Source organism: Micromonospora sp. LOL_023, assembly GCF_048060115.1.
Lineage (GTDB): Bacteria > Actinomycetota > Actinomycetes > Mycobacteriales > Micromonosporaceae > Micromonospora_E.
Genome location: NZ_JBHMIM010000055.1, coordinates 1 through 44,903 on the forward strand (window position 1 = coordinate 1; position 44,903 = coordinate 44,903).

Consider the following 44,903-nt stretch of genomic DNA (forward strand, 5'->3'; position numbering starts at 1 on the left):
CACAACCGAACCACCTGAGCCGAGTACCGGCACTACACCCAGTCGCGGACCGTTACTCGCAAAGGCTCAGTAGCCGATGTCGAAGTTGGTGAGCAGACCGTGCTCGTAGAGGGCGAACTTCGGGCCGCGTACGTAATCGGACCCGACGACGAGGGTGACCGGACCGTCGAGGTCGTAGATGGCGCAATCGTCGCGTGCGTCGGCCCCGGTGGTGAGGGTGGCGTGCGGGCCAAGTTCGTCGCCGAGGACCGAGCCGGACTGGCCGGTGAGGAAGGCATTGACGAGCGCGGCGACCCGGGTCGGTTCATCGGAGAAGCTCGCGGGCGAGGTCATCGGGGCGCTCCCAGATGGTGAAGGACTGCCCGCAGCACGGCAACTGCCGGCAGGAACGTGGTGTCCAGTACGAGGCCGTGTGGCTGGCGGGCGATGTCGTCGGGCGGTGAGGAAGATATGGCAGTCGATGAGGCTCTCCCGGTGATAAACGACCGTCGGGGTGACCGGTCGCGTCCCCGGCATGGCAGGCTCTTGCCGCAGCACGTCGCGAACCGCGAGGGCGAGTTCGCCGGCTGCGTCGCCGTGGTCCGGCACGACACTGATCCGGCCCTGGGCGCACGCGCGCCGCTCAGCGCAGCAGCCGATCAGGCCGGTGGAGCGCTTCGGCCGTCGCGGCCGCCCACGTCTGTGGGTGGCAGTTCGGCAGAATCTGCCGGATGCCGCCGGCTGGGTCCTCGACGTCGCCGAACCTGCGGGGAATCACATGGATGTGCAGGTGGTCGATGCTGCGCCCGGCCGCGCGACCCTCGTTGATCCCGATCGTGAACCCATCCGGCCGCAGCCGCGCGGCGAGGTCGGTGCGCACCGTCAAGATCAGCGCGTACGCGTCCAGCAACTCCTGCGGAGTGAGATCGAAGAATGACTCGACATGGCGCTTCGGAACGATCTCGGTGTGCCCCTCTGCCGCCGGGAAGTTGTCCAGCCGGGCGAAGCAGGTCGAGTTCTGATACGAGATGCGGTTGAGCTGCTCATCATCACGCCGGCAGAACAGGCAGTCCACCGACAAGTCCTCATGAAGATCCACCTTGTGCCCTCCTGTCCGCAGCCTGCGACGCTTGACCTGCCGCGGCAGCCCGTCTGGCTCATCCATCCCATCATGATCTCCGTCGAATTCACCATTGTCGCGGCCCGCGTTTCCCTTCCCGATAAGGCAGAATCTACGTGTACGCCGGTTTGTCTCCACTGTGACGTGGTGATCCGGCGACCAGCCCGACCAGGTGTTTCATTTTGAAACATTGGCACGGGCGGTGATTGTGTCGGGCGAGAGAGAGGTGAAGCGATGCCGGTGACCGGACCGACTGTGGTGCGCCGTCAGCTGGGGCGGCGACTACGCCGACTACGCGAGGAGGCAGCCCGCACCGAGCATGAGGTGGAGCGGGCGAAGGTCTGCTCGCGTACGACGTTGTGGCGCATCGAGAACGGCAAGTTCCCGGTCAAGATGAACACGGTACGGGGCCTGTGCTGGTTCTACGGAGCGGATCCGGAGACGACGGACGCGCTGACCCGGCTCGCCGGTGCCTGCGACGAGCACGGCTGGTGGGAATCGCACGGCGACGCCGTGCCGGACTGGTTTCGCTTGTACGTCGGCCTCGAAGCCGCCGCCACCGAGATCCAGCTTTACGATCCGGAGTTGATCCATGGTCTGTTGCAGACGCCGGACTACATGCGGGCGGTGTTCCGGGCCGCCGACCCGCAGGCCTCCGAGCAGCAGATCGAGCGCCTCGTGTCACTGCGGCTGGACCGGCAGATCTCCTACTACGACCGTGCGGAGCCGGCCCGGATCGTCGCGGTCCTCGGAGAGGGTGCAATGACTCGCGAGGTCGGCGGCTCGGCCGTGATGGCCGAGCAACGCGCCCATCTGGCCAGCATGGGCGGCCGGGTCCGAGTGGGAGTGCGAATCCTGCCCGGGGTCGCTGGTGCCCACGCCGCGTTCGCGGGCGCTTTCACTGTGCTGGACTTCGCCGACCCGGACGACCCGGACGTGGTCTACGTCGAGTCCCATATGGGCGCTCGCTACCTGGAGCGTCCTGTAGAGCTGGCGGAGTACCGTCGAGTTTTCCGACTGATCCGCGACCAGTCGATCCCGATCGAGGAGTACCTACGATGAAATCTGACACCCCCTGGATCACCTCCAGCCGCAGCGCCGGCAACGGTGGTCAGTGCGTCGAAGCCCGCCGGCATGCCGGACGCGCCCAGGTACGCGACAGCAAAGACCGCACCGGCCCCACCCTGACCTTCAGCACTGCCCAGTGGGGCACCTTCACCACCGCCCTGCAAACCGGCGCACTCCCCCACTGACAACCCAACCCACGGCGGTGGGGGCTGCCTCGGTACCCGAGGCAGCCCCCACCGCCCTGCCGCACCAGTGAAGGGCAACTCCCGAGACATCAGACAGCTCGACCCACCGGGCGACCCGGCGGCCAGCAACACAGCAAGATCCAACGAACGCACTCAGATTTCCTTTCGCATTTGCGTCAACGCGGGGGCAGCACTCACCGAGGACGGATGTGCTGAAACGCCGATAGGGGCACCTCACACGCCGCAGCCTCCGCCTGCGCCTGGCCGAACAGCAACAGCGGCATACCCACCATGCCGCCGCACACCAACGCGACCACTGCCACGACCGCGACACTCAACGCGATCGGCGGCCGGCTCATCGGACCGCCCGGCTGAAGTCGTTCCCGGTCACCACCCACCGGCCACCGACGTCGGACAGCGTGACCGTCAACGTGCCCGCATCGGTCGGCACGTCGTACACCGCCGCACCCGCCTCCGGTGCCTCGACCACCACCGGTTGACCCGTCACCCGCGTCGCCGGCACCTGCGCCGGGTCGACAGTCCGCAGCGCGGCGGCGAACCCGTCGTCACACAGAGCCGCGACCCCCTGCCACCACGCCTGCGCCGTCAGGTCGGGTCGCGCCCACGCCGTAGCGAACGCCGCCGCGACAGGCGCCGCCTGCACCGGCGGCGCAGGAGCTACGGGCGCACCGACATCGTGGCCATCCCCGCCCGGCTGCTCACCCACCGGCGGCGAGAATCCCTCTGCGGCCGGGATCGTCGGGTAGACCGGGCCGCTGCGCTCCGGCCCCGGCACGCCCGACCCCCCAGCCGGTGCACAGCCGACCGTCAATGCCGCCGCCAGAACGACACCACTCAAGTAACGGATGCGTGTGCGATCGCGTGCTCTGCGTGCCATTCGACGTCTCCCCTGTGGTGTCTTTCCCAGTCCTATCGCGGCAGAGCAAACACGATAGATCCATTTTGAAACACGGTGCTACTGTTCGGTACTCGTGAGTGATCTTGCAACACGGGGGAGGCATCAAATGACGGAGGGTCCCCGCGCGGGGCGATGGAGCCGCTGGTGAAGGTCGCCCGCACGCGGCCCGGTCTCGCACCGCCGCTGCCGTTCGCCGCGATTCCACAGAATCTCACCACCTGGCCGCCGGTGTGGTGGGTCGGATGTCACGGCGGCGCCGGGGTGACCACACTGGCCCGACTCGTCGGCTTCGGGCTGGACTTCGGCAGGAGCTGGCCCATAGCCACGCCGACAATGCCGCGGACTCACGTGGTGCTGGTCTGCCGGGCCTCCGCCGCCGGCACCTGGGCGGCCACCGGCGCGATCGAGCAGTGGCGGCGGCCGGGCCTCGCCAACGTGATGACGCTCCACGGCCTGGTCGCCGTCGACGCCTCACCGCGACGCCCACCGCGCATCGCCACCGACCGGCTACGCCTGCTGCGGGGATGGGCCCCGCACGTCTGGCGCGTCGGCTGGATCGACGCGCTGCTCGCCGCCGACGATCCACACGACATCGGCGCCTCCCCCGACATCGAGGCGCTGCGCACCGCGATCTGGCAGAGGATTCAAGCCCCCCAGGACGGACAACGATGACCCTGATCACCTACGTCGACCAACTGCTCCACGTCATCTCAGCGCTGCCCCTGCAGGACCCGACCGGCGTTCCGGTCGGACCGGTACCGAACCCGGGAGGTGGCGTCGCGCCACCCGGCGTGGCCGACAAGGTCCTCACGCTCCTGCAGTGGGTCGCCTACCTGGCCACCGCCGCCTGCGTCGCCGGCGTCATCTTCACCGCCGCGAAGATGGCCCTGTCGCACCGCCGTGGCGACGACACCAACATCTCCCAGCTCGGCTGGGTTTTCGCCGCCTGTGTCCTCATCGGCAGCGCGTCAGCGGTGGTCTCCGCACTGATCTGAAGGAACGTCGATGCCTCGCTCGTCTGACTCCCAGGACTTCGCCGACCGCCCGCCGTGGACCCGCCCTGGCTTCATCGCCTCCGCCGCCCTGGTCCTGATCGTCGTCGTCGCCGGCGTGCTGGTCGCGGTGTCATCCCGCGACACCGACAACGACGATGACGCCCCACCGCCCACCAGTGCGCCGCCAGCAGCCGAGCCCACTGCGGGGAACCCGTTGCCCACCGCTGCGCCGACCACGCCGCCGGCCGACGTGCGGTGGGAACTGGTCGGCCAGACCGCCGTACCCGTCAGCGACACCGCCGGGCCCACCCGCGTCGGCGACGGCACCGCCGCCGGATACGCGCACACCCCCGAGGGCGCGCTGATCGCCGCAGCGCAACTCGCCGTCCGGGCCGGCTTCTCCTCCGGCCGTGACTCGTGGGAGCCGACCATCGAGGGCCAGTTCGAGCCCGACGCGGACCGCGACCGGCTCCTCGCGGCACTGCGCGACGCCGCAGACACCCCGGCGGGGCCCGGCGAGCTCAGCCAGATCGCCGGCTTCTCCTTCCAGTCCTACACGCCGGACACCGCCGTGATCGGTCTGGCCTTCCGCGCCCCGTCGGCCGGCACGCCCCGCTGGCACGTGCTGTCGCTGACCCTGCGGTGGCGCGACGGAGACTGGCGCATGGTCGCCCCACCGGGCGGCGCGTGGACGTCGATCAACCGGCAGACCACCGACCTGACCGGTGTCGTCGAGTGGGGAGCCCAGTAGGTGTGCACCCCGATCCTGGACCCGATGTGCATCCCCGGCGAGATCCTGCAGGGCACCGCCGGCCGGTTCCTCGAGGAGCTGGCAGAGCAGGCGTCGTTGGCCGCTGCGGAGATGCTGAAAGCCCTGGTCGCCGGCTGGCTGTCCATCCCCACCCCGGAGGTGTCGCAGACATCCGGGGTGGTCGCGAACCTGCGCGCCTACACCAACTGGGCGGTCGCGGCGATCGCCGTCGGCGCGGTGCTGTTCGCCGCCATCAAGATGGCGCTGGAACGCAACGGCCGGGAAGCCGGGGTCTTCGGCAAGAACCTGATCGGCCTGGTGCTGCTGACCGCCGCCGGCGTGCCTGCGATACAGCTCCTGGTCGGCATCGGTGACGCCTACTCGGACTGGATCCTCTCCGCCTCCGCCAACGGTGACCTCGGCGGACGGCTCCTGCTGCTCGCTCCCGCCGCCGTTCCCGCACCCCCGGCGGGCGCGCTGCCAGCCTTGGCGGCCATCGGCATCTCGATCATGCTGTTCCTGTCCTCGATGGTGCAGCTCCTGCTGCTACTCGCCCGCAACGCCGGACTGATCCTGTTGGCCGGTCTGCTACCAGCAGCCGCCGCCGTGGGCGGCCAGGTGCGGAGCCGGTACCTGACGTGGGTCGGTGCCCTGGTGCTCTACAAGCCGGCCGCCGCCACGATCTACGCCGCCGTGTTCTGGCTCGGCGGTGAGGGCGCCAGCCTGACCGACCTGCTGACCGGTCTGACTATGTTTGTCATGGCCATCGTCGCGCTACCCGCCCTGATGCGGCTCATCGCCCCGGCCGTGACGGTGCTGTCCAGCGGCGGCGGCTCCAGCGGTATGGCGGTCACCGCGGCTTCCAGCGCCGGACAGGTCGCCTCCGGCGCGGTACGCCTCAGCGGCTCCGGCGGCGGGTCCAGCAGCGCAGGAAGCGGCGGCGGCCAGAGTCGCCCAGGCGGTGCCACACCATCCGCGCCCACGCCAGCTCCCCGACCCTCCGGCGGACCCGGCACGTCCGGCGGTGGAGCCACCGGGGCCGGCGCGGCAGGTGCCGGAACCGCAGGAGCGGGTGCCGGGACGGCCGGGGCGGGAGCTGGTGCTGCCGGCAGTGCGGCCGGCGCAGGTGCGGGTGCCAGCGCGGCCGGCGCGGGCGCGGCGGGGGCCGGAACCGCCGCCGGACCGGTCGGTGTCGCCGCCGCCGGCGTCGCGGCGGCCAAGGCCGGGCCGGCGGCCGTACGCAAGGTCGGCGGAACGGCATCCGGCGCGGTCGACGGCGAGGGTTACTCGACGGGCGGCGACACTATAGCGTCCGATGGCGACATCTTCTGCTGGGCGCGGGTGAGGACGTCTTCGGCGGTCAGCGGGCTGGCCGGGTGGTGGGTGAGGCAGAGCGGCGTACGGGCCTTGCGGAACGGCTGGCCCTCGACCGCGACGTAGAACTGTCCGCTGCTCAGCCGGGAGATGTCCGGCACGTCGCCGCCCTTGAACCGGGCCATCTCGCGGGCCGCCTCAATGTGCACCGGCGCGTTGAGCAGCCCGAAGAACTGGGTCGCCGCGTTGCCGGGGATCTGACTGTGCAGGCCTTTCGGTGCCTGGGTGGCGAAGACCAGGCCGAGCCCGTACTTGCGGGCCTGGGAGGCGAGCATCAGCGTGCTGCGGGTGCAGGGCGTGATCGGCCCGGAGGGTGCGAGGGTCTGCGCCTCGTCCATCACCAGCAGCCCGCCGAGTGGTCGGTCACCGGCCGGGTTGCGTTTGATCCAGGAGAAGAGTGCCAGCTGAAGCTGATTGACGAAGCCCTGCCGTTTCTCCTCTCCTTGCAGACCGACGAAACTGATCACCGAGACGCGGGCGCGTTTGCCCGGAGCGGGGGTGAGCAGGATTCCCGGGTCGGCCGACTCCCCCGTACCGCCGAACAGCGGGTCGTTGATCCGCGCCGCCTCCAGGTTCTCGGCCAGGTCGGCGGCGATCGACGCCGCTCCGGCCAGTTCGCTGACCCCGTCGGGCAGCTCGCGGAGCAGGGCGATCAGGCCGGCGAGGGTCGCCGTGGCACCGTGGCGGCCGTAGTGGCGCAACGCCTGCCGCAGGACGGCCTGCCCGCGCATCGCCTTCGCGGTGGTGGCGGCCACCTTCGCGCGTGGGGCCAGCGCGTCGACGGCGCTGTCCACCGCCTGGGTGAACTCGTCAGGGTCATCGCGTACGCCGCTGAAGTCCGGCAGCGGCTGGAACGTCAACGGTCGGCCGCCCTCCCGACCCGGCGTCCACACCACGACGTCAGTCGCGTCGAGGTAGTCGGCGGCGGCCCGCGCGTCGCCGTAGCCCCACGCTGCCGGCGGTTCCGGCCACGGGTCACCGAGCCGGGCGAGGTCGTTGTTGGGGTCCAGGACAATCGCGGATACGCCAAGCAGCGCGCACTCCTCGACCAGCCGCCGGATCAGGACGGTCTTGCCGGAGCCCGAGCCGGCGAAGATGGCGACGTGCTTGCGCAGAGCAGCCAGCTCCACCCGTACCGGATCGCCGTGGTCGAAGTCGGCACCCACCCGCAGCTGCACACCGGCTGGCTCGGCGGCTGGTTCGGAAGCGACGACAGGGCCGGGTCCGTCGGCGGCCGGTTCGCGGCCGGCGTCGGCGAGCGCGGTCGACAACAACGCGGTACGCGAGGCGGGGCGCCGGTCCGCCAGCCATGCCTGCAGGCCGTCCGGTTCCTCGGCGAGCAGCGCTTGCAGCGCGACGAGGCTACGCAGGTCGTCCTCGGTGACCGGCAGGGTCTGCCCGCCGGCGGCGACGAAGTCTTCGGCCGCCTTGCGTACTGCGGGAGTTCGCGGCCACTCGTCGTTGCGCAGGATGAACAGTCGCCGGTTGGCGACCTCGTGGGCCAACCCGGCGGCGTCGCACGCGTTGCGCAGCCGGGACAGCTCGGCGTTGTAGTGCTGCGCGGCGATGGCCCGGAAAGCCCAGTGAGCATCGTCGCCGGTCGTGTCGTCGAGGGTGCGCCGCAGCCGGGCGTGCAGGACCGGTCGGCGGACCGGGATCGTGTCCTGGTCGAAGTCGGTGTCCGCGCTTTCCCAGGTCCACGCGCGCAGGCCGGCGGCGAGCAGCTGCGGCACCTGAGTGTCCTCGTTGGCCGGCTCGAGCAGTCCGGCTACCTGCGCCTCCGCGCGCAGTTCGGCGTACCGCTGATCGAGCTTGTGTGACGACGGGCCGGCAGCGGCCGGTTCCGGTGCCGTCGGCGTCGGTTTCGCCTCGGCGGTCGACTTCTCGGCGGCGGCTGTGGTGAGCGTGGTCATCTCGGTGACCTGGCCGTCGCGGACGCAGGCGCGGATGTGCCGTTCGACGTTGATGAGCAGCTGGCGTGGGGTGAAGTCGGCGGCGTCGGCGAACGCTTCGGGCCGCACCGGCCAGCTCGGGTGCGGCGGCACGAACCCGACCTCGCCGTAGTGTGCCGCGAGCCGGCGCTCGACCAGGGTCCGGCCGAGGTCGGCGTCCGGGATCGATTCGAGCGGGGCGGTTTCCCGGAACCGGTCCTGGGCGGTGTCGACGGCGTTGCTTTTGATCAACGCCCAGGAGACAGGCAGCAACGACAGCACCGTCAGCGTCCGCCAGGTCAGCTCCCGCAGCTCCATCAGCCCGCTGGCGACCTGGTCGATCGAGACCGCCGCGCGCCAGCCGTCCTCCTCGGAACCGGAACCGGTGCTGGTGCCTGCGGTGCCGGGCTGGCCGGCGGCGTGGCTGCGGTTGGCCACCTGCGCGATCAGGCCGTCGACCTGGTCCACCGCGATGACCGAAGGTCCGGTCAGCGCCAGCAGGCGCGACACGTCCGAGACCATCTCCTGCGGCAGCCGTCGGGCCGGCCGGATGCCCCAGGCGAGCCGTTCACCGGGCTCCGCTTCGTCGTTGGCAAGCAGATACGAGTTGGCAACGTCCTGCGCTCGCGGGTCGAGGCCGGCGAGCAGGGCCAGCGCGCGGGCGGTGTCCCGGCAGCCGATCCCGATCCGACGGTTGGACCTGCCCAGGGCGGCCACGAACTCGTCCAGCCGGTCCACGGTCATCGGGGCCCGGCCGGTCACCGCCATCCGGGTCACCACGGACAGTTCGAGGCCGTCGGCGAGACGCTGCAGGAACACCTGCAGCTGGGTGGTGCCATCGTCGTCTACCGGCTGGTGCAGGCCATCGACCATGGACACGGCGGCGCTGCGCCAGAAGGCGTTGGCGTCGAGCAGGTTGATCAGGAAAAAGTAGCCGCCGTCGAGCTGGGTCAGCTCACGGACCCGGCTGAGCAGATGGGTCTTGCCCGCACCGCGTTGGCCCCGCACGGCGACGCCGATCGGGCTGGTGTCCGGGCTCTTCTTCGCCAGCGCCAGTCCGTCGAGGATGGTCCGGAGCACGTCCGTGTGCAGCCCGTCGACGTGGGACGCCGCCCGCTTCCAGACGTCGTTCATCGTCGGCGTGTAGTTGAACTGCAGATGGGTGAGGGCTTTCAGCGCCGCTTCGGTCATGACGCCGCCATGGTGATCATGTGTTTGGGCTGGTCGCCGATTACCACGGCGGCGGCCCGGGTCCGTGCGTCGAGGGCCTTCTGGTTGGCTTCCGGCACGAGGGTGACGCCGGGTCGACGGTGCAGCCGGCGCAGCGCCGCGTCGACGTCGGCCGAATCGAGGTCGTCGACCAGGTCGCGCAGGTCGGCAAGGTTCACCAGGTCGCCGGTTCGGCGGGCGACCTTGTGGTACGCCGCCAGCACCCGCTCCTCGACAGCCGGCTCATCCGCTGCCGGCGCGCCGGGCACGGCCGGTAGGTCGTTGGCGGCGGGGGCGTCCGAGGCGGTCACGAAGTCGCCGAGGCTGAGCTGCTGCGCGGTCAGGAAACGATCCAATCGCAGGAGTACGGCATAGAGCGCGCCGCCGATGGCGCCCGATCCGGGTGGCGGTGATCCGGTGGCAAGTTCGGTGCGGCAGCGCCGCCAACCCGCTTCACTCAACGTCAGCACGAGCCGGCGTGGCGTGCCGCCGACCTCGATCAGTTTCAACCGCGCCAGCTTTTCCCGGGACGGCTTCTTCAGCTCACAGCGATGATCATTGGTGAGGCTGGTATTTGGCACCGGGCCGGCCTCGGCCAGGAGGATCAGCAACGCCGATGTCTCGACCATGGTCAACTTCTCGTCCGACATGTTCAACGGCCTTTCCCGGTGCGCCTACGGTTGGTGAGAAACTGCTGCAGGAGTACGAGCACGTTGTCGATATCGCCGAGCACCTGCGAATTGGTGAAGCGGAGCACGGCGTACCCGTTGAGCTGGATCATCACGTCGCGATGCCGGTCCTCGGTGTACTTCCCCGCCGTCCGATGGTCATCTCCGTCGATCTCGACGACACAGCGTTCCCGTTTCCAGAGCAGATCGACCCGGACGGGGTTGACCAACGGCCCCGGTCTGACGGTGTGGTTCCAGGCGCGGCCGGCGGCCCAGGTCCGGCGGGCCAGGGCGGTTTCGAGCACCACTTCGGCGCGGCTGGTCGGATGCGGCTTGCCGACGACGCTCGGCGTCCGGCGTCCGCCGACGCGCGGCTGACGCCGCGGGCGGACCACCGGCGGAGGCTCCGTCGCACGCGGCCGACTTTCAATGCCGTACGGCGAATCGCTGTCGATCCAGACGGTCAGTCGGCCGTGGTCGACCAGCCACTGCGCCGCCTGGCCCAGCGCCAGCGTCGCCGCCACGTCGAGGTGATCGGGCGGCCGCAGCACCAACGCGCACGCCGGCCGGTCGAAGCTGGCCGCGAGGACCCGGGCCAGCCCGCGTGCCCGCACCTCGGGCTGGTGCCGGCGGGTGTGTGCCGTCGATCCGGTCAGGGCAGCGGCCGCCAGGTCGGCGAGGAACGGGCCGGACTGGGCGGTGGCGGCCGCGTGGGCGACCGCGAGCGTTCGTACGGCGACCGGCGCGGCGCCGGCCGACGTCGTGATCCCTTCGGCCCCCGGCAGCCAGGCGGGAAACAGCTGGCCGGCGGTCGCCTCCATGTCGTCGAGGACGGCGGCGACGGTCGCCTGCTGGCTCGACAACCCGGCGGTACGGTGCACGACAACCGCCGGAGAATCCGGCGACGTCGCTACCACGCGGTCCCAGTCGCCCATGCGAAGGTGCCTGATCCACACCACCTGATCAGTCGGAAGCTCCGAGAGCGAAATGACCAACGACCCCGCCTAACGTGAGAAGTCGGCCCCCATAGTGGTGGGGCATTGATCGAATCGGCAATCATCCGAACGTCGGTGTATCGCCACCGGCCGGCACCGGCCGGCAGCTGATCAATGGGCATCAGATCAACCCATCGCCCGGACCGGATGAGTGGTGCGGATGATCGGCCGGCTCGGCGACCGCCACCCAACGTTGATCAACTTTCTCCCCGAACCCGCGTCGATTTCCTCCTGGTGGCGGACCACATTTTTCGCCCGGGTACGGCAGACTCGATCGTGGACGCCGACCCGTCACGGCTCTGACGTGTGAATTCGGCGGCCAACCCGGCCCCGTGTTTCATTTTGAAACATCGGCATGGGTGGTGGTGTCGAATGAGAGGAAGGTGAAGCGATGCCGGTCACCGGACCGACTGTGGTGCGCCGTCAGCTGGGGCGGCGACTACGCCGACTACGCGAGGAGGCAGCCCGCACCGAGCATGAGGTGGAGCGGGCCAAGGTCTGTTCCCGTACGACGTTGTGGCGCATCGAGAACGGCAAGTTCCCGGTCAAGATGAACACGGTGCGAGGTCTGTGCTGGTTCTACGGAGCGGACCCGGAAACGACGGACGCGCTGACCCGGCTCGCCGGTGCCTGCGCGAGCACGGCTGGTGGGAGTCGCACGGCGACGCCGTACCGGACTGGTTTCAGCTGTACGTCGGCCTCGAAGCCGCCGCGACCGAGATCCAGCTTTATGATCCGGAATTGGTCCACGGTCTGTTGCAGACGCCGGACTACATGCGGGCGGTGTTCCGGGCCGCTGACCCGCAGGCGTCCGAGCAACAGATTGAGCGACTGGTGTCGCTGCGGCTGGACCGACAGATCTCCTACTACGACCGCGCGGATCCGGCTCGGATCGTCGCAGTCCTCGGTGCCGGCGCGCTGGCCCGCGAGGTCGGCGGCCCGGCAGTCATGGCCGAGCAGCGCGCCCACTTGGCCAACGTCGGTCGACGGGTACGGGTGGAGATCCGCGTCCTGCCCTGGTCCGCCGGAGCCCACGCCGCGATGGTCAGCCCGTTCATTCTGCTCGACTTCGCCGATCCCGACGACCCCGACATTGCCTACGTCGAGTCCCATGTGGGCGCTCGATACCTGGAGCGTCCGGAAGAGTTGGCGGAGTACCGTCGGATTTTCCGACAGGTCCGCGAGCAGTCGATCCCGATCGAGGAGCACCTGGCATGAAGCTTGACACCCCCTGGTTCACCTCCAGCCGCAGCGGCGGCAACGGTGGAGCCTGCGTCGAAGCACGCCGGCACGCCGGCCGCGCCGAGGTACGCGACAGCAAGGACCGCACCGGTCCCACCCTGACCTTCAGCACCGCCCAGTGGGGCACCTTCACCACCGCCCTACAGACCCACACCCTCCCCCACTGACCCAACTCACGGTGGTGGGGGCCACCTCGGTACCCGAGGTGGCCCCCACCGCCTTACCTGCACCAATGAAAGGCAGCCCCCGAGAGAGCTACGACGTGCCGCTGGACAACCGCCGTCCTGATGTGGCGGTGCCTCGATGAAGAAGGCCAGCTCCCGAGAGAGCTGCGACAGGGTCGAAATTTTACCCCTCCTGACCTGCGGCGGAACCACCGGTCCGCGAGAGGTCCTCCGACCGAGGGCTCCCCCAACCGCCCACAACGGCGATCGTCCACAATCAAACAGCATCTGAACAGGGAGAACAGCTCCGCGAGAGGTCCACGCTCACGGCCGTCACGACGGACCTCTCGCGGCGGACAGCGGTAGGGCGGACGGCAGGGCTACAAGATGGCCCGTGAAGATCTCGCCATTGCGGTAGGGAATTGGTCAGGTCTGGGTGGGGAAGCCGAGGTTGACGCCGCCGTGGCGGGGGTCGAGCCAGCGGCTGGTCACTACCTTGCCCCGGGTGAAGAAGTGCACCCCGTCGCGGCCGTGGGCGTGGGTGTCGCCGAACAGCGACGCCTTCCAGCCGCCGAACGAGAAGTACGCCATCGGCACCGGGATCGGCACGTTGATGCCGACCATGCCAACCTCCGCCTCGTGTTGGAAGCGCCGGGCGGCGCCGCCGTCGTTGGTGAAGATCGCCGTACCGTTGCCGTAGGGGTTGCCGTTGACCAGCTCCAACGCGGCGTCGTACGAGTCGACCCGCAGCACCGACAGCACCGGGCCGAAGATCTCGTCGGTGTAGACCGACATCTGCGGGGTCACCTGGTCCAGCAGGGTGGGGCCGAGCCAGAAGCCGGCGGCGTCGCCGTCGACCGACACGCCCCGGCCGTCGACGACGACCTTGGCGCCGTCGGTGGCGCCGGCGGCCACGTAGCCGGCGACCCGGTCGCGGTGCGCGGCGGTGATCAGCGGGCCCATGTCGCAGCCGGGCCGGCGGCCGTCACCCGTACGGATCTTGCCGAGTCGTTCGACGATCCGGGCAACGAGGTCGTCGCCGACCGGTTCCACCGCCACCAGGGCGGAGATCGCCATGCACCGCTCCCCCGCCGAGCCGAATCCGGCGTTGACCGCCGCGTCGGCGGCCAGGTCGAGGTCGGCGTCGGGCAGCACCACCATGTGGTTCTTCGCCCCGCCGAGGGCCTGGACCCGTTTGCCGGCGGCGGTGCCCCGCTGGTAGACGTGCCGGGCCACCGGGGTCGAGCCGACGAACGACACCGCCCGTACGCCCGGATGGTCCAGCAGTGCGTCGACGGCTTCGCGGTCGCCGTGCACGACGTTGCAGACGCCCGGTGGCAGGCCGGCTTCGGTGAACCATTGCGCGAGCAGCACCGCCGCCGACGGGTCCTTCTCGGACGGTTTGATCACGACAGCGTTGCCGCAGGCGACGGCGATCGGCACGAACCACAGCGGCACCATCGCCGGGAAGTTGAACGGTGAGATGACCGCGACGACGCCGAGCGGCTGGCGCAGGCTGTACGAGTCGACCTCGGTGGAGACGTTCTCGCTGAAGTTGCCGGTGAGCAGCGCGGGGATGCCGCAGGCGTACTCGACGACCTCCAGGCCGCGTTGCACCTCGCCGGCGGCGTCGGCGAGGACCTTGCCGTGTTCGGCGGTGATCGTAGCGGCGAGTTCGTCGCGCCGGGCGTTGATGATCTCCCGGAAGGCGAACAGCACGTTGGCCCGCCGGGACAGTGACACGTCGCGCCAGTCGCGGGCGGCCCGCGCCGCGACCTGCACGACGGCGTCGACCTGCGCGGCGGTGGCGAACCCGACGGTGGCGGCGACCTGCCCGGTCGCCGGGTCGAACACGTCACCGTGGCGACCGTCCGCGCCGGCTTCCAAGGTGGTACGGGCACCGTCGACGAAGTGCGGAATCCGGGTCATGCCGTCGCCCCCTGTGTGGCCGAGACCGACGCGATCGCGTCGACCAGGATCGCCAGGCCTTCGCGGGCCTCGTCCTCGGTGAGGGTCAACGGTGGCCCCATCCGCAGCACGTTGCCGTACAGGCCGCCCTTGCCGACCAGCAGCCCGCCGGCGCGGCAGGCCTCGAATACGGCGGTGGTCGCGGCCGGGTCCGGTTCGCGGGTGCCGGGCCGGACGATCTCCACGGCCAGCATCAGGCCTTTGCCGCGCACCTCGGCGACGATCGGATGCCGCGACGCGGCCTCGACCAGCCCGGTGCGCAGCAGCTCGCCGGTGCGGGCGGCGTTGGCCTGCAGGTCGTGGTCGCGCAGGTAGTCGAGCACGGCGACGCCGGCGGCGGTGCTGACCGGGTTGCCGCCGAAGGTGGAGAACGAGATCGCCGGTACGCAGTTGAGCACATCGGCGCGGCCGACGACGCCGGCCAGGGCGAAGCCGTTGCCGATGCCCTTGGCGAAGGTCAGCAGGTCCGGGACGACGCCGTGGGCCTGGTAGCCCCAGAAGTGTTCGCCGGTGCGGCCCCAGCCGGTCTGCACCTCGTCGGAGATCAGCAGGATGCCGGACTCGTCGAGGACCTTCTTCCATTCGCCGAGCAGCCCGTCGGGGCCGTGCACGAAGCCGCCGACGCCCTGGATCGGCTCGGCGATCAGGCAGGCGACGTCGCCGGCGGTCTGGGTGGCGAGGACTTCGCGCAGGTCTTCGACGGCGGCGTCGAGCTGCTCGTCGGGGCCGAGCCGGGCCAGCAGGCCGCGCAGCCGGTCACCGGAGTGCAGCCAGGCGACCTGCAGCGGGTTGAGTGCGCTCGCGGACCAGCTGCGGTGCCCGGTGATGCCCATCGTGGCGTACGACCGGCCGTGGTAGCTGTTGCGGACGGCGAGGATCTGGTGCGATCGGCGGTGGTTGGTGGCGGCCAGCAGCGCCGCCTCGTTGGCTTCGGTGCCGGAGTTGGTGAAGAAGACCCGGGCGGCGGCGATCCCGGACAGCGCGGCGATCCGTTCGGCCAGCTCCACCTGGTGGCGGATCAGGTACAAGGTGGAGGTGTGCACGACGCCGGTGGCGAGCTGGCGTTGTACCGCCTCGCGGATCTCCGGGATGTCGTAGCCGATCATGTTGGTCAGCACCCCGCCGAAGAAGTCGAGGTAGCTGCGCCCGTCTGCGCCGGTGACCCGCCGGCCGGAGCCGGAGACGATCTCCAGGGGTTCGCTGTAGTAGATCGGCATCCAGTCGGGCAGCACGGCCCGGTGCCGGGCCAGCAGGTCGTTGGCGGTCATCGGCGGCGCCACCCTTCCCCGGGGTAAGTCGGTGCATGCACCTTCCCACCGCCGACGGGTGTCGGCAACTGCCAGCCTGTAGTGGCCGACCCGGCTCGACCTGACAGTCCGTCCCTGGGCTGGTTTGCGGCCTGCGGCTCGCCTCAGTCGTTCGAGGCGCTCGCCCCCGCATCTGCCTCTACTTCCGCCTCCGCGCCGCTGGAGCGTTGCCGCGCCGAGCGCACCCACAACCACACACCGGTCAGGCCACTCGTCACGGCGGCGACGGCGACCACGGCCTCCACCGCCCACGGGAAGTCGCTGAACGGGGACATCCGCTGCATCACCAGCCCGGCGAAGGCGACGGCGAACAGCAGACAGGCGATTACCCGGTCACGAATCATGCCGTCCTATATAGCACCGGTTCCGCGCGCCGCCGTTGCCGGCACTGCGGAGTTGCCGGGTGCGGCGTCCCGAACTGGTGCGGTGTCGTGGACGGCTGCGGCGAAGACCTCGGAGCGGTGTTCGAAGTTGCGGAAGTGCCCGTAGCTGGGGGCGGCCGGGGACAGCAGCACCACGCCGCCGGCCGGGGTCAGTTCGCGGGCCAGCCGGACCGCCGCCGGGACGTCGTCGGCGAGGGCGGTGTGTACGCCGGGCAGCCCGGCCAGGGTGTCGAGGATCCGGGGCCCGCTGTCCGGCACGCCGATCACGGTCAGCTCAAGGTCGGCGACGTGGTCGCGCAGCGGGGTGTAGTCGAGCCCCCGGTCGGTGCCGCCGACGATGACGGTCAGCGGACGGCCGACGTACGCGTCGATCGCGTGCATCGCCGAGTACGGGCTGGTGGAGATGCTGTCGTCGACGAAGGTCAACCCGGACGGGTCGACGATCTCGGCCAGCCGGTGCGGCAGGCCGGCGAAGCCGGCGACCGCGTCGGCGATGGTGTCACGGTGCGCGACGCAGTCGACGCCGAGGGATTCGAGTACGGCGAGCGCGACGCAGAGGTTGCCTTCGTTGTGCCGGCCGGCCAGCGGCAGCACCGCCCGGGCGAACAGCGGCTCGCCGACCCGGTGCAGGTACGGCCGACCGTCCGGCCCGGGTGCCAGGTGGTAGGAATCCGGCCGACCGACGCCGACGGCAGCGGAGTCACCAAACCGGGCGGAGTCACCGAGACGGGCGGCCAGCCTCAGATCCGTACCGTTGAAGATGATTTTTTCCGGTCCGTGCGCGATCAGGTTGAGCTTGTCGGCGTAGTAGCGTTCCTCGCTGCCGTGCGAGTCCAGGTGTTCCGGGAACAGCGAGGTCAGCACGGCGATCCGGGGCGAGTCGGTCAGGTCGCTGCACTGGTATGAGGAGAGTTCCAGCACGTACAGGTCGGCTTCGGGCATGGCCAGCAGCGGTACGCCGATGTTGCCGCCGAAGGCGTTCGGCCGGCCGAGTGCGGTCAGCAGGTGGCTGATCAGGCTGGACGTGGTGGACTTGCCCTTGCTGCCGGTGACGCCGACGGTGCGGGCGGCGTGGTCGGCCATCCACAGCGCGGTGCCGCCGGTGATCGGCACGCCGCGCTCACGCAACTCGACCACCCACGGGTGGGTCTGCGGCACGCCGGGCGAACGGACCACCACGTCGGCGGCGGCCAGCCGGGCGAAGCCGTCCTCGCCGGTGTGCAGCGGCGCGAGGTCGGAATCCCAGTCCGGCGGGGCGGCGGTCGCGCTGTCGTCGACGGCGACCAGGGCGGCCGGGGCCTGGCCGGCGATCGCGGTCACCGCGGCCCGTCCCTCGCGGCCGGTGCCCCACACCGCGACGGATCGGCCACGCAGGTCAGCCAGGCGCACCGGTCATCTCCTCCAACGGCCAGCATGTCATCGGGCGCCGGATCATGGGCGCAAACCGGGACTAGTATGTCTGGTCGGTGATCAGTGGAGGAGGCATGGGTGACCCGCGACGAATTGCGACGCTGCACCGCGTTCACCTTTCCAACGCTGGAGTTCGATCCGGTGACCGGGGTGGCCGAGCTGGGCTATGCGCTCACCGGCGGTGACGGCGGTGAGCTGACCTTCGTCGAGCGGATCACCTTCCCGATGCCGCAGGATGCCACCCCGCCGCCGACCGGGCCCGGGTCGACGTTCCGTCGGGTGCTGGAGCTGCTGCACCTGGTCGCCGGGGTCAGCTACTACAAGGCGGCGGCCCCGCCTGCGCTGGTGGCGCCGGCACCGCTGGGGCCCGAGGCGGTCGCGCTGGTCACCGCCGCCTACACCAAGGGCCTGGCCGAGTACGCGTACCGCAACGAGCTGCCGCACGTGCTCGACCTCACCCCGGTGCTGCCGGACGGATCGCCGGCACCGCCGGAGCCGGTGGACACCGGTGACCGGCGGCCGTTGTCGGCGGTCGGCGGCGGCAAGGACTCGATCGTGTCGTTGGAGGCGCTGCGTCGGGCCGGGTTCGACCCGGTGCCGTTCTCGGTCAATCCGAATCCGGTGATCGTGGCGGTCAACGCGGCGTCCGGGCTGACCGCGCTGGCCGCGCGCCGGGCGTTGGACCCACGGTTGTTCAACCTCAACGCGTCCGGGGCGTACAACGGGCACATCCCGGTGACCGCGATCAACTCGCTGATCGCGGTCGGTACGGCGGTGCTGCACGGCCTCGGCCCGGTGGTGATGTCCAACGAACGGTCCGCCTCCGATCCGAACCTGATCTGGAACGGACACGAGATCAACCATCAGTGGTCCAAGGGTGTCGAGGCCGAAGGGCTGCTGCGCGACGCGCTACGCGGCCATGCCGGGCTGACCGAGCCGTACTTTTCGCTGCTGCGGACCCTGTCCGAGCTGCACATCGCCAAGCTGTACGCGGCGTCGACCGGCTACGACCCGGTGGTGACCAGCTGCAACGCGGCGTTCAAGTTGCGTGACCGCAGCGAACGCTGGTGCGGGGCCTGCCCGAAGTGCCGGTTCGTGTTCCTGGCGTTCGCGCCGTTCATGCAGCGGGACCGGCTGGTCGGCATCTTCGGGGTGGATCTGCTGGCCGACCCGGCCCAGCTGGCCGGTTTCCGGGAGTTGATCGGCGTCGACGGGCACAAGCCGTTCGAGTGTGTCGGTGAGGTCGAGGAGTCACTGGTGGCGTTGCGGATGCTCGCCGAGTCGCCGCAGTGGCGCGACGCGCCGCTGGTGGCCGAGCTGATGGCGGCGGTGCCGGAGCAGGCCTGGCCGGCGATCGACTCCTCCGACGTACTGCTGCCCGGCGGTCCGCACCACGTGCCGGCGGCGTACGCGAAGGTCCTCACCGCGTTGGGCTGAGACCCGCCACCGCCGGCACACCACACCCCGGGTTCAGGTTTCGGTCGTCCAGTGGCCGGACTGCCGGGAGGGCGCCGGCCGGGCAACCCAGTCTGACCGGTCGGCGTCGTCGCTCCAGTCCGGCACCTCGCCGAAGTAGATGATCATCGCCCAGTAGTGCCGGTCCTCGTGCAGGACGATTTCGTCGTCACCGGAGAAGTCCTGCCCGTGCCACTGCTCGTTGATCCGGGCGACGGCTTCGGCACGCGAGATGCCGAACAACTCGACCATCTCGGCCGCCGTCGCGTCCAGCAACTCCCGGACCTCGACCGACAGGCCCATCTGATAGACGTCCATGGTCATTCTCCTAGGGCTGCAGGGCGTCGGTGAGCACCTGGCCGGCGTCCCTGCCGTAGAACACGACCTGGTTGCCGGACCAGCGGGGCGGAGCCCCCAACCTCAGGAAGCCTTCGACATTTATGAGCATCGGACCCTCGACCACATCGTAGTTGTTCGACAAGTTTCCGCCGGCACCGGTGCGGTAGCGGCGCACGGTGTTGGTCAGGTCCCAGCCGCCGCGCCGGTTGAACGTCTTTGTGAACATGGCGTTGAGTTTCGCGGTCGGCACCCTGAAGTGCAGAACCACCCCGTCCCCGCCGAATCGCTTGCTGGCCCATTTCTGTGCCTGCTGCTGCGAACGGGTGGTGTAGAAACCCTTGCCGAAGTCCATTCTCGACCGGTTGGAGAAGCTCGGGTCCACGCCGTTGTTCCGGATGTTGTCCGCCGCCTGCCGGCTCGTCCCGTGGTACAGGTCCGTGTAGCCGTCGCAGTTGTGCACCAGCACCGGCCGGTCGGCTGCCACCACATAGTAGGTGTGGTCGCCGTCGACGGTGAGGTCGTTCATCCATTTCAGGCCGGTCCAGACCCGGACCGCCGCGACCTGCTGGGTGGTTTCGCCGTCCGGGCTGCGCAGCCGATCACCGGATCGCAGGTCTTCGGCGTCGGTCCACCGCCCGATGGTGGCGTTCCAGAACGGGTGGTGCGCGGTCGTCTCGACGACCGTGCTCTCACCGGTGACGGTGTCGGTGACCGTGACGTCGGTCAACTCCCGGTCGGCGTGGTGGTGCAGCAGCCGCACCGGCCGAGCGGAGCTTTGCCCCGTCTGCGGGTCGGTGGCCAGCACCTCGTCGCCGAGTTCGACCTCGCCGATCGGCTTGGTGGTGCCGTCGGCCATCCGTATCCGGGTGTCGGGGGCGAAACTGTGCCGCACGCAGCTGGCAGCCCCGTCGGCCCGGCTCCCGCCGGCGCGGACGGCGTCGTCGGCGCGTTCGGCGGCTTCCCGGGTGGACCGGCTGGAGCCGCGCGACACCGCCCGGGACGCGTCGTCGGCCTTGCTGCTGACCGCCCGGCTGAACGACCGGGCCCCGGCGGCGGCCTTCGCACCGACACGGGCGCCGGCCTTGCCGACGCTCGTGCCGGCGACCTTCTTCACGCCGGTGGAGGCGGCCTTGCTCAACGCCTTGCCGGCGACCGGGCCCATCATCGGCAGGGCGGCACCGAGACCACCGGCCAGGCCGCCGATCACCGCGTCCTGCAGCAGATCCATGCCGGTCTTGCCCTGCATCCCACCGGTGACCAGGGCACCGGTGATGCCACCGACCATGCCGCAGGCGACCATGCCGACCCCGGTCCAGCCGATCGCGACCAGGCAGCTGGCCTCGACGACCATGCCGACGATCGCGCCGACGATCTCGGCCTTGTGTTCGACGATCCAGTCCCGGGCTGTACGGGCCCACTGGCCCACCTGTTCGGCGGCTACTTTCAGCGCCTCACCGGCCTTGATCAGATCCTGATAGCTCTGCTCCACCGTCTGCCTGATGGCGTTGGCCGCCTCGACGAGCTCTTCCTGCGTCCACGTGGTGGCCGCCTCCAGGCCGTCGCCGACCCAGTCGAGAAAGTCGGTAAAGTCGTCCCACGCGTCGCCGGCCCAGTCGACGGCGTCGTCCCACCTGTCGCCGGCCCAGTCGGTGAAGTCGTCCCACGACCTCGCAAACCGTTCTCCGAAGTGGCCGGTGGGGTCGACCACGGTCAACGGGTTGCCGTCGCCGTACTGGTACCGGTTCGCCCGGATCGGGTCCGGTACCGCACTGACAGTCAGGCTGTCGCGGGCACCGAACTGTGCGGTCGCCGGGTCGTACCAGCGGGCATGCATGTTGACCTGCCCACTACGCACGTCGGTCCACTCCGACTGGTAACCGAGGTCACCGAGCATGCCGCTGTCCGCGGTCACCTCGCCCAACGGCGAATAGGTGCGGCTGCCGGTCACCGTCGCCCCGGCCGGGTTCAACTGGGCGACCACGTCACCGTGCAGATCCGTCCACACCAACCGGCGCGTGTTGTTGTGCCGCGCCCCGACCACCCCACCGCCCGGATCCCGGGTGAAGAACGCGTTGGAACTGTCCCGGGCGAGGTGGTTACCGAGACCGGTGTACTCCCAACCGTCCCGGAACGCCCGACCCAAGCCGTCGTAGTCGAACACCCGGGCGTTGCCACCGGCCGGGGTGTGCTCCACCACCTGGTCGAACGCGTCCGACACCGTCCTCGCCGCACCGGCCGCGCTGCGGGTGCCCCGCGCCGTGTACTGGTAGCCGACACCGGTGCTGTCCGACACGAGGCGGTTACGGGCGTCGTAGACGTAGTCGACGTCGCCGACCCCGGTCCGGTTCCCCGCCTTGTCGTAGCGGTAGCCGACCGTCGTGTTCCCGTCGTCCCACGACGTCAACCGGTCAGCCAGATCGTAGGTGTACGTGTTGACCGTCGTGGACGAGCCACGGGTCACTGTCTTACTGGTCTCGTTACCGTTGACGTCCCAGCCGTAGCTGATCGACGCGATCTTCGACCCATCCGACGACACCAGCCGGTCGCTGGTCAACCGATGCAGATCGTCGTAGGCGAACACCCGCCGGTTCCCCGACGTGCCGAACGTCATCGACGACACCGCCGACATCACGTCATACGTGTAGCCGATCGCCGTGCCCATGTCGGCGTTGTCCACCGACGCCAACCGGCCCGCACCGTCATACTCGTACTGGGTCAACCCGGCCGCGTCGTCCCGCCAGGCCATCAACCCGTCCGCCGTGTACCTGAACGACGCGTTCCCCGACGGGCCGGTCACCGACAACGGCAGGCCGCGGTCGTCGTACACGACCTGATTGCTGCCACCCGGCGCGGAGAACTCCACGAGCCGACCCGCCGCGTCGTAGCCGTACGTCCGGCCCTGCGTCGCGGCCTCCGCACCGGAGCCGGACTGACGCACCAGCCGACCGGCGTCGTCGTAGACCAGGGTCCGCGCCACCCCACCGGGCACCCGCTGCGACACCGGCTGCCCGGCCGCATCGTAAACCGTGGTGAACGTCCGGTCCGCCGCGTCCGGGTACGCCGCCGTGGCCGGCTCGATCCGCGACTGCGGCAACCCCCACACGGTGTACGTGGTCCGGAACGCCCGCCCCTCCCCGTCGGTGAACCGGGTCGGATTCCCCGCCAGGTCATACCCGAACGACGACTCGATCGTCGTCGTCGCATCCACCGGCTCGGACTGCGTCCGCAACAACCCCGTCGCGTCGTAGCCGAACCGCGTCACCGTGCCGCGTGCGTCCGTCGCCGACACCACATTGCCCGCCGCGTCATACGACCAGGCCGCCGTCGCCAACGCCGCCCCACCGGCCGCCCGGTACGCCGCCGACGACACCGGCCGCGACAACATGTCATAACCCGTCGTCGTGTACGTACCGTCCGGATTCATCTCCCTCACCGGCCGACCCAGGCCGTCGTGGACGACACCGCGGGTCTGCCCCGCGCCGTCGACCACAACTGTCAGCTCACCGGCCGCGTTGTAGCCGTACCCGGTGGTCACCCCCGCCGGCGACCGCACCGACGACAACCGACCCGCCCCGTCATAGCCCACCGTCGTGGTGTGCACCTGACCGGTCTGCCGCACCGCCTCACTCACACTCGTGACCCGACCCAGGAAGTCGTAGCCACTACCGGCCACCGCACCCGTCGGATCCGTCACCGCCAACACGTTGCCCGCCAGGTCGTAGCGCGCCGTCGTCGTGCCGTCGTCCGGCGCCACCTGGGTCACCAACCGACCCAACTGGTCATAGTCGAACTCCGTGACCCGGCCCAACGGATCGGTCTGCGACACCACCTGACCGAGGCTGTCGTACACCGCCGACGCCACCGGCGTCACCGACGACGACCCACCCGGCGGCGTGTACGCCGGCAACCGGACCTCCACCGGCCGACCCACCCGGTCCACCCCGTACGTCGTCATCGCCCCGTTCGGATCCGACTCCGCAACCACCTCACCGAACGTGTTGTAACCAACCCGCTTCACCGGCCGGGCCGTCACCACCGGACCATCCAACTCACCGGTTTCCGACTGCACCGCCGGACCCGTCGTCACCACCGGACGATCCGCCTCGTCGTACTCCACGAACGTGGCGTGACCCAACGGATCAATCACCGACGTCGCCAGACCAGCGTTGTCGACCACGTAACTGGTCCGCGACACCCCCGCGTCCGCCGGAGGCACCGCACCCGCCATCACCCCGGCGGCCCAGTCATCGTCGCCCGGCACCCCCTGATACACCTGCAGATCAGAGATCGCCCCCTCGATGCCCGAGCCGATCCGCACCCCGCCGGCCGCCACGCTGTGGAAGCTGCTGCCGGTGAAGTCGTCGACTTTCTCGCCGTCGAGGAACACGATCCACCGGCCAGCCTGCGGGTCCACGCCCACCGCCAGGTGCTGCCACTCGCCCGCCTGCATCGAGCCCTGCCCGAAGGTGCGACGGCGGTGTAGTACGCCGCCGCCTTTGAACACGAGTTGCTCGGTCGCCAGCGCCCGCCACGCGTCGACGGTGTGGTCGTAGTTGAGTGCGAACGCGGGTGCGCCCCGCTCGGCCACGTTCGTCCGGGCGAGGCCCGGCATCGCCAGTACCGAGGCGGAGTATCGCAGATCGTCCAATCGCACCCAGGCAGCGACCGTGTACGGCCGGGTGGTGTCCACCACCGGCGCATCGGTGACGATCCGCGACGACGATCCATTGAACGACGCGACCCGACCCCGCTCGGGATCCGACGCCCAGACCACGTCCGTGGCCGTACCCGGACTGTTCCCCGCCGAGTCGACCGCCGTCGTCCCACCCGTCTCGGCCAACCGCCACCGCGCCACCGGCGTCACCGACCGGTCCGCCGACAGGTAGCCCGTCTGCGACACCGGCCGGCCCAACACGTCGTAGGCGTAGTCGACGACCGACAACGCCTCCCCCGCAGCGTCCCGATCCACCCGCGACAACACCTCGTCGGTCCGGGACAGCGTCACCTCGGTCACCCGATCCAGGCCGCCCGGATCCAGCACGCTGCGCACCTGCCGGCCCGCCGCGTCGTAGGCGTACGCCGTCACCGTCGCACCGTTGTCAGTGACCTGCTCGACCAGGTTCCCCGCCTCGTCGTAGCCGTTGCTCTCCAGCAGGAACGACGAGCTGTCACCGTCTGAGCGGGTCACCGTCGCGGTCCGCCCGTCATCGGTATACGTGTACCGCGTCACATAGCCCATCGCGTCCGTGGTCGACGCCAACCGACCCGCCGGGTCGTACACATTCGACTCCACCACCAGATCCACCGGATCCGTCGGATCATTCGGATCCCCGGTGAATCCCTTCACCGTCCGCGACAGCAGATTGCCGTTGACGTCCACCTCGTAGGCGTTCACCACCCCATCCGGATCGGTCTGCTCCACCAGGTGCCCGTACACGTCATAGCCGTAGCTGGTCACCGCCCCCTCGGCGTCCACCGACGCCGACCGACGCCCACCCTCGTCGTACGACCAGGTACTGACCCGGGCCACATCCCCACCGGACGCGTCACTGACCCGCTCCTCCGCCAGGAACCCGTCCACGCTGTACGAGTAACGCGTCACCGCCCGATGCACCGCACCGGTCACCCGGTCCGTCACCGCCGGACCCGTCCGCGTCACCACCCGACCCACCGAGTCGTACGTGTACGACGTCGTCCGCCCCTGCGGATACGACGACGTCACCACCGTCTCCGTCAACGTCCGACCCAACCCGTCGTACGTGAACGTCGTCTCCGCAGTCGCCGCGTCCGACACCCACGCCACGTCACCCGCCGAGGTGTACCTGATCGTCTGCCATCCCTTCGACGGATCCAGCACATGCCACGGCAGACCGGCCGGGGCGGACCCACCGTCGACCGCGGGCACCTCCGTACCGTCGGTGTATTCGATCTCCGTCTTCCGGCCGAGCGGGTCCCGCACGGTGTGCAGGTTGCCGGAGTTGTCGTAGCCGTAGGTCGTCAGGTAGGTGTCGTCCTGCGCACTCTGCGAGCCCGGCCCCCGCACGTGGGTCAGGCGGTCGCTCCTCGGGTGCGTCGGGTCGCTGCTGTAGAAGGTGTAGGTGTAGTAGCTGCTGGAGCACTTGTCGGCGGCCTGGTCCTGGCAGGTCACCTCCTGGACCGTGTTGCCCCGCTCGTCCTGCACCGACCGGGTCACGTTTCCGTTCGGGTCGTACACCAGACTCGTGAACCCACCCGTGTCATAGCCGTACAACGTCGTCTGACCCAACGCGTCGGTCTGCGACACCTTCCGCCCCGACACCAGGTCGTACGAGTACGACACCTCGTTACCGCCCGGGTCGGTCACCGACACAATCTTCACCGGATTCGACACCGTCGTCGTCTGCGCGTGCTCCGCTGCCGCGTCGACATGCACCGCACCCGGCGGCAACACCTCGTCCGGCAACCCACCCGCCGCCGTCTCCGACAACCGGACTGCGGCAGCCCCGTCGCCCGCCGCCGTCACCACCAACGGCACCGCCCGACCCACCGACTGGTAGTGCAACGCCACCTCGTCCGCGCTCAACGCCCGGTCGTAGAGCGCGACCTCCGCCAACGCACCCGCGTAGTACGCCGTCGAGTCCGAGGGCAGCCCCAACCAACCGTTCCCCGTGTACCCCGCACCCAGATATCCGTGACTGAGCCTTTCGACCCCGCCAGCCAGGGAGCCGGTGCTGGACTGCACCCGTACGCCGTCGAGGTACAACGCCTGGACGGTGTCGTTGCCGGCGGCGGTCTTGGTCAGCACCGCGTGGTGCCACTTGCCGTCGTTGACCGGCGCCGCCGAGACCAACGCCAACGCCCACCACTGATTGGCCTGGTCGTTGCAGTTACGGATCGCCAACTGGGTGCCGTCCGTGGTCGACGAGCCGGGCACCTCCAGGCACCGGCCCGCCCCCGAGTTGCGCCACCCGTTCCCGGACGTTTCCCACTTCTGGTTCGCGCTGCTCGAACAGGTCTGCGCCTGGACCAGGGTGCCGTTGCCGGTCGCCTGACCTGCCAGGCCCAGACACCTGTCACCCCGACGCAACTGCTGGCTGCTGCCGACGTAACGCCAGCTCTGCGCCGTCGCACCGTCGCAGGTGGCCAGTTGCACCTTCGTGCCGTCGGCCGCCAACTCGGCGCACTTGCCGGCGAGCCCCGACGTCAACGGCCCGGTCGGATCCACCGACGCGGACAGCCCCCGCAGCCGGCCATCGGAGTCGATCCACAACACCGGCGATCCCACCGACGGCGTCCCGTCCACCGCCGCGTCCTGCACCCCCGCCAGCACATCGCCGGTACCGGTGGTCCTGAACCAGAGCTCCTGGGACCGCGTCCCGGCCGGTGCCAATCGCTCCCCCGACACCGACACCAGCGACGCTGACCCGTCGAACGACACCGCCGTGCCGTCGGCGAACGGACCCGCCGCTCCCAACGTCACCGAATTGAACGTCGCGGCCGTCTGCCAGGTCTCGTTGACCGCCTGAACCCCGGCCGCATCCCGCAACCGCCAGTAGTCCGTCGGCGCCGACCCCAGCACCGCCGCCGCGTACACCCCGCTCGTTCCCGCCACCCTCGGCGTCCCCAACGCCCAGGTCCCACCGTTGCTGTCGGTCACCGACGCCAGCTTCCCGGTCACCGAGTCCATCGACAACGACGTCAGCGTCCGCTCCTCGGCGCTGGTCACCTTCGACAACTGCCGGCTCTGACCCCGCGCCGTCGCGTTGATCTCAGTGACCTCGGCCGAGGTCAACGTCCGGTTGAAGAACGTCACATCGGCGATCTGCCCGTCGAAGAAGTTCGCATGCCCGTGGTAGTTCGGCGAACCATGATGCGGCTGGTCCGGCCAGTTCCCGCCGACGAACCCCGCACCCACGTACACATGCGCCGACCCGCCCACGTCGAACATCTCGATCAGGCCGTCGCGACGGACCGCTTGCTGGATGCCGTCCACATACAGCGACTGGCTCGTGCCGGCCCCGGCCAGCACCACGTGATGCCACTGCCCGTCGTCCACCCGACCGGGCGACTGCATCGTCGTCGAGTTGCCGTCATAGAACTTCGCGTGCAACTTCCCACTCGACCCGACATAGATCGACGGCGTGTAGTTGCGCGACGTCGTACCGTCCGAAATCGGAGCATGCTGGTACGAGAACAACACCCCCGCCCGGGACGCCGTCCCCGTCCGGAACCACAGACTGACCGACTGGTACGCACTGTCGTTGACCAGCCCGCTGGGCAGCCGCACCCGCGACGACGTGCCGTTGAACGACGTCGACGTCGACGTCGACCCCGGCCATACCCCCGGCACCCCACCCGCCGACGTACCCTCGTAGAACGCCACGTCGGTGCCACCGTTGTCCAGCACGCTGCTGGCCGCCAGGGTCGACCCGGAAGGTTCGTTCAACCGCCAGAACGACGACGGCACATGATTCAGCACCGCGTTCGCCCCCTGGTTGGCGCTGTTACCCCAGGAGTACGTGGTGCACGACGCCGTCGGCGGACACACCTTCGTCAGGCGGTCATGGTTGCCGTACGTGTACGTCCACACGTAGCCACTGCCACCGGCGGTCGGCGCGTCCGTCGTCACCTTCGTCACATGCGACCCGACCGACGGGCTCGTGGTGCCCGCCCAGGTCAACGTCAACGACCGCCCCGACGCGCTAATCAACTCCGACACCAGCCCACTGCCGTTGTACGTCAACGTCAAGGTCTGGTCGTTGGCGTCCGTCACCGACGTGACCTTGAACGCGCCACCCCCGGCCGCGCGGGAGAACACGTACGTCGTCCCGTGTTTGACGGTCAACCGGTACCCGGTTACCGACGGACCGGACTTCACCGCGGTCAACACCTCGTACCGACCCGGCGGCGGCACGAACGACCCGTTCAACGTCGGCCCGAACACCGCCTCCGACCCGTCCGGATACCGCACCACCACACCCAGCACCGCACCCGCCGAGTTGGTCCGCTCGGTCACCCGCGCGTCCAACAGACTCGACCAGCCCTGCCCGAACGCCCCCGACCGCCGGGTGTCCAGACTGTTGTACGACCGGGTGATCTCCAACGCCGGCCCCACCCCCGCCACCTGCGCGTCCGTCACCGCCGACGTGTAGTTGCCGATCTCCGGGTGGTAACCCACCCCCGGGTTCTGCACCAACCGGGATCCCAACGCCGGCTGCGGCACCCGCGTGTAGAACACGTACTTCGGATACCGGGCGCCGTAGACAGCCCCGTCATACGGCTGCACCGCCCACGAGTACTGCTTGTTCGTCTCCAACAACCCGACCGGGACGTCGTAGTACGACTTGGTGCCCTCGTTGACGTGGATGAGGGTCCCGGTGCTGTCGTAGATCCAGACCTTGTAGCGCACAGTGCCGGACTCGTCGAAATCGCGGCCCCGCACGTACAACCGGGGCGTCAACGTCGACACCACCGCACCGTGGGTCGGTGCCCGCTGGTCCACCTGCGGCGGCAGGTTGTTCGACAAGGTCAGCTGCAACCGCGGCGCGTAGTCACCGCCGGCATAGTTGGCCGAAGCGAACAACGCCGCTGCCGCCTCAGACCAGTGTTCCTCGTCCAACAACGCCAGACCGAGATTGGGCTGACCAAGCGCCCAGCCCGAAATCAGGTCCCGGACGTCGATCTCGACCCACTGGCCGACGGACGGATTCGGGTTCGGGTTCTCACATGCCCGCCCGTTGTCGGTGTAGTACCGGTAGTGACCCGGCCCCAGGTCGATCTTCGGCCCCGGGTGGGCGGCGGTGCGCAGATCTCCGACGCTCCATTCCTCCTCGACCAGCCCGACCTTGATCCGTTGGACGTCACACCTCGCCCGGTAGTTCAGGTACAGCCGCAGGTTCGCCGAGGAGATGAACCAGCCCGACCTCGCAAGCTCCGATGGGATGGTGAACTTGAGAAACGTCCGGGACAGGACGTCATCCTGATCCTGGAATCCGATTGCGAGACGGTCGCCGTCCTGTACGGCCGGGCCGGTATCCGGATCGGTGTCGACGAACACGTCCCCGCGCGTCGAGATCAGCACGCCCACGTCCGCCCGCACCGGGAACACCCGCGCCGGATCCGTCAACCACTCCCGGTCAGCCACCAGCTTCAGCGCCGGGCCACCGTCGACCTCCACCAGCTCCATCGCCACCGCCGGCGACCGCGCCGGCAGCCCCGTCTGCGGATCGACCGACGAATCCTGCATGACCGTCGGCGGAATCGACGCCACCACCGACCCGGCGCCGTCGAACACATCGACCGAGCCGCCGTCACCGGACCGGACCGACACCCCGTCCAGCATCAGCGGAAACACCCACTCCGACCCGGCCCGCGGCGAGGCCAGCACCAGCCCCTGCTGCACCCCGTCCGGCCGCGCCACCACCTCCAGGTCGGTGTCCGCGACCACCTCCGGGTACGTGGCCGTCTTGCCGTCGACCGCCGGAGCCACCGCCGCCGCACCAGCCAGACCCCAGCCCACTGACCCATCACCGGGCAGCGACAACTCCACCAACGCCCCACCGGCAGACGTACCGGCCAGCGACACCCCCAGCGAGTTCTCCCTCACCACCCACCGGCCGCCCCGACGCACCAACGTCGAATCCACCGGCCGCCACGAACCATCCGCCGCCTCGTAGTTGACCTGCCCGGTGCTCAACTCCGCCGTCGTCGAACCATCCGCGTTGGCGTACACGTCGGCATTCGGCCCCGACGCCGCCGCGTCCCGCACACTCGACTCCGGATCGAACCGGCCCACCGTCACCGGCGTCACCGACTCGCCCACCACCGGCTCCCCGGCATACCCCGACAGACCGTTCACCAACCGCTGCGCCGAACCCGCCCCACCCGACGCCCGCGTCGCCGCCGACCCCACATACCCACCCGAACCGGCACCGTCACCGACCCGCGCCGCCGGCAGCTCCACAGCCGGCCCGCCCCACGGCAACCACCCCGACCGGCCCGTGAACCACGACGACAACCACCCCACCGGGAACTCACCGTCCGCCGGCACCGCACCCGGCGGCACCGACGACGACAACCCCACCAGCGCCGCGACCACCACCGCGACCCCACCAGCCCACCGCCGCCACCAGGCGAACGTCCCCGCTGTCCTTAAGCGACGCCGACGGTGAACAGCACGACTCGTAGACATCAGCGGCCACCTCATTCCACACCGGAGCGTTGTCCCCGCGGACCAGGTCACATCATCCATGGGCGAAAATCGCCGAGACTTGGCGGAAATTTGAGGAACCGCTGAGGAACTGGTAGGGGATTTCAGCAGCAGGCCCTGTGGCGTCGACGCCGCAGGGCCTGCTGCTACCGGTGACCGTGCCAGACGTGGTCAGACACAGGCGTGGTCAGGCGGAAACGAAGTCCAGCACGTGGTAGACGAAAAACGCGGGCCACACCAGGGCCTGCAGGATGCCCAGCACGACCGCTCAGAAGCCGTCCGCCTGCTGAATGTAGTAGACCAGCGCGCCGATCAGGCCGAGTCCGTACACGGCGGCACCGTGGCCGCCACCGCCCCGGTTGTCCCGGCGGGGCCTGCGCTCCTTCTTGTCCATCTCATCACTCCTCGTCAGACGTGGCCGTCGCAACGTACATCCGAGCGTCGATCATCCGGTGATGAACTGGCTACCGATACCAGCGTGCTCCCGGCCGGGCTGACGCGACAGGCCGACGGGCCCGGATCCGAGAATCCGACGTCCCGGCCACCATCGGTTGGGCTTTGTCGCATCATGCGGGCGACTGACGTTCGTCGGCCGATGCCCTACGCTCTGGAGAGAGAGGACAATTCACTTTCCAGGAGGGACCTGACACATGCTCAAGTTCATCCGACACGCCATCGTCGCGACGGTGTTGGTGGTGTCCACCGACCTGGCCTTCACCGGTCCGGCGTAGGCGAACTCCCCGCCCCACTGGTCGGCTCGCTGATTGATGTCCGGTTCTTCACGAACGCGGGCCACACCACCGTTGTCGGCAGGTGGCTCTACGGTTCGTGCGACGGCCAGTACTTGGACGAGCAATGGAGTTCCCGGACCTCCTACTACGGCTGGCGAAGCGTGCCCTGCTGGTGACCAGTGGGCGCTGACCGGGGTTGCCGGCGCAGTCGGCGTGCCCGGCCGGCACCAGGGTGACCACGGTGGCGGACCGGTCCGGCACGGTCAGAACACCTCCTGCGGCAGGCGGTTGGGTCGCTCGGTGTCGACGGCGGGCGATCCGGTGACCGTGTCGACGGCGTCGGCGACCTCGGGGTGCAGTTGCCCGGCGTCGCGCATCACCGACCAGAGCCCGGCCCGGGTGAGCAGGTCGCGTACCGGCCCCCGGACCGTCGCCAGATGCAGGGCTGTCTCGCGGCCGGCGAGCCGCTGCCGGGTCTGCGCCAGGGCGTGCGCGCCGTCAGTGTCGGCGTCGCTGATCGCGCTGGCGTCGAGTACCACGGCCCGCAGCTCGGGGCGGCTCTGCGTCAACGTCAGCAACTGGTCGGCCAGGTACTGGGCGTTGGCGAAGTACAGCGGGCCGTCGATGCGCAGCACCGCGACCCGTGGGTCGGTGACCAGGCCCTGGTAGCGGGCGAGGTTGCGGAAGGTCGCGGTGCCGGGCACCCGGCCGAGTTCGGCGGTGTGCGGTCGTGCCGAGCGGCGCAGGAACACGGCGAGGCTGAACGCGACGCCGACGGCCAGCCCTGGCTCCACCCCTGCGACCAGGGTGACCAGGAAGGTCAGCCCGAGGGTCAGCCCGTCGGTACGCCGTACCCGCCAGGCCGACCGGGCTTCCCGCCAGTCGACCAGGCCGAGGACGGCGACGACGACGATCGCCGCCAGGACGGCTTTGGGCAGGAGGTGGAAGGCCGGGGTGAGCAGCAACGCGGTGGCCGCCACCACGGCGGCGGTGACCAGGGAGGCGACCGGGGTCCGGGCGCCGGCGGAGAAGTTGACCGCGCTGCGGGAGAATCCGCCGGCGACCGGGAAGGCGTGGAACGCCCCGGCGGCGAGGTTGGCCGCGCCGACGGCGACGAGTTCGGCGTTCGGTTCGACCTGCTGGCGGGAGCGGGCGGCGAGCGACTTCGCCACCGCGATGCCTTCCATGTAGGCGACCAGGGCGATCGCGACCGCCGCTGGCAGCAGCGCCCGCAGGTCGGCCAGGGCGATCGACGGCAGATCCGGGGTTGGTAGCCCGCTGGGCACCTCGGCGAGGATCGGCACACCGCGGGCGCCGAAGGCCAGGGCCGCGCTGGCGATGGTCACCGCGGCGACGACGAGCAGCGCGCCGGGCAGTTTCGGCAGGTAGCGGCGGAGCAGCAGCAGGCCGGCGATGCTGGCCGCGCCGACCGCGACGGTCAGCGGGTGCACCGTCGGGGCGGCCTGCCAGAGGCTGCCGACGATGCCGGGCAGGTTCTCGGCCCGGTCGGCGCGCAGCCCGAGCAGGTCCTTGAGCTGGCTGGCGGCGATGACGATGGCCGCCGCCGAGGTGAAACCGGACAGCACCGAGTGCGACATGAAGTTGACCAGCGCGCCGAGGCGCAGCACCCCCATCAGCATCTGGATGGCGCCGACCAGCAGCGCGAGCAGGCCGGCGAGGGCGGCGTACCGGCCGGGGTCGCCGGCGGCGAGCGGGACGAGGGCGGTGCTGGTCATCAGCGCGGTGATGGCGACCGGGCCGACGGCGAGCGCGCCGGAGGTGCCGAGCAGGGCGTAGACCAGGACCGGGACGACGGCGGCGTACAGGCCGGTGACCGGTGGCATGCCGGCGAGGGCGGCGTACGCCATGCTCTGCGGCACCAGCATGACGGCGACGGTCAGCCCGGCGACGAGGTCGTGGCGCAGCACGTGCCGGTCGTAACCGCGCCGCCAGCCGAGGATCGGCAGGGCCCGCGCCGGGCCGGTACGCTCCTGGCGCGGGTACCCGGCGGCGGTCATTTCGCTGCGCCGGCCCGGCTGAGCCGGGTCAGCGACGCGTCGACGTCGCAGCCGGCACCCCGGTTGTGCGGCAGGCGGGCCAGCAGCATGCCCATGGCACAGGTGTTGCTCAGCGCGGCGAAGGTCAGCCCGGCGCCGATGGCACCGGCGACGTAGCGCGCCGGCGGGTACCAGATGCTGGCCAGCACCGACACCAGCACGATGGCACCGGCGACGAGTCGCACCTGGCGTTCCAGGCTCCACCGCTGCCGGCCCCGGTCGACCGGGCCGCCGGCCGAGATCCAGGCGTTCATGCCGCCGGTCAGCACGGTCGCGGTGTCGAGTCCGGCGGTGGCGAGTTTTCCGCAGGCCTGGTTGGCCCGGTTGTCGGACTGGCAGATCAGCAGAATCCGCCCGCCGGCGTCGGTGACGATCCGGTTGAGGTGGGCGTCGACCTGGTCGAGCGGCAGGTTGATCGCCCCGTCGATGTGCGCGGTTTCGAACTCCGCCGGGGTGCGTACGTCGACGACCAGGGTGTCGGGGTTGGCGGCGAGCAGTGCCCGAGCGGCGGGGACGTCGATGCTCGGGTTGGTGGTGAAGGACATGGTTGGATCTCCTGAAGACGGTGGTGTCAGGTGGCGCTGGCCGGGTCGGCGGTGACCGGGTCGGCGGTCAGCCGGTGACCAGGTCGGCGACGCCGGCACCGTTGAGCACGGCGACCCGGTAGCCGGCGCGTACCAGCAGGCTGGCGGCGATGGCGGCCCGCCGGCCGCTGCCGCAGGCGACCAGGACCGGCCGCTGCGGGTCGAGTTCGGCGGGGATGCCGTCGGTGACCAGGTCGGCGAGGAACCGTCCGACGGCTCCCGGCCAGGCGGCCTTGGCCCGTTCGTTCGGCATCCGTACGTCGAGCAGTTGCGCGTCGGGTCGCGTCAACCGCTGCTGGAAGGCTTCCCGGTCGAGGAGTTCGTAGCCGGGGCCGAGCGGGTCGGCCGGAGCTGGGCGGTAAACCGCGCGGACGGCGTCGATGTTGATCCGGGCCAGTTGCACGACGGCCTCGGTGACGTCGGTGTCTGCGTCGGCGACCAGCACGATCGGTGCCCCGTACGGCAGCAGCCAGCCGGCCCAGCTGCCGAAGTCGTCGGTGAGTTCGATGCCGACCGAGCCGGGGAGCAGGCCGGCGGCCTGAGCCTGCCGGGGCCGGATGTCGATCAGTTGGGTGGCGTCGTCGGTCGGCAGGTCGGCTGCGGTGACGTCGGGTACGTCGACGGTCGGCATCGGCTCCCCGCCGTGGATGTTGGCCGGCCCCATGTACTGGTAGAAGGCCGGGATGGGCATCGGCTCGGCGAGTAGCCGGTCGGCGAAGTCCTCCTGATCGGCGATGCCGAGCAGCGGGTTGTCGTCGATCTCGTCGCCGATGGTGGAGTCGTAGCGGCCGGCGCCGGTGGTGGTGCAGAACGAGCCTTCGCCGTGGGTCGGGTAGAGCGCCACCGCCCGGGGCAGCCCGGCGAGCCGGTGCAGTGATCCGTACTGGAGTCGGGCCAGGGTGCGGGCGCGGTCGGGGCCGAGCAGGTCGGGCCGGCCGGCCGAGGCGACCAGCAGGCTGCCGCCGGAGAAGACGGCGACCGGTTCCCCGTCGATCAGCACCAGGTAGCTGGTGTGTTCGGGGGTGTGCCCGGGGGTGTGGATGGGGCGCAGGGTGAGGTTGTCGGCCTTGATGTCTTCGAGGTGGAAGGCGGCGGTGTGCTGGTAGGTCGGTGCGGCGGCGGCGGGCAGGACCAGCTCGGCTCCGGTACGCCGGGCGACCTGTACGGCGCCGGAGACGTAGTCGTTGTGCAGGTGGGTTTCCAGGACGAACCGGACGTCGACGTCGCGTTCGGCGGCGGCGTCGAGGAACCGGTCGATGTCGCGTTGCGGGTCGACCAGAATCGCCTTGCCCTGGTGGGTCAGCAGGTAGGACTGGTCTCCCAGGCCGGGGGTACGGAACGAGACGAGTTCCACGGGTACTCCTCCCTCTCATGGATACCCCTGGGGGTATCTGATCCCCAGTATGTCCGGCTGGACACGCATCAGCAACCCATACCCCCGGGTGTATTCTTCACACCTGAGTGGGAGGAGCCGATCATGCAGGTCGAGGAGCAGACCACGGCGGATGTGATCAAGCGGTTGCGCCGGGCCGAGGGGCAGATCCGGGGCGTGATCGCCATGTTGGAATCCGGCCGGGACTGCGCCGAGGTGGTCACCCAGCTCGCGGCGGTCTCCCGGGCACTGGACCGGGCCGGTTTCAAGGTCATCGCCAGCGGGCTCGAACAGTGCATGGACCCCGACGCGCCGACCGGCGACCGCAAGGCCAACCTGGAGCAGATGGAGAAACTCTTCCTCTCCCTGGCCTGACCGCTGCCTCGGCCGACCTGGTGGCGACGGTTGCCGCCACCAGGTGCCGGCCGAGGAGCCGGATGCGGTCAGCGGCGATCCGGCCGGATGGCCAGATACCAGTCGGTCAGCTTCACCGAGTCGTCGGCCAGTCGGGCATCCAGATCGGCCTCGGTACGCGGGTGTCAGTGCTCATGGTCATCGGGATCCTTCCATTGTGGGAGATTCGTCAAGCTCAGCCGACGGCGGTCGGCAGGTGGGCGGCGCGCCAGGCCTGGTAGCCGCCGAGCAGGTCGGACCCGTCGGGGTGACCGTCGACGCGCAGCAGGCTGGCGGCCACCGACGACCGGTAGCCACCGGCGCAGTGCACGACGACCGGCCGGTCGGTCGGCACCTCGGCGATCCGCCGGGGCAGCTCGGCGAGCGGGATGTGCAGTGCTCCGTCGATCGCGCCGGCGTCGCGCTCGCCAGCGTTGCGCACGTCGAGCACCACCGGTGGGCGCTCACTGTCGAGGGCGGCGACGAGCCGCGCGACGGTCACCCGGCTGGCCGGGGTCAGCCGGTCGATCATCTGCAGGAACGCCTGCTCGGGTTCGCGCAGGTAGCCGCCGCGTTGTCGAAGCCGATCCGGGCGAGCCGGATCACGATCTCCTCCTCGCGGTCCTGTGACCGGCTACCGCCCCCACGGCATACCCCGAGGGGGTATCTGTCGACCGGTCTGATGCCCCCATCCCACGGGACCTTCGACCCGGTGGCGCGGGGCGTCAGACCTGGCGCCGCTCGGGCGGCCGGGCCCGGACCGCGTCCAACGCCAGCAACGCGACATGCAGCGACAGGCAGCTCTGCACCGAATCCAGATCGACGTCGAGGATCCGACCCAACCTGGTCAACCGCTCGTAGAAGGCCGGCCGCGACAGGTGGACCGCCCCGGCCGCCGCCGACTTGTTGCGGCCATGATCGAGGTACGCACGCAGCGTCGCCAGCATCTGCTCACGCGGATGCCCCGCCTCGTACGCCAGCAACGCACCCAACTCCCGCTCCACGAACACCTGCAGCCGTGGCTCCTCCCGCAACAGGTGCAGCAGCCCCGCGAGGCCGACGTCCGGCAGCCGCAGCACCTGGTCGGCACGCCGGTCCCGCCGCCCCGCCTCGGCCACCTGGCGGGCCTCGATCAGCGACCGGCGGGCTTCCCGGATGCTGTCCACCCCGCTGCCGGCGGCGACCACCACCGGCAGCGGCTCGGAGCGGCGTACCCGGTGCAACGCCGCCAGAAAGCCAGCTAACGCCGGATCCGACGCCGCGGCGTCGCGGACCGCCAGCAGCACACCGACAGACTGATCGTCCAACGCACTGGTCAACCCGGCCAGTCTCGCCTCCCGCAGCGCCAGCCCGACTGCCTCGGCGAGATCCCGTAGCCGGGTCTGGATCACCTCGGCGTCGTCCTCGGCGCGCAGCCGCACCACCATTCCGACCAGGTGCCGCCGGTCCAGCCCGACCCCGAGCGCCCGGGACCGCATCGCGACCTCGTCGACCGGCTGTGAGCCGTCCAGCAACGCGGTCAGCAACGTCCGGTGGATCTGGCGCTCCAGCCCGTCGGCGTCGCGGCGGATCAGCCGGCCGAGCGCCAGCGTCGACGCGGCCCGTTCCAGCAGGATCGACAACCGCGTCGGCGGCTCACCGGTGGCGGTCAGCCCGTCGGGCGGGCAGCGCAGCAGCAGCCGCCCCCAGTCCTGGCCACGCGCGCCGACCATGGTCACCAGCCAGCCCGTGTCGGCGTGGTACGCCGTCCGCCCGGCCGGCTGGATCCGTCGCGAATGCTGCTCCCAGCCGTCGAGCAGCAGGCGGGCGCTCTCCCCCGCGCTGTCGTACGCCAGCACCCGACGGGACAGGTTCTCCAGCACCACCGGGACACCGGCCAGATCGGCGGCCTGCCGGACCACCTCGGACGCCTCCGCGCCTTCCACGGACAGCTCGGTGAACCGCTGGTGGATCTCCTCGGTGGCCCGCAACTCGGCCAACTGGGCGTCGACGATCAACGCGTGCACCGCCTCGGTGATCAGCACGAACGGCGTCGCCCGGCGCAACTCAACCAGCGGCAGCCCGTGCCGCCGCGCCGCCGCCACCATCACCCGGGGTACCCCGCCGTGGTAGCGGCGGCCCAGCTCGACCACCAGACCGGCGACGCCGACCTCGGTCAGGTCGGCGATGAACGCCCGCAGCCCCGCGTCGTCGGCGGGCAACCCGATCCCGGTGGTGAGCACCAGCTCACCACCGCGCAGCAGGCTGGCGATGTCCGGTACCTCGGTGACGTGCACCCAGCGCACCGGCCGGTCCAGGTTCTCCTCGGCGGCCACCACCCGGGGTCCGCCGTGGCGTACCGGGGCGAGCGCCAGCACCTCATGGACGGTTGGGAACACCTGCCAGACGCTACCTGTGCCGGGCAGGCACAATCTCCGGTGTGCCAGTAGCGGAGATCATCAACCCGGACGACGAGCGGATCGCGGACTATCGGGCGCTGACCGACGTCGAGCTACGGACCCGGTGGGAGCCGCCGAACGGGCTGTTCATCGCCGAAGGGGAGCTGGTCATCTCGCGCGCCCTGCGGGCCGGGTACCGGCTGCGGTCGGTGCTGATCGACGCCAAGCGGGTCGACCAGCTCACCGACCTGCCGCCGGACGCGCCGGTCTACGCAGCGACCCCGGCGGTGCTGGAGTCGATCACCGGCTTCCACGTGCACCGGGGCGTGCTCGCCTCGTTCCACCGGCGAGCGCTGCCCAGCCTGGCGGAGTTGGTCGGCCGGGCCCGCCGGCTGGTCGTCTGCGAAGGGGTCAACACGCACACCAACCTCGGGGCGCTGTTCCGTAGCGCGGCCGCGCTCGGCATGGACGCGGTGGTCCTTTCCCCCACCTGCGCGGATCCGCTGTACCGACGCGCGGTCCGGGTCAGCATGGGCGAGGTCTTCGCGGTGCCGTACGCCCGGGCGGTCGCCTGGCCGGCGGCGCTGGCGACCATCCGTACCGCCGGGTTCCACCTGCTCGCGATGACGCCGGCACCGGACGCGATCCCGATCCAACGGCTGGACGCGGACCGCCGGGCCCGCCCGGCGCTGCTGCTCGGTGCCGAAGGACCCGGGCTGAGTTCGGCGGCGATGCAGGTCGCGGACGTCCGGGTGGCGATCCCGATGCGCCGGGGGGTGGATTCACTCAACGTGGCGACGGCGGCGGCGGTGGCGTTCTGGGAGCTGTGCCGCGACGACCAGCTGTGACGCCCTCCGCTCAGGAACCCGACACGGCCACGGCCGGGGCCGCGTACACGTTGGGCACCATCCGCCCGGCGGACCAGGCCAGGCCGATCCCGGCGGTCAACGCGAACACCGCACCGACGGTCTGCAGTGGCCCGGAGAGCAGCCCGACGAAGCCGAGCAGCGGGGACGCGGCGATCAGCAGCCACCCGTCCAGCCGGTTGAACAGCTCCGACCGCAGCACGGCAGCGCCGGCCAGGAACCAGCTGAGGCTGTAGAGCGCGGCACCGACCAGTGCCAGCGAGCGGGCCGAGGTGCCGTAGACGACGGTGCCGTCGGGCAGCCCGGCGAACGGCACCATCAACGCGGCACCGGCCAACCCGACGAGCAGCGCCGCGACGGCGGCGCCCCGGCTGCGGGCGGCGGCGTGGATTCCGGCGATCGCCACCAGTGCGACCAGGCCGAGCCAGCTGGCGATCACCCAGGCGATCAGGTACGCCGGCCGCCCGTCGATCAGGTCGGGCGCCGGGTTGCCGCCACGTAGTCCACTGAGGCTGCTCACCGCGAAGGCGACCGCGTACAGCGGCAGTGCCCAAATGGCGGCCCGGCTGAACCGACGTACCGTCCAGGCCCAGGCGGCGTTGGTCGCCGGTCCGGCCGGTGTCTGCTCCGGCGCGGCGGCCGCCACCACGGCGATGCCGGCGTCGCTGCGGGAGACCACCCGCATCGGAGCGGACCGGCCGGCGGTGGAGCCGGTGGTACGGGGCCGGGTGTTCCTGACGGCGCGCGTCATGGTGTCGTCCTCCCGCGCGGTGCGGGCTCGCCCGAGCCCCGCACCTGTTCGTCATTGACCGGTGGAACCGGTGACTGGTCGTCACTGACCGATGGAGTCGTGACTGGTCGTCACCGACCGGTTGATCGTGACAGGCGGCGAGGCCGGCACGTGGGGATTCCTCGTATTTCGCCCCTCAGCCGCGTTCGGCCTCGGGCTGGTGCTGCTTGGCGTTGATTTCGTTGAGCAGGTCGGCCGCCGGCACCGGCTCGGGGGCGGGCAGCCCGGCGGGCCGGGCGGTGCCGCCTTTGACCACCTGCTCGGCGGCCCGCACCTCGTCGTTGACCCGTTGCGCCTCGGCCGCCGCCGCCTGTGCGGCCTCGGCCGCTTCCCGCTCCACGGCACCGGAGTCGAGCTGCGGGGACGGCGCGTCGCCGACCATCTGACCGAGCCCGCCGAGTGCGCCGCCGAGGCCTTCGAGTGCCTTGGTCAGCTCGGCCGGCACGATCCACATCTTGTTGGCCTGGCCGTTGGCGATCTGCGGCAGGGCCTGCAGGTACTGGTAGGCGAGCACCTTCTGGCTCGGGTTGGCCTGGTGGATCGCGTCGAACACGGTACGGATCGCCTTGGCCTGGCCCTCGGCCTGCAAAATTCGGGCCTGCCGGTCGCCGTCGGCGCGCAGCACCGCCGCCTGCTTCTCGCCCTCGGCGCTGAGGATCTGGGACTGTTTGTGCCCCTCGGCGGTGAGGATGGCGGCCCGGCGGTCCCGCTCGGCCCGCATCTGCTTCTCCATCGAGTCGCGGATGCTCGGCGGCGGCTCGATCGCCTTGATCTCCACCCGGGTCACCTTGATGCCCCACCGGCCGGTGGTCTCGTCCAGTACGCCGGACAGGTGCCGGTTGATCTCCTCGCGGCTGGTCAGCGCGCTCTCCAGGTCGAGCGAGCCGATGACGTTGCGCAGGGTGGTGACGGTGAGCTGTTCGATCGCCTGCAGAAAGTTGGCGATCTCGTAGGTGGCCGCACGGGGTTCGACGACCTTGAAGTAGAGGACGGTGTCGATGGAGACGACCAGGTTGTCGGAGGTGATCACCGGCTGGGGCGGGAAGCTGACCACCTGCTCGCGCATGTCCACCTTGGCGCGCACCGTGTCGACGAACGGGACGAGCAGGTTCAGGCCGGGCGTCAAGGTGCGTTGGTACCGGCCGAGCCGCTCCACCACGTCCATCCGCTGCTGCGGGACAATACGCACCGCCCGCATCAGGGTGATCACTGTGATCAGGGCTATCGCCCCGACCAGCACCGCGATCGCTACATCCATTGTTTACTCACCTTTTCATCGTTCCTGGCGATTCAGGGCATTCCACCGCCGGTGAACTCATCGCGCCACACCATGGCGGTCACTCCCTTGACCTCGATGACCCGTACCCGCTCGCCGGGAGCCAGCACCTGGGTACTGTCGTACGCCCGGGCGCTCCATGACTCTCCGTCGATCTTCACCCGGCCGCCGTCAGCATCCACCTGCTCCAGCACGAGCGCCGAGGCGCCCTCGATCGCCTCCACCCCGAACGGCTCGTCGCCGTCGTCGCGGGCGAATCCACGGTGCCGCTGAATGACCGGCCGGACGGCGAGCACCGACAACGCCGAGACGGCAGCGAAGACCAGCGCCTGCACCGCGACCGGCGCACCGAACGCGGCGGCGATCGCCGCCGCGAACGCCCCAGCGGCGAACATGATGAGGAACAGCGTCGCGGTGAACAGTTCCGCGATCGCCAGTACGACGCCCAATACGATCCACAGGACGGGTTCCACATACCGATCGTGACATGCCCACGCACGAGCGGCGACCACAGGCCTGGCATATCAGGCATTTTTCCGGCCGACCACCCAGGATGACACTTACCGGCTTCGCATCATCACGTAAAGGAGTGTTCCGGCTGTGTCCGTTCCCCATCCGCCCGGCAGTACCGCGCCGGCGCCCGGCAGCACGCTTCCACCCGGCAGCACCGTGCGGATCGACGCCGCCGTCGCCGAAGCCCAGTCCCGGGGACGGGCACCCTCCATCACCGTCGGCATCGTCCGGGGCGGCCGACTTCTCCACGTCGCCAGCGCCGGCGCACACCCGGCACCGCACCCGGACCTGCAGTACCGGATCGGCTCCATCACCAAGACGCTCACCGCCACGCTCGTGCTGCAACTGCGCGACGCCGGTCGACTCGACCTCGACGATCCGCTACGCCGGCACCTGCCCGACGTCCCGTTCGACCGGATCACCCTGCGTCAGCTGCTCGGCCACGCCGCCGGCCTGCAGCGTGAGCCGGACACCGACGGCTGGTGGGAACGGACCACCGGCACCGACATCGCCGGTCTACTCGCCACCCTGCACCCCGGCAAGATCGCCTTCGCCGCGCACCGGACCTACCACTATTCCAACCTGGCGTACGGGCTGCTCGGTGCCGCGCTGACCCGGATCACCGGCACCGGGTGGGCCAAACTCGTCGCCACCCGGATACTCGAACCGCTCGGCATGACCCGCACCACCTACCACCCGGCCGCCCCGTACGCGCCGGGCTACGTGGTGCACCCCTGGCACGGCACGCTGCGCGAGGAGCCGCGAACCGACACCGGGGCGATGGCGCCCGCCGGACAGCTCTGGTCCACCATCGCCGACCTCAGCCGCTGGGCCGCGTTCGTCGCCGACCCCGACCCGGCGGTGCTCTGCCCGGACACGATGGCGCAGATGTGCCTGCCGGTCGCGATCGACGACCCCGACCGGTGGACCGGCGGCCACGGCCTCGGACCGGAGCTGTACCGGGTCGGTGACCGGGTCTTCTCCGGACACGGCGGCTCCATGCCCGGCTATGTGGCGCTGCTCGCCGTACACCGGCGCACCGGCACCGGCGTCGTCGCCTTCGCCAACTCGTACGGCCTCGCCAACGGCACCATCCGCCAACTCGGCCTACGGATTCTCAGCGATGTCCTGGACGCCGAGCCGGCGGGGCCACCGCCATGGCGACCCGGCGCGGCCCCGCCACCGGAGATCGCCGCCGTCTGCGGCCGCTGGTGGTGGATGGGTCGGGAGTTCAACCTGGCCTGGGACGCCGACGTCGCGCAACTCGTCCTCACCCAGACCGGACCGACCCCGGCGGCACCCTCGCGGTTCGCGGCGGAGAGCCCCGACCGGTGGCGGGGACGCTCCGGCGCACAGCACGGGGAGATCCTCGCCGTACGCCGGGATCGGACCGGGACCCCGACGGCGCTGGACATCGCCACCTTCGTCTTCACCCGCGACCCCGACGACCTGGGCTGACCGTCGGGTGCCGGCTCACTCCGGCGGTACGGTGACGAAGTCGATCAACCGCTCCATCGCGTTGATCAACGGCGTCTCCACGTCCTGGTAGCTGTGCACATTGGAGAGGATTCGCCGCCACAGCTCCGCCGGCCCGGTCACCCCGACCGCCGCGCAGACGCCCTCCTTCCAGGGCTGTCCCCGGGGCACCTGCGGCCACTGGCGCAGGCCGACCCGGTCAGGTTTGACCGCCTGCCAGACATCCACGTACGGATGCCCGGTGACCAGCACGTACGGCGAGGCGACCGCGGCGACGATCCGGCTCTCCTTCGAGCCGGGGACCAGATGGTCGACCAGCACCCCGAGCCGACGCTGCGGGCCCGGTGCGAAGGTGGCGACCTCGGCGGCGAGGTCGTCGATGCCGTCCAGCGGTTCGACCACCACGCCCTCGACCCGCAGGTCGTCGCCCCAGATCCGCTCCACCAACGCGGCGTCGTGCACACCTTCGACCCAGATCCGGCTGGCCTGGGCCACCCTGGCCGGCTGCCGTCCGACGGCGACCGACCCGGACGCGGTGCGCTGACGCTGGCGGGGTGCCGCCACCGTCCGGGTCGGCCGGCGCAGCGTCACCGGCTGGCCGTCGAGCAGGAACGCCGCCGGGGCGAGCGGGAAGTGCCGCCGCCGCCCGTGCCGGTCCTCAAGGGTGACCGCGCCGGACTCGAAGCCGACTACTGCCCCGCAGAAGCCCGAGTCGGCGTCCTCGACGACCAGTTCCGGCTCGGCGTCCACCTCGGGCACCGTGCGTCGGCGGCGCCAGTTGCCCGCCAGCACGTCGTCGCCGTACCGCCCGTCACCACCCATCGGGGCAGGCTAGCCGGCACCGGCCCGGCCCGACCGGGCGACGCGCCGACCACGCCTCCGGTACGCCCACCGACGGTGACCCTGCGCCCGGTGTCGAGACAACCGGGTGCCGGGCACGTACCCTAGCCTGCATGTCCCCCGCAGCAGGCGCGGCGACCCTCGTCGCGCGCCGGTCCAGCCGATTCGTGACCTGGGTGCGCGCGTGGCGCGCCGGGCTGGTGCCGTACGACGAGCTCGCCGACCAGATCGCCGGCGACGAGGAGCACCTGGTTGCCGACGCCCCCGGCGCCTGGACCGACCTGCCGCTGCGCGACGCGCTGTCCTGCTTCGCGAAGCTGAGCCCTGACGAGATCCGGCTGACGTTGCCGGCTCCCGGCGACCCCCGTGGGCTGCCCGGCCCGGGTGAGTTCACCGCTGCCGCGCTGCTGGCCGGCGAGGCGGTGGTGGCCCGGGGGCTCGGCGTCATCCCCGAGGTACGCAGCCACACCTCCGGCTCCGGCGTGACGTTCGAGACGGTGCTGTGGCGGGTCTACCCACTGCCGCAGGAGCTTCCCCGCAACGGTCACGGCGAGCCCGGGGCCGCCGAGGCGGAGGCGGAGCTGTCCGCCGCCCTCGTCGAGACGACCACGACGCTGACCCGGCTGGACATCGCCCACTGGCGGCCCGAGCTGGCCGGTGCCCTGGCCGCGTTGCGCCGGCCGGACGCGGGGATGGATCTGCCGCCCGGCTTCGACCCGCGGGCCCGGCGACTGTTCGCCCGGGCCGGCACCCTGGACCAGGTGCTGGCGTTGGCCGAGCACGCGGCGCCAGGTGGGGCGGTCAACGGTTACGAGGTCCAGCAGCGCGACGCCGCGCTGCGGCCACTCACCATCGCCTGCCGCCGGGCGCTGGTCGCCGCCTGCAACGCCCCCCTCCGCCCCTAACCCCGTTACCTTTTTGATCGTCCCCAGCCGGGGACGGCTCGGTCGCCCGGCTCGGTATGACTGAATGCCCCT

35 protein-coding genes and 1 pseudogene are annotated in these 44,903 nt (G+C 70.5%); 13 read left to right on the plus strand and 23 right to left on the minus strand.

The genetic code is table 11. From position 1 onward, the window contains the following. Positions 1-66: 66 nt before the first annotated feature. Both ACFHVL_RS24795 and ACFHVL_RS24800 read right to left on the minus strand, forming a co-directional pair. On the minus strand, positions 67-333 hold the full coding sequence (locus ACFHVL_RS24795) for a hypothetical protein (RefSeq protein WP_416630839.1): 267 nt from the start codon (positions 331-333) through the stop codon (positions 67-69). Between the two features lie 289 nt (positions 334-622). Continuing rightward, a complete protein-coding gene (locus ACFHVL_RS24800; RefSeq protein WP_416630840.1) occupies positions 623-1,237 on the minus strand; it encodes an HIT family protein in 615 nt (204 codons plus the stop codon). A gap of 102 nt (positions 1,238-1,339) precedes the next feature. Between ACFHVL_RS24800 and ACFHVL_RS24805 the strand changes: the two genes are divergently transcribed. After that, the gene (locus tag ACFHVL_RS24805) at positions 1,340-2,161 is read left to right on the plus strand and encodes a DUF5753 domain-containing protein (protein WP_416630841.1); all 822 of its coding nucleotides are present in this window, start codon (positions 1,340-1,342) and stop codon (positions 2,159-2,161) included. Next, a complete protein-coding gene (locus ACFHVL_RS24810; protein ID WP_416630842.1) occupies positions 2,158-2,352 on the plus strand; it encodes a DUF397 domain-containing protein in 195 nt (64 codons plus the stop codon). The genes ACFHVL_RS24805 and ACFHVL_RS24810 overlap by 4 nt, the downstream gene beginning before the upstream one ends. A 194-nt stretch (positions 2,353-2,546) precedes the next feature. On the opposite strand, the gene ACFHVL_RS24815 is transcribed toward ACFHVL_RS24810, so the two are convergent. Continuing rightward, positions 2,547-2,711, minus strand: a complete 165-nt coding sequence (locus tag ACFHVL_RS24815; protein ID WP_416630843.1) for a hypothetical protein — start codon at positions 2,709-2,711, stop codon at positions 2,547-2,549. Beyond that, the gene (locus ACFHVL_RS24820; protein WP_416630844.1) at positions 2,708-3,148 is read right to left on the minus strand and encodes a hypothetical protein; all 441 of its coding nucleotides are present in this window, start codon (positions 3,146-3,148) and stop codon (positions 2,708-2,710) included. The genes ACFHVL_RS24815 and ACFHVL_RS24820 overlap by 4 nt, the downstream gene beginning before the upstream one ends. Before the next feature lie 267 nt (positions 3,149-3,415). On the opposite strand from ACFHVL_RS24820, the gene ACFHVL_RS24825 reads away from it, so the two are divergent. The 3 genes from ACFHVL_RS24825 to ACFHVL_RS24835 are packed head-to-tail and all read left to right on the plus strand — an operon-like array spanning position 3,416 to position 5,017. After that, positions 3,416-3,943 (plus strand): hypothetical protein, encoded by a 528-nt coding sequence (locus tag ACFHVL_RS24825; RefSeq protein ID WP_416630845.1) that lies wholly within the window; start codon positions 3,416-3,418, stop codon positions 3,941-3,943. Continuing rightward, positions 3,940-4,266 (plus strand): hypothetical protein, encoded by a 327-nt coding sequence (locus ACFHVL_RS24830; RefSeq protein ID WP_416630846.1) that lies wholly within the window; start codon positions 3,940-3,942, stop codon positions 4,264-4,266. Before ACFHVL_RS24825 ends, ACFHVL_RS24830 begins: the two co-directional genes overlap by 4 nt. Before the next feature lie 10 nt (positions 4,267-4,276). After that, positions 4,277-5,017, plus strand: a complete 741-nt coding sequence (locus tag ACFHVL_RS24835; protein ID WP_416630847.1) for a hypothetical protein — start codon at positions 4,277-4,279, stop codon at positions 5,015-5,017. A gap of 1,283 nt (positions 5,018-6,300) precedes the next feature. On the opposite strand, the gene ACFHVL_RS24840 is transcribed toward ACFHVL_RS24835, so the two are convergent. The 3 genes from ACFHVL_RS24840 to ACFHVL_RS24850 are packed head-to-tail and all read right to left on the minus strand — an operon-like array spanning position 6,301 to position 11,134. After that, positions 6,301-9,513 (minus strand): ATP-binding protein, encoded by a 3,213-nt coding sequence (locus tag ACFHVL_RS24840; RefSeq protein ID WP_416630848.1) that lies wholly within the window; start codon positions 9,511-9,513, stop codon positions 6,301-6,303. Beyond that, positions 9,510-10,187: a hypothetical protein gene (locus ACFHVL_RS24845; protein WP_416630849.1), complete on the minus strand. Its 678-nt coding sequence runs from the start codon at positions 10,185-10,187 to the stop codon at positions 9,510-9,512. The genes ACFHVL_RS24840 and ACFHVL_RS24845 overlap by 4 nt, the downstream gene beginning before the upstream one ends. Further along, positions 10,184-11,134, minus strand: coding sequence for an endonuclease domain-containing protein (locus ACFHVL_RS24850; RefSeq protein ID WP_416630850.1), 951 nt, complete (start codon positions 11,132-11,134; stop codon positions 10,184-10,186). Before ACFHVL_RS24850 ends, ACFHVL_RS24845 begins: the two co-directional genes overlap by 4 nt. A gap of 451 nt (positions 11,135-11,585) precedes the next feature. On the opposite strand from ACFHVL_RS24850, the pseudogene ACFHVL_RS24855 reads away from it, so the two are divergent. From ACFHVL_RS24855 to ACFHVL_RS24865, 3 genes and pseudogenes are all read left to right on the plus strand, one after another. Further along, positions 11,586-11,747, plus strand: a pseudogene (locus tag ACFHVL_RS24855) (helix-turn-helix domain-containing protein); the annotation flags it as partial. Between the two features lie 17 nt (positions 11,748-11,764). Beyond that, positions 11,765-12,412 carry a DUF5753 domain-containing protein gene (locus ACFHVL_RS24860; RefSeq protein WP_416630851.1) on the plus strand — a complete coding sequence of 216 codons (648 nt, stop codon included), beginning with the start codon at positions 11,765-11,767 and terminating at the stop codon, positions 12,410-12,412. Continuing rightward, entirely contained in the window at positions 12,409-12,603 is a 195-nt protein-coding gene (locus ACFHVL_RS24865) for a DUF397 domain-containing protein (protein ID WP_416630852.1), read from the plus strand. Before ACFHVL_RS24860 ends, ACFHVL_RS24865 begins: the two co-directional genes overlap by 4 nt. Before the next feature lie 423 nt (positions 12,604-13,026). On the opposite strand, the gene ACFHVL_RS24870 is transcribed toward ACFHVL_RS24865, so the two are convergent. The 4 genes from ACFHVL_RS24870 to murD form a co-directional block, all read right to left on the minus strand. Continuing rightward, a complete protein-coding gene (locus tag ACFHVL_RS24870; protein WP_416630853.1) occupies positions 13,027-14,529 on the minus strand; it encodes a CoA-acylating methylmalonate-semialdehyde dehydrogenase in 1,503 nt (500 codons plus the stop codon). Continuing rightward, positions 14,526-15,836 (minus strand): aspartate aminotransferase family protein, encoded by a 1,311-nt coding sequence (locus ACFHVL_RS24875; protein ID WP_416630854.1) that lies wholly within the window; start codon positions 15,834-15,836, stop codon positions 14,526-14,528. Before ACFHVL_RS24875 ends, ACFHVL_RS24870 begins: the two co-directional genes overlap by 4 nt. A gap of 143 nt (positions 15,837-15,979) precedes the next feature. Further along, positions 15,980-16,219 carry a hypothetical protein gene (locus tag ACFHVL_RS24880; protein ID WP_416630855.1) on the minus strand — a complete coding sequence of 80 codons (240 nt, stop codon included), beginning with the start codon at positions 16,217-16,219 and terminating at the stop codon, positions 15,980-15,982. A 6-nt stretch (positions 16,220-16,225) separates the two neighbouring features. Further along, on the minus strand, positions 16,226-17,647 hold the full coding sequence (gene murD / locus ACFHVL_RS24885) for a UDP-N-acetylmuramoyl-L-alanine--D-glutamate ligase (protein WP_416630856.1): 1,422 nt from the start codon (positions 17,645-17,647) through the stop codon (positions 16,226-16,228). 99 nt (positions 17,648-17,746) lie between these two features. Here murD and ACFHVL_RS24890 point away from each other — a divergent pair, with 99 nt between their 5' ends. Continuing rightward, positions 17,747-19,105 (plus strand): hypothetical protein, encoded by a 1,359-nt coding sequence (locus ACFHVL_RS24890; RefSeq protein WP_416630857.1) that lies wholly within the window; start codon positions 17,747-17,749, stop codon positions 19,103-19,105. Between the two features lie 33 nt (positions 19,106-19,138). Here ACFHVL_RS24890 and ACFHVL_RS24895 read toward each other — a convergent pair whose 3' ends face one another. From ACFHVL_RS24895 to ACFHVL_RS24920, 6 genes are all read right to left on the minus strand, one after another. Further along, entirely contained in the window at positions 19,139-19,441 is a 303-nt protein-coding gene (locus ACFHVL_RS24895) for a hypothetical protein (protein WP_416630858.1), read from the minus strand. A gap of 10 nt (positions 19,442-19,451) precedes the next feature. Further along, positions 19,452-30,632, minus strand: a complete 11,181-nt coding sequence (locus tag ACFHVL_RS24900; protein WP_416630859.1) for a LamG-like jellyroll fold domain-containing protein — start codon at positions 30,630-30,632, stop codon at positions 19,452-19,454. A 286-nt stretch (positions 30,633-30,918) separates the two neighbouring features. Then, on the minus strand, positions 30,919-31,044 hold the full coding sequence (locus ACFHVL_RS24905; protein WP_416568346.1) for a hypothetical protein: 126 nt from the start codon (positions 31,042-31,044) through the stop codon (positions 30,919-30,921). 600 nt (positions 31,045-31,644) lie between these two features. Next, complete coding sequence (locus ACFHVL_RS24910) at positions 31,645-33,399, minus strand: SulP family inorganic anion transporter (protein ID WP_416630860.1); 1,755 nt, start codon at positions 33,397-33,399, stop codon at positions 31,645-31,647. After that, a complete protein-coding gene (locus tag ACFHVL_RS24915) occupies positions 33,396-33,983 on the minus strand; it encodes a rhodanese-like domain-containing protein (protein ID WP_416630861.1) in 588 nt (195 codons plus the stop codon). The genes ACFHVL_RS24910 and ACFHVL_RS24915 overlap by 4 nt, the downstream gene beginning before the upstream one ends. Before the next feature lie 67 nt (positions 33,984-34,050). Next, positions 34,051-35,376 (minus strand): MBL fold metallo-hydrolase, encoded by a 1,326-nt coding sequence (locus ACFHVL_RS24920; protein ID WP_416630862.1) that lies wholly within the window; start codon positions 35,374-35,376, stop codon positions 34,051-34,053. A 123-nt stretch (positions 35,377-35,499) separates the two neighbouring features. Between ACFHVL_RS24920 and ACFHVL_RS24925 the strand changes: the two genes are divergently transcribed. Beyond that, the gene (locus ACFHVL_RS24925) at positions 35,500-35,769 is read left to right on the plus strand and encodes a metal-sensitive transcriptional regulator (RefSeq protein WP_416630863.1); all 270 of its coding nucleotides are present in this window, start codon (positions 35,500-35,502) and stop codon (positions 35,767-35,769) included. A gap of 214 nt (positions 35,770-35,983) precedes the next feature. Here the strand turns inward: ACFHVL_RS24925 and ACFHVL_RS24930 are convergent, their stop codons facing one another. Continuing rightward, entirely contained in the window at positions 35,984-36,319 is a 336-nt protein-coding gene (locus ACFHVL_RS24930; protein WP_416630864.1) for a rhodanese-like domain-containing protein, read from the minus strand. Positions 36,320-36,512: 193 nt separating this feature from the next. Further along, complete coding sequence (locus ACFHVL_RS24935) at positions 36,513-38,165, minus strand: PucR family transcriptional regulator (protein WP_416630865.1); 1,653 nt, start codon at positions 38,163-38,165, stop codon at positions 36,513-36,515. 41 nt (positions 38,166-38,206) lie between these two features. On the opposite strand from ACFHVL_RS24935, the gene ACFHVL_RS24940 reads away from it, so the two are divergent. Beyond that, positions 38,207-39,013: a TrmH family RNA methyltransferase gene (locus ACFHVL_RS24940; RefSeq protein ID WP_416630866.1), complete on the plus strand. Its 807-nt coding sequence runs from the start codon at positions 38,207-38,209 to the stop codon at positions 39,011-39,013. A gap of 10 nt (positions 39,014-39,023) precedes the next feature. Here ACFHVL_RS24940 and ACFHVL_RS24945 read toward each other — a convergent pair whose 3' ends face one another. From ACFHVL_RS24945 to ACFHVL_RS24955, 3 genes are all read right to left on the minus strand, one after another. Further along, the gene (locus tag ACFHVL_RS24945) at positions 39,024-39,782 is read right to left on the minus strand and encodes a hypothetical protein (RefSeq protein WP_416630867.1); all 759 of its coding nucleotides are present in this window, start codon (positions 39,780-39,782) and stop codon (positions 39,024-39,026) included. 175 nt (positions 39,783-39,957) lie between these two features. After that, positions 39,958-41,079, minus strand: coding sequence for an SPFH domain-containing protein (locus ACFHVL_RS24950; protein ID WP_416630868.1), 1,122 nt, complete (start codon positions 41,077-41,079; stop codon positions 39,958-39,960). Positions 41,080-41,111: 32 nt separating this feature from the next. Beyond that, positions 41,112-41,570: an NfeD family protein gene (locus tag ACFHVL_RS24955; RefSeq protein ID WP_416630869.1), complete on the minus strand. Its 459-nt coding sequence runs from the start codon at positions 41,568-41,570 to the stop codon at positions 41,112-41,114. A 127-nt stretch (positions 41,571-41,697) separates the two neighbouring features. On the opposite strand from ACFHVL_RS24955, the gene ACFHVL_RS24960 reads away from it, so the two are divergent. Further along, the gene (locus ACFHVL_RS24960; RefSeq protein ID WP_416630870.1) at positions 41,698-43,068 is read left to right on the plus strand and encodes a serine hydrolase domain-containing protein; all 1,371 of its coding nucleotides are present in this window, start codon (positions 41,698-41,700) and stop codon (positions 43,066-43,068) included. Between the two features lie 15 nt (positions 43,069-43,083). Here ACFHVL_RS24960 and ACFHVL_RS24965 read toward each other — a convergent pair whose 3' ends face one another. Next, positions 43,084-43,908, minus strand: coding sequence for a DUF3097 domain-containing protein (locus tag ACFHVL_RS24965; RefSeq protein ID WP_416630871.1), 825 nt, complete (start codon positions 43,906-43,908; stop codon positions 43,084-43,086). 131 nt (positions 43,909-44,039) lie between these two features. On the opposite strand from ACFHVL_RS24965, the gene ACFHVL_RS24970 reads away from it, so the two are divergent. Next, entirely contained in the window at positions 44,040-44,831 is a 792-nt protein-coding gene (locus ACFHVL_RS24970; protein ID WP_416630872.1) for a hypothetical protein, read from the plus strand. Positions 44,832-44,903 lie beyond the last annotated feature (72 nt).

Coding starts and splice junctions, on each gene's coding strand:
- ACFHVL_RS24965 (WP_416630871.1), bottom strand. CDS start 43,908: ATGGGTGGTGACGGGCGGTACGGCGACGACGTGCTGGCGGGCAACTGG.
- ACFHVL_RS24830 (WP_416630846.1), top strand. CDS start 3,940: ATGACCCTGATCACCTACGTCGACCAACTGCTCCACGTCATCTCAGCG.
- ACFHVL_RS24795 (WP_416630839.1), bottom strand. CDS start 333: ATGACCTCGCCCGCGAGCTTCTCCGATGAACCGACCCGGGTCGCCGCG.
- ACFHVL_RS24945 (WP_416630867.1), bottom strand. CDS start 39,782: ATGACGCGCGCCGTCAGGAACACCCGGCCCCGTACCACCGGCTCCACC.
- ACFHVL_RS24910 (WP_416630860.1), bottom strand. CDS start 33,399: ATGACCGCCGCCGGGTACCCGCGCCAGGAGCGTACCGGCCCGGCGCGG.
- ACFHVL_RS24850 (WP_416630850.1), bottom strand. CDS start 11,134: ATGGGCGACTGGGACCGCGTGGTAGCGACGTCGCCGGATTCTCCGGCG.
- ACFHVL_RS24840 (WP_416630848.1), bottom strand. CDS start 9,513: ATGACCGAAGCGGCGCTGAAAGCCCTCACCCATCTGCAGTTCAACTAC.
- ACFHVL_RS24950 (WP_416630868.1), bottom strand. CDS start 41,079: ATGGATGTAGCGATCGCGGTGCTGGTCGGGGCGATAGCCCTGATCACA.
- ACFHVL_RS24925 (WP_416630863.1), top strand. CDS start 35,500: ATGCAGGTCGAGGAGCAGACCACGGCGGATGTGATCAAGCGGTTGCGC.
- ACFHVL_RS24895 (WP_416630858.1), bottom strand. CDS start 19,441: ATGGACGTCTATCAGATGGGCCTGTCGGTCGAGGTCCGGGAGTTGCTG.
- ACFHVL_RS24905 (WP_416568346.1), bottom strand. CDS start 31,044: ATGGACAAGAAGGAGCGCAGGCCCCGCCGGGACAACCGGGGCGGTGGC.
- ACFHVL_RS24870 (WP_416630853.1), bottom strand. CDS start 14,529: ATGACCCGGATTCCGCACTTCGTCGACGGTGCCCGTACCACCTTGGAA.
- ACFHVL_RS24880 (WP_416630855.1), bottom strand. CDS start 16,219: ATGATTCGTGACCGGGTAATCGCCTGTCTGCTGTTCGCCGTCGCCTTC.
- ACFHVL_RS24815 (WP_416630843.1), bottom strand. CDS start 2,711: ATGAGCCGGCCGCCGATCGCGTTGAGTGTCGCGGTCGTGGCAGTGGTC.
- ACFHVL_RS24900 (WP_416630859.1), bottom strand. CDS start 30,632: ATGTCTACGAGTCGTGCTGTTCACCGTCGGCGTCGCTTAAGGACAGCG.
- ACFHVL_RS24930 (WP_416630864.1), bottom strand. CDS start 36,319: ATGATCGACCGGCTGACCCCGGCCAGCCGGGTGACCGTCGCGCGGCTC.
- ACFHVL_RS24865 (WP_416630852.1), top strand. CDS start 12,409: ATGAAGCTTGACACCCCCTGGTTCACCTCCAGCCGCAGCGGCGGCAAC.
- ACFHVL_RS24970 (WP_416630872.1), top strand. CDS start 44,040: ATGTCCCCCGCAGCAGGCGCGGCGACCCTCGTCGCGCGCCGGTCCAGC.
- ACFHVL_RS24835 (WP_416630847.1), top strand. CDS start 4,277: ATGCCTCGCTCGTCTGACTCCCAGGACTTCGCCGACCGCCCGCCGTGG.
- ACFHVL_RS24875 (WP_416630854.1), bottom strand. CDS start 15,836: ATGACCGCCAACGACCTGCTGGCCCGGCACCGGGCCGTGCTGCCCGAC.
- ACFHVL_RS24810 (WP_416630842.1), top strand. CDS start 2,158: ATGAAATCTGACACCCCCTGGATCACCTCCAGCCGCAGCGCCGGCAAC.
- ACFHVL_RS24915 (WP_416630861.1), bottom strand. CDS start 33,983: ATGTCCTTCACCACCAACCCGAGCATCGACGTCCCCGCCGCTCGGGCA.